This window comes from Erwinia typographi, assembly GCF_000773975.1.
Taxonomy (GTDB): Bacteria; Pseudomonadota; Gammaproteobacteria; order Enterobacterales; family Enterobacteriaceae; genus Erwinia; species Erwinia typographi.
The window spans coordinates 1-56,267 of sequence record NZ_JRUQ01000056.1; the positions used below are offsets into that span (position 1 = coordinate 1).

The following is a 56,267-nucleotide window of genomic DNA, read 5'->3' on the forward strand; positions in this document are numbered from 1 at the left end:
CCAGAAGCGTTCTGGTGAGCGTCTGAGAGACGCAGACGATATTTTCAGCTTGTTAGCGGATTGATTTGCACGGCCGGAGATGGCGGTGTGAAAGACAGAATTTGCCTGGCGGCTTTAGCGCGGTGGTCCCACCTGACCCCATGCCGAACTCAGAAGTGAAACGCCGTAGCGCCGATGGTAGTGTGGGGTCTCCCCATGCGAGAGTAGGGAACTGCCAGGCATCAAACAAGTAAGAAGGCCACCCGGAAGGGTGGCCTTTTTGCGTTTAAGGCATCCCGGATCTGATGCATTCGGTGATTACAGGCCGTCACAAAAAAGGCTCCGCGCTGACGCGCGGGGCCCTTTTGTCTTTTGTCCTCTGGTTACTCTATAATCCAATCTGCTTCACAGTTCTATAACGTCAATGCATAAAAAAATTCATTAACATCTTATCACCAGTGTTTACTGCCGACGGTTGTTTCACTTATATCGCTAATTATTAGCAAGGAATAAAAGAGGTTAATTATATGGCAGATGCCACGTCAGAACGGCGGCCTGAAGGGACGGCCGAGACTATTACTCCGCGTCAACGAATCTGGGCAATTGTAGGCGCTTCCTCCGGTAACCTGGTGGAGTGGTTTGACTTTTATGTTTATTCCTTCTGCTCGCTCTATTTTGCCCACGTTTTCTTCCCCAGTGGAAACCCCACCACACAGCTTCTGCAAACGGCCGGTGTTTTCGCCGCGGGCTTTCTGATGCGTCCCATTGGAGGATGGCTGTTTGGCTATATCGGCGACAAGCATGGCCGTAAAAAATCGATGCTCATTTCAGTCTGGATGATGTGCTTTGGCTCGCTGGTTATCGCCTGTTTGCCAGGTTATGACGCTATCGGCATCTGGGCACCCGCTCTGCTGCTGCTGGCTCGCCTGTTCCAGGGGCTTTCAGTAGGCGGTGAATATGGCACCAGCGCAACCTATATGAGTGAGGTGGCGGTGGAGGGGAAAAAGGGATTCTATGCCTCCTTCCAGTATGTCACTTTGATCGGTGGACAGCTGATGGCCTTACTGACGGTGGTGATCCTACAGCAGATCCTGAATGACGAAGAGTTGCGCGCATGGGGCTGGCGTATTCCTTTCGCCCTCGGTGCCGTGTTGGCCATCGTTGCGCTTTATCTGCGGCGCTCGCTGAATGAAACCTCAGACCGTAAAACCCGTGAGCATAAAGATGCGGGATCGTTACGAGGACTGTGGAAGCACCGTCGCGCCTTTCTCATGGTGCTTGGCTTCACGGCGGGTGGTTCGCTGAGCTTCTACACTTTCACGACGTATATGCAGAAGTATCTGGTGAACACCTCAGGAATGGATGCGAGAACGGCAAGTGCTTTAATGACGGCGGCACTGTTTATTTTTATGCTGGTGCAACCGTTGATTGGCTCGCTTTCAGATAAAATTGGCCGGAGAAGCTCAATGCTGATCTTCGGTGGCCTGGCTGCGATCTGTACGGTTCCCGTTCTGACGCTGCTGCAAAACGTGACCAGCCCGTGGGTCGCCTTTGTACTGGTGATGATCTCGCTGCTGATTACCAGCTTCTATACCTCGATCAGCGGGATTCTGAAGGCGGAGATGTTTCCACCAGAAGTTCGTGCACTAGGGGTCGGGCTATCTTATGCCGTCGCCAATGCATTGTTCGGGGGGTCCGCTGAATACGTGGCGCTGTCGCTGAAAGCGGCCGGCAGTGAAACCAGCTTTTTCTGGTACGTTTCGGCGATGGGGGCCGTCGCGTTCCTGGTGTCGCTGATGCTGCACCGTAGAGGAAACGGCATTAAGCTTTGAGTAGTGGCTAAGATTTCAGAGCCGCGCTTTTTGTAAAAGGCCCCGTTGTCGACGGGGCCAGAAAGGGGCGGGAATCAGAGAATTCGGCTAATCAGCCTGTCGATGCGGATACGACGTAGTCGGCGGATTAGCTTACGAACTTTTAGCGGATAATCGGCAATACTTTCCAGATCGCGGAAATGCTGCACCACGGTTGTGTTCTCGCGGATTAAGCTGAGTTCCCGGCTGGTTTGCCCGGTGAGTTGCTGAAGCGGATCGTGGATCAGCACCGCATTCTCCAGGTCCAGGCGCCAGGCGCGAGGGTTAAGGTTATTCCCGGTGATCAGCAGCCACTCATCATCGACCCACATGCCTTTGAGGTGGTAGCTGTTCTCACCATCTTTCCAGAGCCTCACCGTCAGCTGTCCATTCGTAACATAGTACTGCAGACGACTAAGGAAGCGGCGGAGGTTGATCTCGTACAGATAAGGCAGCGCCCCGATGATTTTGAACGGCTGATCCTCTGGAATATAGAAGTCGTTAGCCGTTTTATCACCGACGATGATCTCAACCTCTCTTCCCTGACGCAGCAGCCAGATAATGTTACGCACCAGAATCGCCGGCATATTGAAGTAGGGCGTGCAGAGCGTGAGCTTCTGCTCGGCGCAGGGCATCAGATGATAGATGGTTTTGTTCAGCAGGCTGCGTCTGCCCAGGCCGACCAGCGGCGTGACAGCCAGCTGCTCATTGTTGGCATCGCCCTTAAAATCATAATCAAATCCGCGCAGATCCTGGCGAAACTGGCGGGTTTCGTTTTTTATTTCCGGGCTTTTCGGGCGCTCATGCCGATCCAACCGGTGGACGGCTTCAGCCTGAATGAGGTTTTTCTCTATCCAGTCGAACATGGTGTCGGCGAGCGTAGTATTGGCAATCAGCTGGTAGCGGTCATAGCGATATTTGTCATGCTGATGGAGGTAGACATCGTTCAGACTTGCGCCGGTATAAAATAGCGTGTCATCAATGATCGAGCCTTTAAGATGCAGCACGCCCAGCGCTTCGCGGGTGTTGACCGGCACGCCGTAAACGGCAATATGGATCTCAGGATGCGCGTCGGCCAGCTCACAATACCAGTCGGCATTGGTGGCGCCGCGCTTCGCGCCAATACGCCCTCGCTGAGCGCGATGCCAGTCAACCAGGACCCGGACATCCAGCGTCGGGCGGCGGCGTTTGGCTTCATACAGCGCGTTAAGGATGCTGCGGCCACCGTCATCATTTTCCAGATAGAGCGCCACAATGCAGATGCGTTGAGTGGCACCGGCAATTTTCTCGAGCAGGGTCTGACGGAAATCTGTTGCTGAATACAGCGTGGTGAAATCATCAGCCGACTGAGACAGTTTGGGCAGTTGCGCAAGGTGCTGTTGGTGTTTGTTACGTTTGAATTTAGACAACATCACAGTGCGTTTCTTCTCTGTTCATGGAATGGCCTTTTGCCATAAAATCATCACTCTAACCGCGAATAATACCATTAGTTAGCCGCGATAGTTTTAGTTTTACGTTTCCAGACATTATCAGGGGGCGGAAAGCGGCAGCGACAGGCCAACAATGCCATCCTCAATCTGCACGTCAACCGCAAATCCCAACTTGCGCGCCAGGGTTATCATGCCCTGATTCCCCGGCATCGTGATGCCGTTCAGCTGCTGTAGCCCGTGCTGACGGGTATAGATAATCATCTTCTCCAGCAGGCGGCGGCCCAGCCCCAGCCCCTTGAGGTCAGAACGCACCAGCACCGAGAACTCCGCATCCACGTTGTCGGCATCGGAAATGGCACGGGTCACGCCAATAATCTCTTCGCTGCCATTATGCTGGCGTACCGCTACAATCGCCATCTCTCGATCGTAGTCGATCTGCGTCATGTTAGCCAAATCGTCATGAGTGAACTCATTGATCTCACTGAAATAGCGATAGTAAAGATCCTCTTTAGTCACCCGATCGATAAACTGCCTCAGCAGAGGTTCGTCCTCAGGCAGGATCGGTCTGAACAGACAGCTTTCACCATTTTTAAGCTCTACCCGCTCCTCAAGGGCGTGAGGATAGGGACGAATTGCCAGGCGGGCTTCAGGATCGCCTGCGAAGTCAGCCAGCTGCATAGTCACATCCAGTAGTGAAAATTCGCTGCCTGCCGCCAGCAGAGGATGAATATCCAGCCGGACAATCTCCGGGCAGTCGACGATCAGGTTAGAGACCTGAACCAGGACCTGACTGATTCCGGCGATATCAAGCGGCTGAAGCGCGCTTCTGCTACGGATTTTGCCACCCTTGATCGCCCGGATCACCAGATAGCGAGCCAATGTCATGTTGAGCGGCGGCAGGGCAACCACCGCCTGCTTGTCTGCCTGCCACTCAATGCCTCCCTCTCCCAGCATAATCATCGGGCCGAATACCGGGTCCTGCTCGACAACGACCCGTAACTCCTGCGCACCGGCGCGATTAGCCATGCTCTGCACCAGCAGACCATGAATGCTGGCCTGCGGCCAGGCCAGCTTTACCCTGTCGATTATCGCTTCGGCCGCCTGCTGAACTTCACTGGCGGTGCGCAGATAGAGCATGACGCCCTGGACTTCAGATTTATGCGGGATATCGGGCGAGCGCAGCTTCAGCGCCACGGGATAGCCAATCTGTCCGGCGATATGCACCGCTTCGGCGCTGTCGCTGGCAATCCAGGTCGGCAGAGTATTTAAGCCATAGGCTTGCAGGATCGCCCGCACTTCGTGGGTATCCAGCGTGGTTGCCCCCTCATCCAGCGCCCTGCGGATCAGCTGGTGCGCCTCGGCGGTATTGGCCGTCAGGTTGGCTGGCAACGCAGGCGTCTCACGCAGCTGCTTCTGATTGCGGCGATATTCCACCATATGCATAAAGGCGGTTACCGTACCCTCAGGGGTGCGGTAGGTTGGGATCCCCGCCTCGCTGAATAGCCTGCGTGCGTCCAGCGAAGAAAACTCACCGCACCAGTTGGTTAGCAGGGAAACCTGTCTGGCTCGCGGATGCTTTAAAATAGTTTCGATCAGCCGCTGCGCCGTCAGCGTGGCCGGGGCGACAGCGCTGGGCGCATGGATAATCATCAGGGCGTCAATATCGGAGCAGTCCAGCAGCCGTGAGACAACCTGCAGATAGCGCTCCGGCGTGGCATCGTCTTTGAGATCTAACGGATTGCCCGCGCTTATCTCTTCAGGCAAAAGGCGTTGCAGGTCAGTAAGTAATTCCTCACTTAACGTTGCCAGCCGCCCGTTTCTCGCCTCCAGCGCATCCAGCGCCAGCGCCGCGGGCGCCGCGCCGTTGCTGATAATCATCAGTCGCTCGCCGCGCAGGGGGCGCATATGGCTGAGCGTTTCCACCGCAGAAAACAGTTCGTGGGTATCCTGTACGCGCAGCAGCCCCGCGCGCTGGATTGCCGCATCCCAGGCCGCATCAAGGCCCGCATGGGTTTTCAACAGCCGCTGCGCCTGCTGGCTGCGGCCGCTTTTGATGACGAGGATCGGCTTGTTTCTGGCTGCGCTGCGGGCCGCTGAAACAAAACGTCGGGCGTCGCTGAGGTGTTCGAGGTAGAGCAGGATTGCGCTGGTTTTGCCATCCCTTGCCAGGAAGTCCAGCAGATCATCGGCATCAATATCCAGGCTGTCTCCCAGCGCGATAAACCAGGAGAACCCCAGCTGTCTCTGTTGCGCCCAGTCAAGGATAGTGTTGGAGACGGCAGCGGACTGAGAGATGAAGGCCAGCTTTCCCTGCTGAATGGGAACCGGTGAAAAGCTGGCGTTAAGGCCCTGCCACGGCGCCAGCAACCCGAGGCTGTTCGGGCCGAGCAAACGGATTTGCCACTCGCTGGCGCATCGCTTCAGCTCGTCAAGCTGGCTGGCCGGCGCAGAGAGAATAATGCAGGCCTTACAGCCTCGCTCCCCCAGCGCTTTCAACAGTTCCATGTTCCGGCTGGCGTGCGTGCAGAGGACAGCGAGGTCAGGAGAGAGAGGCAGACTGGCGATATCCGGCCAGGTAAGCACGCCGCATACGGCTTTGTACTTAGGATTGACCGGTAGGATCGGGCCGTTAAAACCGCCCGCAAGCAGGTTGCGCATCATCAGATAGCCCGCGCGCTCCGGCCGCGATGAGGCACCGATCACCGCAATAGATTTGGGTCTTAACAGGGCTTCTAATCCGCGCTGGCTCATTTCTGGCTCCTGACGCCTGATACATACTTTGATTTTAAATGTTTTTTACCTTTATTGCTGGGGCTGTGTCGCGCTTATTACTTCGGGCGAGCGTAAACTTAAAATTTCTGCCAAATCCCAGCGCTTAAGGTGGCCAACGTAGCTGAGTTTCATGGGCGTTCTGTAAGCTGATACATCTCCATCGCGCAGATGTAATAAATCCCCTGGGCTCATCCATTGTGCCTCACCGCTGAAGAGCGGCGCGCCAGCAGCGGTAAAAGCAGACAGAACAAACTCTGAGCAGAAAAAGGTCGGTTGGTCGGATGCCACAGTGACATCGGAGGAAAGCTGAACGGTCGCGAGCATTGTCAGGCAGCGATCTCTGAATGTTGCATTGGTCAGGGGAAGCTCGCAGATACGCCTGGTAATCATAAAAGGAGCAAACATCACGATACCTTTATAATTATACTTTTGCCCCTGCTGAGCGAGAGCGTAATCACGGACGATCTGGGTTTGCTCTTCGCTCAGGTTATTCCTGCGGAGCGCAAGAAAGTTATTACTTTCAGCGATAGCTTCTGCAAGAGAAATAATCTTTACACCGCCCCCCACGGCTTCTGCTACCTGATGATTGCCAATGTACAAAGAGGCATGACTGACGCCGCTGAAGCTAAAAAGACGTATTCCCCATGAGGTGAGCGTGGTGGAAGAGGAGAGAAGGATATCTCCGGCTCTAAGTGATGAAATGTCTATCATCTTTACTGACTTAGCGCTTGAGGTTCGCGGGGACTGTACGACAATTTGGGGTTTGCTGTGGGTGGATATGTCGGTGCTGCACCCGGCGGCGATCAATGCCAACAGCATTACAATAACTTGCTTCATGACTGTCTTCCCTGTCATTTAGTGGCTCACTGCCATTGAAGGGAGAATGGTATAGCAATTCTCCCTGACGGTTAAAATGATTAAATTTTTTCGTGAATCATGTCACATCCGCACGTTGAGCTGTGGACCGCTGCGGTTTACCGGCAAGGTAGCGCTGGCGGAACAGGTCGAAATGCCGGAACAGCGCTTCGCCTGCCACCACGTCACCTGCCTGTAAAAGTAGCTCGGCGGCCACCTCGGCGGTGCAGTGCTGGCCTTTTGCATGGACTTTACGCAGCTGATAGTTTGAGGGTTTGGTCAGCGTCAGCGACATCACCGGCAGGGCATCCAGCCAGGGACTTTTACGAAACATCTTGCGCGCTTCGGTCCAGGTGCCATCAAGCATAATAAAAAGAGGCGGCTTACCGGCTAGCGGCGGCTGATTGAGCACCGGGCGGCCTGCCTCCGCATAAGATGCGGGGAAAACCACCACGGGCTGTATGGTTGGGTCCTGCACGGCGCTCAGCAGCGCCGGGTCTGGCTCGGTACGCGACCAGCCAAATGCCTGAGTCTCGGGGAGAATATCGGCAATCAGCCGACCGGTATTGCTGGGCTTCAACGGCTCAGTGTCGAACATAACCAGACAAAAACGGCTGCGAGCTTGCTGTGGGCGCAGCGTTTCGCACAGACAGTTCTTTTCAGGCAGCAGACAGCGCTGGCAGCGAAGCGTGCGGTTCCCTCGGGCAAGAAAAGGGCGGGTGGCGCGGGCAAGTCGCTCGGCGCGCAGGCGCAGGACGGCATTTTCAGTCATGGACGCTAATCTGAGGAAAACCCCATTCTAGCGGAAACGGCGGGGGAGAAGTAGTGGCCAGGCAAGCCTGACCACCGTGGGCTGTCAGAGGTTTTCGTCCAGCCACTCATTGAACGGCGCTTTTGGCATCGCGCCATTGAGCATGTCGACCATCTGGCCTTTTTTGAATACCATAATAGTAGGAATACTGCGAATGCGGAAACGGGCGCTAAGCTCCGGCTCGGATTCGGTATTCACCTTAATAAAGCGCACTTTACTGCTGCGCTCTTCCGCGACATTTTCATAAACCGGCGCGAAATTGACGCAGGGACCACACCACGGCGCCCAGAAGTCGACCACCACCGGCAAGTCATCCTGCAAATATTTATCCAGCGTCTCGGCGGTAGCATTGATCACCTCGCCGTCAAACAGAGCGCCGCCACAGCGACCGCATTTCGCGCCTTCAGTAATACGCTCTGGCGGAACGCGATTCGTCGCCTGACAAGAAGCACAAACCGTATTCATTGATTCACCTCGGTGCTGGTTAGGGGTAAGCATTTACTTACCGCATTCCTGAGTAAAACTGCTCATAATTATGCGTGTGCTTGTCGTTTGTCACAAAGAGATTTGTTCGATGGGTATAATAGGCAGTGGCTCACAGCATTTTCAGCCCTTAAGCCCGGGGGACGACAGCCATCTGCCCGGATAACGCGCATAACGCGGTTTTAGTTGAAGTTGATAGCTAAGCGCCGCCACATCAGGTACTCTGCGCGCTTCGCGCTCAGCCAGGTGGAGGGAAAATGAACGACGAATTTAAAGGTAAAAGCGGAAAAGTCAAAGTGATGTATGTCCGCGGTGATGACGAGAGCAGTAAAAGCGGGCAAAACCCCCGCACCGGTAAGGGCGGACCTCGTCAGGATGGCAGTCGTCGTCCTTCACGTAACGCAGAGAACAGGCCGCCGCGTGGCGGGCGCGATCGCGAGGTAGCACCTGGTGAATCGCCATGGCGTACGGTTTCACGTACGCCGTCTGCTACTGATGACAGCAAGCCGGATCACGGCGGCATCAGCGGTAAAAGCTATATTGACCCGGAGCAGATCCGACGTCAGCGGATGGAAGAGACGCGTGTATATGGCGAAAATGCCTGCCAGGCGCTGTTTCAGAGCCGTCCTGACTGCATTGTCCGCGCCTGGTTTGTCCAGGAAGTGACCCCGCGTTTTCGCGAGGCGCTGAAGTGGATGGCGGCTAACCGTAAGGCTTATCATGTGGTGGATGAGGCCGAACTGGCTAAAGCGTCCGGTACTGAACACCACGGCGGAGTTTGCTTCCTGATCAAAAAACGCTCCGGGATGCCGGTCGGCGAATGGCTGGCTGGCGCGGGTGAGAAAGACTGCGTGGTGGCGCTGGAGCAGATTGGGAATCCGCACAACCTGGGCGGCATGATGCGCAGCTGTGCGCACTTCGGCGCGAAAGGGCTGTTGGTAGATGATGCCTCTTTGCTGGAGTCCGGCGCCGCCGTGCGAACCGCAGAAGGCGGAGCGGAGCACGTTCAGGCGATCAGCGGCGAAAGCTTTGCTGCCGGACTTACCGCCTTCCGTAACGCAGGCTATACCATCGTAACAACCTCAAGCCATAAAGGAACGCCGTTAGCTCAGGCTGAACTGCCGGCTAAAATGGTTCTGGTGCTGGGACAGGAGAGCGATGGTCTGTCAGACAGTACGTGGCAGCAGGGCGATCTGAGCGTTTCTATTGGCGGGACCGGTAATGTGGAAAGCCTGAACGTTTCGGTAGCCACCGGTATTCTTCTTGCCGAATGGTGGCGTCAGAACGCATAAGCGTGATGACAAAAGAAAAGCCAGTCAGTTAATCGCTGACTGGCTTTTTTTATTGCCTCCAGGAAGTCCCGGTTAAGGCTCCTTAACTGGCGCTGCGCCCGTTATCTCACAGGCGATTTTCAGCATAAAGCGGCGTCGCTGGGTTATGCGTGGATGCGGCAATTTTTTCTTTAAGGTAGCCCGCGAGATAATCTGCCGATGACATGCTCAGGTGATTGTCATCAAATAGCAGCGGCTTACCGTGCAATAGCATATTGCACTGGTCGTTTTTGCACAGCATGGCGGTTGGCATAAAACGCACGACTTTGGCATCGATATACTTTTCAATACTGTCAGGCGCGCTGCTGGTAAAGGTAAACGCCGGGTTGCCGCCGCGTGCCAGGCTGGCTGGTACATCCCGTTCCGGGGTTGGCACCGGGCCAATGATGATCACTTTTTTACCGTGAGCGATCAGCCTGCTGGCCGCACTATTAATATTATCAAAGATAGTGTCGGGGTAGACTTCATAGCGTGCGGCCATGATGACTACGCTAATGTCTTTGTTCTCTTCGAGAAACTTCAGCGCCCTGGTATTGTGTTTAATACAGGAAGGGCGGGAATCCGGCTGGAAGTTAGTATTTGGCGGGCAGCCAGAATAGGTGATTTCGTACAGGTTGACGTTATTATTGCCAAGCGCTCTGGACAGCTCCACGCCATGGCTGTCCGCCCAGACGGCAACCGTCGGCTTCCCGGCGCCAAAATGGCAATATTGTGAAACTTGCGGCACGCCGTTGTCAAAATGGCAGCTTGTTCTGCTTGGGCTGAAATCTTTATGTGCGGCGATTAAACGCAACGTTTGCTCACTAAAGCGTTCCGTCCAGCCACCCTGGCTGAAGGTGGTCGCAGTGACGATAACCAGCAGCGACAGGCCCCAGCCGCTGGCTTTATACAGTTTTCTGGCAGGCCAGGCTTTACGAATGCGGAACGGTTTTTCAATGAAGCGCCAGGAGAACCAGGCAACGATCAGCGAGACGGCAATGACCATCCACCTTCCTGCGATATCATCCAGTAAATTCCAGTTCCTGAAGAAAACAATGAGCGGCCAGTGCCAGAGATAGAGCGAATAGGAAATAAGCCCGATAAATACCACTGGCTTCAGCGACAGTATTTTACCCACTAATGACTTTTCAGCCGCATAAATAATGCACATGCTGCCAAATACCGGTAGCGCCGCCGCATAGCCAGGAAAGCGCGTTTTTGCATCGAATAAAAATATGGCCAACAAAATACTGACCAGGCCGGTAAGAGAAATCAGCTCATTGGCGGCTTTCTTTTCCGTGGCAGGGAAAAGATTAAATGCCAGCAGCGATCCAGCAAGAAGTTCCCATGCGCGGGAGGGCAGTAGATAGAAAGCAGCCGAAGGTTTGGGTTTAGTAAGAAATACGCTGATCAGGAAAGAGGCAATGAAAAGCACCAACAGAATCAGCTCAGGAGACTTTTTCAGCTTTTTCAGCAGGAAGAATAAGAGAATCGGCGCAAAGATATAGAACTGCTCTTCCACCCCAAGCGACCAGGTATGCAGCAAAGGCCGCTCTTCGGCATCGGTAGAGAAGTAGCCTGATTTTCTCCAGCTCACAATGTTTGAAACAAACAGCAGAACGCCTGCGACCTCTTTAGGAAGGAAACTGTATTCGTCAGGTAATAACGCAAAGGGAGAAACTATCAGGACAAATAAAACCACCGTAAAAAGAGCGGGAAATATCCTGCGTATCCGGCGCTCATAAAAATCTGCGATACTGTAGGTATTCTCTTTAATATCCTTTACCAGGATTGAAGTAATGAGAAAACCACTGATGACAAAGAAAATGTCTACGCCGACATATCCCCCCGATACAGAGGTGAACCCTGCATGGAACAGCAGCACCGGCAGAATAGCCAAAGCGCGTAATCCATCGATATCAGGACGATATTTGCTCAACACAAAGACTCCTTGCTGACAATAACTTACAGATTCTTAACATAGGCAAACGGTAACATATCCCTCCGATATTCGTGCGCCTTAACATTAAACAGGCTTAACTTTCGGATTTATACTTAGCAAGTTTTGCCTGCCCGGCCTTTGCTTTTTGGCCCCCGAAATAACCAACGGCAAAAAAAATGCCAGTCGGCAATAACCGGCTGGCATTAGTCTGCGCCATCGTGCTGAGTTCAGGCTGCGCTAGTGCGCACCGCCTCCTCCTCCGCCAGCACCAAACGGTGGACGAGCGAACCAGATGAGCACCAGCAGGAACAGGAACACCGCCGCCGAGCCCCAGAAGACCTCATTGGCAGAGATAATCAGTCCCTGGTTGGTGATTTGCTGGGCAATCCATGACGAGGCCTGATCGTGGGTCATCCCCAGTTGCTCCAGCTTGCTGTACATCTCCTGCGAGTTAACGTTGTAAGCATTTACTGACTCGCTAAGGTAGCTGTGGTGCATAGATTCCCGATCTGACCACATAGTTGTGGTGATCGAGGTCCCGATGGACCCCGCCAGGGTTCGCGTAAAGTTGGACAGACTGGATGCCGCCGCCATCCTCTCAGGCGGCAGGCCAGAGAGGGTGATGGTGGTCAGCGGCATGAAGAAACAGGCCACCGCAAATCCCTGAATAAACTGCGGCCAGGCTGACGCGCCGAAATCCATGCCTGGTTCAAACGTGTACGCTCGCCAGTAGAAGCAGACGGCATACATGATGAAGCTGAAGGTTACCAGCCTTCGCATATCCAGCTTGTGGGCAAACCGCCCGATAATCGGCGACAGGATCACCGGCAGTATCCCTACCGGCGCCGATGCCAGTCCGGCCCAGGTGGCAGTGTAGCCGTAGACCTCCTGGAGCAGCTGCGGCAGCAGCACTATCGAGCCGAAGTAGAGCATGTACGCCAGGCTGATGGAGAGACAGCCAATGGTGAAGTTTCGCGATTTAAACAGCGAGAGATCCACTATTGGATGGTCGTCCGTCAGCTCCCAGACCAGCAGGACCGAGAGGGCGATGACCGCCACCACCGTCAATACCACGATTTCTGGCGAGCTGAACCAGTCCAGCTCCTTACCCCGGTCGAGCATCACCTGCAGACAGCCGATACCCACCACCAGCAGCACCAGGCCGACGGTGTCTATCGGCCTGATAACCGTTTGCGTTTCCCGGTTTCGTAGCGTTTGTAGCGTCAACATCACCACCACCGCGCCAATCGGTACGTTGATGAAGAAGATCCAGCCCCAGTGATAGTTGTCGCTAATCCAGCCGCCCAGAATCGGGCCGCATATCGGCGCGACGATCACCGTCATTGCCCATAGCGACAGGGCCACGCTTCGCTTGGCCGGTGGATAGTTGTTGAGCAACAGGCTTTGCGACAGCGGGATTAACGGACCGGCAACCACCCCCTGAACCACGCGGAAGAAGATCAGCATTGACAAGCTGTCGGACATGCCGCACAGCCAGGAAGCCACGGCAAAGGCCGCCGTAGACCACAGGAACAGCTTCACTTCGCCGATGCGCTTAGCCAGCCAGCCGGTAATGGGGATCGAAATGGCGTTAGCTACCCCAAACGAGGTGATAACCCAGGTACCCTGTGAGTTGGAGGCTCCCAGGTTACCCGCGATAGTCGGGATAGCCACGTTGGCGATGGTTGAGTCCAGCACCTGCATAAACGTGGCCAGCGACAGCGCGATGGTCATCAGTACAAGTTGAGTCCCCTCAAGCGGTTTTTGTGCCATAACAGCCTCCCGCTTCCTTAACCAGCATTGGCGCGAATGATCTCGGCAATCATCTGGTTAGCCGGGGCTAAATCCAGTGCCAGCGCATTAGTTTCATAGGCTGGCGAAGAGCGCACGCTGGTGGCCAGCACGCCGCCGTCGGTATTTTGAGTATCCACGCTGACCAGCGTCGACAGCCCTATACGCAGCGGATGTTTCGCCACTTCTTTCGGGTCCAGCTCAATACGCACCGGCAAACGCTGAACAACTTTGATCCAGTTACCCGTGGCGTTCTGCGCTGGCAGTAGAGAGAAGGCGCTGCCGGTCCCCATATCCAGGCCTACTACTTTGCCGTGATAAACCACATCGTTACCATAAATATCGCTGATGACGGTTGCTGGCTGGCCGATACGTACGCCGGCGAGCTGAGTCTCTTTGAAGTTGGCATCAATCCACAGGTTGTCCGCCGGAACAATGGCTAACAGCGGCGTGGTAGAGGAGATTTGCGAGCCAACCTGCACGCTACGGCGAGAAATGTAGCCATCAATCGGGCTGACCACTTCAGTACGCTCCAGCGCCAGCCAGGCATCGCGCAGATCCGACGCGCTTTGTTTTACCGCAGGCTGATTTTCCAGCGAGGTGTTGAGGATCATCGCCTGGTTTGCATTGTACTGTTGGGTTGCCACATCCAACTGAGCTTTAGCGGTGGCGACCGCATCGCGCGCATGTTGCAAATCCTCACGACCAATCAGATTCGCCGCGCCAAGAGGTTCACGGCGTTTTAAATCGGCTTGAGCCTGTTCCAGCGCGGTCTTTTGCAGTTCGATACTGGCCTGATACTGCTTGCCGTTAATGATCAGCTGATGAGTCTGACGAACGGTGGTCGCGAGCGCGGTCTGCGCTTTTTCAAAGGCCTGCTGGGCGTCGGTCTTATCCAGCGTGACCAGCACATCGCCTTTTTGGACATAGTCGGTATTGTCGAACCATACCTTATTAACGCTGCCGGAAACCTGCGCCATCACCTGCGCCTGGTTACCTGCCACGTAAGCATCATCGGTTTCCTCGTAATGGCGCAGCACCATAAACCAGTAGACCAGGTAAGCGACCCCGATCAGAATGAACAGCACAGCCAGAAAAATTAACGCTGTTTTACGTTTTTTCTTTTTATTAGCTGGCGCACGCGGGTTTTCGATTTCCGCATTTGTACTCATGGTTTTCTCCACTTATCCTTGCCAACCGGGCGCGGCTCGGATGAGCCATACCCGGAGTCTAAAATGCCAGCGTATTAGCGCTGGCATAAGTTAATAATTTGCGGTCTAAAATAGCGGTTACTGGCAGGCAGGTTGTCGCACAATATGCTATTGCTGAAAAGCTTAGCGGGAAAGGGCGGTGATGACTTCCTCTTCGTCCATTTGATCGAGACGAGTCAATAGCTTACGGGTGATGCCTTCCAACTGAGTTTTTTCAGCGGCGCTCAGCACGGACCACAGCAGTTGTAAACATTGATGCTGCGGCGGCAGCAGCTGGCGCAGGAAATCGTTGCCTTTTGGGGTCATGTGAAGATGCAGACAACGGCGGTCGTTGTCGCTTTCACGACGCTCAATCCAGCCGCGTTTTTCCAGTTCATCAGCGATGCGCGTCGCGTTGGTACGGGATGAACCCAGCGCGGTGCTAAGTTCGGAGGGCTGGATGCTGTGATTTTCCTGAGCATCCAGCGTGATCAAAGCCATAAACAACGTCTCGTTAATCCCCTGAGCCTTGAGCATTTTATTGCGATTTTCCAGCAGTTTGCTTTGCATGTGCATACACAGCCGCGTCAGGATAATTTCCTGTAAAGGGAAATCTTTCTGACGGTTAGCGCGGAAATTCAGCATCTGTTCAATGGGAGAAAACGAACTTTCCATCTGGGGGAACCTCATAAGTTGCAACTGGTATCGTAACGATGGCGATAAGATTACCTGTCATTCCTGTCGGCGGGGTTTTGTCTCCAGCCGGTGGACACCATCAGTAATTTCCAGGTCACTCCATAACCCAGGGCGTTAAGCAGCATCGAAACAGGGACGCTGCGGGTTTATAAAAGATATTGCAGCGTTAGCCAAAGCCCGAGGGGCGGCCAGACAATAAAACTTGCTTACTGACGGATAGTGAGGTGACAACGCGCACTATCAAAGAACGGGGTAGCGGGCGCCATACAGTGCTAAGCATCTCAGCGTGCTCTGTCATGCTGCATGTCTTCCCGCGCGTGGCTTAATAGTTTCATCCGAAAAAATAACCAACCTGAATAAGTACGGATTAACCATACCAGACTGCGTAAAAGCTTAACAGGGGCGATACCCTTAAATTTGCGCTATTTACTATTTGCAGGCTAAGGAGTAGCCAGCTCATTATATAAGCTGCGTTACTACACTACCTGTTAAGTAAAATTAACAAACTCTCCGCCGTATAAACGCTTTCCCGGCCAGCACGTTGATACTCAAGCGCCGTAGCGAAAACCCGTAAGCCAATGGCACCAATGATGAAATCGCTGATTATGTTGCCTGAGGTCTGCTTGCGAGAATGTTATCACGTTCGGTATGGTAGTAAAAAAAGTGTTGTAATGGTAACTAAAATTACTTTTTCATTCGCGGATAATTAACAGAATCGGCCCATACAAAAAAGGGGCGACGCTAGCGTCACCCCTGTCATCTTGCCCTGGCTACAGGAAGGTTATTTTGCGGCGGCCATTGCGTCTTTCACCCAGCCGTCAAACTGCGCCTGGTGAGCTTTGATCCAGCCGTCAACATGCGCGTTGATATCGGCTTCTGAAGACTGACCGTCGTGCATACGTGAGTTCTGCGCATTGATATCAGCAATAGGCAGCTTCATCTCAGCAAACAGTTTTGCCGCTGCCGGGTTTTTCTCCGCCCAGGCTTTGTTGGCGACGATATGCATCACGTTGACCGGGAAGCCGTAGTTCGCGCCGTTTGGCAACTTGGTATCGATATTTTTCTGTTCGCCAGGCATTGAGGAGAATGGCACCTGTAGCCAGACCACGTCGCGACCAGGAACCAGCACATCGCTAACCCAGTATGGCGTCCAGGTATAATACAGAATCGGCTTGCCCTGTTTGAAGCGAGTAATGGTATCGGCGATCAGCGCGGCATAGTTACCCTGATTATGCTCGACTGTATTGCTCAAATCGAAGGCTTTGATTTGATGGTTAATGACGGCTTCGCAGCCCCAGCCAGGCGTACAGCCGGTCAGGTCGGCCTTGCCGTCGCCGTTGCTGTCAAACAGTTTGGCGATCTTAGGATCTTTCAGCTGGTCGATACGGGTGATGTGGTATTTATCCGCGGTTTTTTTATCGATCAAATAACCCTGCGCCGCGCCTTCAACGTAGGTTCCCTGACGATAGAATTTTGCATCGCCGCCAGCTGCTTTATACATATCATCATGCAGCGGCTGCCAGTTAGTGGCGATGAAGGTGCCGTCACCTGAGGCGATAGAGGTATAGGCGACGTTGTAGTCGACTTCGTTTGGTTGTTCAACGGTGTAGCCCAGTTTTTCGAGGCCACGGCCGACCAGCAGGGTCTGGAAGGTCTCTTCCGAAATATTGCTCTGAAGCGGTTTGATCGTGATGCCCTTGCCCGGCAGATCGGCAGCGGAAGCCTGTGAGGCAACCAGGGCAGTCAAGGCGGCGGCTAGCAATGCTGTCTTACGCATGGGGTATCCTTATTTTGAGTTATCACAGCTTTGGCGGCTGACGGCGCATTGGGCACGCTGTCAGCCGCAGAAAGGTGTTACTTGATAAACGGACGGGTAAACAGGCCCAGAGGTCCACTGGCGTACCAGCGGCGCGCCCCGCGGCTGCGGGTGTCCCGGCCGAGCGACTGCGTCAGGCGGTCAAGAATGATGGCGAGGATTACAATGCCAACGCCACCCACGGTAGCCAGACCCATATCCAGGCGTCCAATCCCGCGCAGTACCATCTGGCCAAGGCCGCCAACGGCGATCATTGAGGCGATCACCACCATCGACAGCGCCAGCATCAGCGTCTGATTGACGCCGGCCATAATGGTCGGCATCGCCAGCGGCAGCTGTACTTTGAACAGCATCTGGCGCGGGCTGGCGCCGAAGGACTCACCGGCCTCGATCAGATCGGCAGGAACCTGTTTAATGCCGAGAATAGTCAGTCGCACGATAGGCGGCAGCGCAAAGATGATGGTGACCACGACGCCGGGCACGTTGCCGATGCCAAACAGCATGACGATCGGCACCAGATAGACGAAAGCGGGCGTGGTCTGCATCGCATCCAGCAGCGGTCGGATAATTTTTGCCGCCCGTTCGGATCTCGCCAGCCAAATTCCCAGCGGGAGACCGATAAGAATACAAAACAGCAGGGCGGTAAGAACCAGCGCCAGCGTGACCATCGCCTGTGACCAGGCCCCGATCGCCCCGATTGCTATCAGCGAAACCAGCGTCGCCACGCCCATCCCCAGGCTCGACATCTGCCAGGCAATAAGCGCGAAAATCACGATCGCGACCGGGGCTGGCATTCCCAGCAGCATGTGCTGGAAGCCGCTAAGAATGTAATCCACCGGAACACGGATGCCCTGGAACACCGGGCGGAAGTGAGAGACGACCCAGTCAATGCCGGTGGTCACCCAACTGTCCAGCGGGATCAGCGTTTTATGGAACGGGTCGAGGAGACTGAAGTGCTCAACTTGCGGTGCCGGTGCGTTGTTTAACCAGTCGCTGCCGCTGGCCGCTGCCGCATCGTGGCCGCCCGACCCGCTAGCCGAACCCCAGGCATCGCCGCCGGAAGGAGCCGCGTGGGCTGGGGCGGAAGAGGCTGCGTCACCCTGAGCTGGTGCGGAAGTTGACCAGGGATCGCTACTGCTGGTCGCCGACTGCGCGCTGTCCGCTGTCGGCGTACTGGCGGGATGCGGTGCGTTAGTCGCTGGCTGGCTTGATGTCGCCCACGGATCGGTTGCGGTTGTTTGTTCACTCATTGCTGGCCCCCTCGCGGTCTAATGCCTGTAGTAACGTGCCTTTAGAGATAATCCCGATGTACTGATTGTCTTCACCGACAATAGGGACGGCACAGGGCGCCTGCGCAACATGAGACAGCAGATCGCTTAGCGATGTATCACCGTCTACCGCTGCTGGGGTAGGGAGAATGGCGCCGTCAAGACCCTCGCCAGAAACCAGCGCCGCTTTCAGGGAATCGGTTGAGACCACGCCGACAAAACGCTGTTTCTCAAGGATGTAGCCATATTCGCGGTCATCATCCTGCAGCAGTTTCAGCGCGGAGCGCGGGCCAAAGCCTGGCGCCTTACGCATCAGCGATCCAGCGCCGCGACGGGCAATGTCTTTCGCGCTGAACACATGGCTGATATCCACGCCGCGGAAGAAGGTGCGCACGTAGTCATTGGCCGGATTATTCAGGATCTCGTCCGGCGTACCGACCTGCACGACTTCACCACCCTGCATGATGGCAATACGGTCACCAATTCGCATTGCTTCATCCAGGTCATGGGAAATAAATACGATGGTGCGCTGGTGGCGCGACTGGAGCTTAACCAGCTCATCCTGCATTTCGGTGCGGATGAGAGGATCAAGTGCGGAGAAGGCTTCATCCATCAATAATATGTCCGGATTGATCGCCAGTGCGCGGGCTAATCCAACGCGCTGGCGCATCCCGCCTGATAATTCATCGGGGTAGGCATGAGCATAATTATCCAGGCCAACCTGACGCAGGGCGTCAAGCGCTTTTTCCTGACGTTCCTGTAGCGCAACGCCCGCTAATTCCATGCCGAAAGCCGCATTATTTAATACCGTCATATGCGGCATTAATGCGAACGACTGGAATACCATGCTAATTTTATTTCTACGAACCTGACGAAGTTCGCTGTCAGATATTTTGGCGATGTCGACACCATCAATTATAACCTGACCGCGAGTCGGTTCTATCAGACGATTGAGAAGGCGAACCATGGTGGATTTCCCCGAGCCGGACAACCCCATGATCACGAATATCTCGCCTTCTTCAATGGCCAGACTGGCATCTTTCACCCCGAGCGAGAGCCCTGTCTTCTCAAGCAGCGCCTCTTTGCTAATTCCTTTTTCAATATGCTTAAATGCCCTGTCGGGATTTTCCCCAAATACCTTATATAAATTTTTAACTTCTAGTTTAATTGCCATGCAATAATTTAATTCCTTGTTGGCGGTTAATTTCTTATAATTTCTTCTTTTACCTGGTTGAATATTAGCGCCCTATACCGTAGCACACTGAGATTCTGAGGCAACCCTTCGGGCTGGTTCAGCAATTATCGATGAGACAGGGATCTCCGAAAAGTCCAGTAGGGGTAAGGGATTGCGGAGAATTGAGCGGGGTGAAAAAAAATAAATATTTTGCCCGGCATTATCGTTTAAGGCGCTGAATTTCTGCCTTTGAAAGTGTGATTTAGCGTCAAATAAGGGGCATAAAAACGCCACAAATTTGTCATTTACGTTTAGTTGAACGTCTGATTAATAGAAAATAATTGGCAGGGAATAAGATTAAAGACGGCTGCGGGTTGCAGCCGTGCGCAGGGAGGTTAAAAATTCCAGTCTTCGTCTTCGGTATCGACCGCTTTGCCCATCACATAGGACGATCCTGAGCCGGAGAAGAAATCATGATTTTCATCGGCATTGGGTGACAGCGCGGACAGAATGGCTGGGTTTACATCGGTCATTTCCGCCGGAAAAAGCGCTTCATAGCCGAGATTCATCAGCGCTTTGTTGGCGTTGTAGTGAAGGAATTTTTTCACCTCTTCACTCCAACCCACGCCGTCGTAAAGCGCCTCGGTATAGGCCAGCTCGTTTTCATACAGCGCCAGCAGCAGTTCCACCGCGAACTGCTGTAGTTCGTCCCGGCGGGCAGCTCCTTCTTTCTCCAGCGCTTTCTGATACTTATAGCCAATGTAATAGCCATGCACCGCTTCATCTTTGATGATCAGGCGGATCAGGTCTGCGGTATTGGTCAGCTTGCCGCGGCTGGACCAGTACATCGGCAGATAAAAGCCTGAGTAGAAGAGGAACGATTCCAGAAAGACGCTGGCAATTTTCTTCTTCAGCGGATCGTCATGATGATAGTGTTCGAGAATGATATCGGCTTTCCGCTGTAGCGGCTGATTGTCCTCACTCCAGGCGTAGGCGGCATCCACATCTGACGTGTGGCACAGCGTCGAGAAGATAGAGCTGTACGACCGGGCGTGAACGGCTTCCATAAAGCTGATATTCGACATCACCGCCTCTTCATGAGGCGTGACCGCATCAGCCATCAGCGCCGGGGCGCCTACCGTGTTCTGGATGGTATCGAGCAGCGTCAGGCCAGTAAATACGCGGATTGTCAGGCGCTGCTCCTCGGCATTCAGGCTGTTCCAGGCCGGGATGTCATTGGACAGCGGCACCTTTTCCGGCAGCCAGAAATTGGCGGTCAGGCGGTTCCAGACTTCCAGATCCTTCTCATCCTCAATCTGGTTCCAGTTAATGGCATGTACACGTTTTAATTTCATTATCGTCTTCTTCCGGGGCGTTTTATCCGCCCCTTTGGGTGAGCTTATAGCGAGCAGGACACGCAGCCTTCCACTTCGGTCCCCAGCAGGGCCATCTGGCGCAGGCGGATGTAGTACAGCGTCTTAATGCCTTTCTTCCAGGCGTAAATCTGCGCCTTATTGATATCGCGGGTGGTGGCGGTATCACGGAAGAATAGCGTCAGCGACAGCCCCTGATCGACATGGCGCGTCGCCTCGGCGTAGGTATCAATAATCGCCTCCGGCCCGATATCGTAAGCGTCACGGTAAAACGCCTGATTATCGTTGTTCATAAACGGCGCTGGATAATAGACCCGGCCCGTTTTCCCCTCTTTGCGGATTTCAATGCGCGAGACGATAGGGTGAATACTTGAGGTCGCATGGTTGATATAGGAGATCGAGCCCGTGGGCGGAATCGCCTGTAAATTCTGGTTGTAGATGCCGTATTTCATCACTGCCTCACGCAGCTGAAGCCACTCCTGCTGGTCCGGCAGCTTAACGCCAGCGCGGGCAAACAGCGCAGCGGCTTCGGCAGTACGCGGCTGCCAGCTTTGCTCAACGTACTGGTTGAAGTATTCACCGCTGGCATAGCGCGAATTTTCAAAACCGGCAAAGCGCTCTCCGCGCTCCTGAGCAATCAGGTTAGAGGTGCGCAGCGCATGGTAAGTGATGGTGTAGAAATAGAGATTGGTGAAGTCCAGCGCCGCCTCAGAACCGTACTGAATGCCTTCCCGCGCCAGATAGCCGTGCAGGTTCATCTGCCCAAGGCCGATGGCGTGCGACTGCGCATTGCCGCGCTCAATTGAGGGAACTGAGTGGATATGGCTCTGATCGGAAACCGCGGTCAGGCCGCGCACCGCGATTTCCACCGTGCGGGAAAAATCGGGCGAATCCATGGTGTGGGCAATATTCAGCGAGCCAAGGTTGCAGGAGATGTCCTTACCGATGCGGCGGTAGCTGAGATCGTCATTGTATTCGGTTGGCGTATTCACCTGCAGGATCTCGGAGCAGAGATTGCTCATGTTGATCCGGCCCTGAACAGGGTTTGCGCGGTTCACCGTATCTTCAAACATGATGTAGGGATAGCCAGACTCAAACTGAATTTCGGCCAGCGTCTGGAAAAATTCACGCGGGTTGATAAACGTTTTGGTAATGCGTTCATCCGCCAGCATTTCCTCGTATTTCTCACTGATACTGATATCCGCGAACGGCAGGCCGTAAATTCGCTCTACGTCATACGGAGAAAATAGCGCCATCTGCTGATTGTTTTTTGCCAGCTGGAAGGTGATGTCCGGGATGACCACGCCCAGCGAAAGCGTTTTAATGCGGATCTTCTCGTCGGCGTTTTCTCGCTTGGTATCCAGAAAACGAAGAATGTCGGGATGGTGGGCGTGCAGATAAACGGCGCCTGCGCCCTGACGAGCGCCAAGCTGATTGGCGTAGGAGAAGGCATCCTCCAGCATTTTCATTACCGGGATCACGCCTGAGGACTGATTCTCAATCCGCTTGATAGGCGCGCCGGATTCACGCAGGTTAGAGAGCAGGAAGGCCACGCCGCCGCCGCGCTTGGAAAGCTGTAGCGCCGAGTTCACCGAGCGGCCGATCGACTCCATATTGTCTTCAATACGCAGCAGGAAGCAGGAAACCAGCTCCCCTCGCTGCTGTTTACCGCAGTTCAGGAAAGTGGGCGTAGCGGGCTGGAAGCGGCCGGAAAGCATCTCTTCCATCAGCGCCAGCGCCAGAGAGGAGTCGCCTTTAGCCAGCGTCAGCGCCACCATGCAGACACGCTCGGTGAAGCCCTCGAGGTAGCGCTTGCCATCGAAGGTTTTTAGCGTGTAGCTGGTGTAGAACTTCCAGGCGCCGAGAAACGTCTGGAAGCGAAACCGGCGCTGACTTGCCTGCTCAAACAGCGAGGTGACAAAGGTAAACGGATAGGCGTTAAGCACTTCGGCTTCGTAATAGCCTTCGGATACCAGATACTGTAAGCGCTCACCAACGGAATCAAATTTCACGGTGTTCGGCAGAACGTGCTGAAGGAAATAGTGACGGGTAGCTTCTTTATCTTTCTCAAACTGAATGTTGCCTTCGCTGTCATAAAGATTCAGCATCGCATTCAGCGAGTGATAGTCCAGCGTGGCTGGATTCGGGGTTATGAGGGTATGGTCTGTCGCTGCCAAAATTCGGTTACTCCCTGATAAACGTTGGCGATGTCGTCGGCGGTGCCCAGCAGTTCAAAGCGGTACAGGCAGGGCACGCGACATTTCTGCGCGATGATGCTGCCTGCCAGGCAGTAGGCCTCACCAAAATTGCGGTTGCCTGCGGCAATCACTCCGCGAATAAGCTGGCGGTTACTGACATCGTTCAAAAACTGGATAACTTGCTTCGGCACCGCGCCCCGGCTGGTGCCGCCGCCGTAGCTGGGCACCACCAGGATGTAGGGCTTATCGACCTGCAAGCGCTGCGCGGCATCCAGCGGGATGCGGCGAGCCGGCAGGCCGGTACGGCTGACGAAGCGGTGGGTGTTTTCTGACTGGCTGGAAAAATAGACCAGCGTAGACACGATCTTAACCCTGCATCGCCGACAGTTGGCGCAGCGCGGAGATCTTGTCCGGGCGGAAGCCACTCCAGTGATCTTCTGCCGCCATCACGACGGGAACCTGGCGGTAGCCCATCGACTTCAGGGTTTCAACGGCGGCGGGTTCATGATCGAGGTTAACCAACTGGTAATTGATGCCTTGCTTATCCATCGCATTTTTTGTCGCATTGCACTGGACACAGTTGTTTTTTGTGTAAATAATAATGCGCATGATTCGTATTTACCTTGTTCGTTGATTAACGTCTCGTCTGGCACACTTTTTGCTACTTCCGGTGCCGCCATGTAACCACATGTAGTGGCTGAGTTGATAAGATAGATACTAGATATAGTGGTTTGATAATGCAACCCCACAATATCCAGGCCTTACGAATTTTTTTTGTTGCAGGGGCAGGGAACCCTTGTCTGACGCAGGGTGCGGCAGAGTCAGAGCGGCAAAAAAAAATCCCCACGGCGCCAGCCGCAGGGATTTGCAGGAAAACTAAGCGAAGTCAGTTACGTGATGAGGTGGTCGTTGCTATCAACGCCCCCACAAAAATACCTAATGCCGTGCCGATGCCAACGCCGTGCCACGGTTTGTCGCGCACATAAGCATCTACCTGGCCGCCAGCCTCTTTCGCTGCCTGAGTAAACCGATTATTGCCGTGCAATTTAGCGCGTGTCTCTTTCAGCAGCGCTTCCGCGCGGGAACGTGCGCCATCTACTTCATCTTTGGTTTTACTACCGTAAGATTTCAGCAGGTCGTCCAGGGTATCGGCCAACTGAGTGACGTCCTGATTGATATCAATGTCCTGATTTTTGGTGTTTCGGTTAAACATTTATCTCTCCCCTGAAAATAAAACGTACTATTTACTATAGACCTTTATGCCAGTTTTTAGTGGCCCGGACCGAAAAGCAGGGCGTTTATGGATTATTCCGAAAGCACCCGGCGTTAACACTGTTGTAAGGTTGCAGGGTTGGCACGTTTTAGAGGAATGAGTATGTATTTACGCCCTGATGAGGTTGCTCGCGTACTGGAAAGTGCGGGATTTGAAATGGATGCGGTCACCGCAAAAGCTTATGGTTACCGCCGCGGGGAGAATTACGTCTACGTTAACCGCGAAGCGCGCATGGGCCGTACTGCTCTGGTTATACACCCTACGTTGAAAGAGAAAAGCCATAGCTTTGCTCACCCGGCCTCTGACATGAAATCCTGCGATCACTACGTGGAGTTCCCGATGTACCTCGCCGGGGAAACTCAGGATCACTACGGCATTCCTCATGGATTCAGCTCTCGCGCTGCTCTTGAACGCTACCTTATGAACATGTTCGGCTGATCCTTCAGCCTGGTGAATTTTCAGCGCAGGCCGCGCTGAAAAAATACGTCCTCCCTGCCGCTACTTCCACACTCTCCCCGCCGCTAACGCTGACCGCGCGGACGTCAGATGGTGAATTCTGCTGCCAGCATCCACTGCTGCCCTTCACGATAACCCGCTGAAAATTTGGCTTATTACGCCCGCAATTATCGGGCGTTGCTAATGAAAATCCCCCCGACTCCGCTTAGACTATTCTGACCATTTACTCAGGCAGGAAAGCTTATGAAAAGGCTATTATTGGCGCTGGCCGCGGCGGGGTTACTGACCGGGTGCGCAAGCATCGTGGGCGATCAGTCCCAGGACGTAGCGATTCAGACCTGGCCGCAGGGCGTGAGGTTTGTGGTACAGGACGAAACGGGGCGGGCGGTTGCAGAGGGCATTACCCCTAAAACGGTCTCGCTGCTGAAGTCTGACGGCTCTTATTTTGGCAAGAAGAAGTATACGCTACAGCTGGAACGCGATGGCTACGTGCCGCAGACCATTCCGCTGGAGGAGAGAGCGAACCTTTGGTACCTCCTCGGCAACATCCCGCTGGGCGGCATTCCAGGCTGGCTGATTGTCGATCCGTTTAACGGCGGAATGTACAACATCCAGCCTGAGAGGGTGCATACCATCATGAATCCGGTAGGCGCACGCGGGTAACCCAGACGGGGACGCCAGTTTCCCCGTATAAACCGATCGCCATTCGGCGATCTTCTGGTTACTACTGTGCTGTGGTGTTAACCATTGTGTGCGCTGGCGCGTTCTTCGCCAGGTATTGATGCTGGAAGATGCACATGCGAATGGTGTTGCGGTATTCGCCATTGATAAAGAACTCGTGGATCAGCTCCCCTTCGATTTCAAAGCCCAGCTTGGAATAGATGTGGATCGCTTTCGCGTTCTCTTTATCGACGATCAGATAGAGCTTATAAAGGTTGAGCACCGAGAAACCGTACTCCATCGCCAGCTTGACGGCCTTGCTTGCCAGCCCTTTGCCCTGATGGGGTGGGGCGATAATGATCTGAAACTCCGCACGTCGATGAATATGGTTAATTTCAACCAGTTCGACCAGCCCCGCCTTATCCCCCTCATGCTCAACGACAAACCGCCGCTCGCTCTGATCGTGAATGTGTTTATCATACAGGTCCGAAAGCTCCACGAAGGCTTCATACGGCTCTTCGAACCAGTAGCGCATCACGCTGGCGTTGTTATCAAGCTGGTGGACAAAGCGTAAGTCTTCGCGCTCAAGCGGGCGAAGTTTCAGGCCGTCTCCGGCTGGCATGGCAGACATAAAAATTCCTTTAGCAGAGGCAACATTGCCACGGAAATTATACGTCTGAAGCGCGGGAAAGGCACGGCACAACGGCAGAAACGGTAACGCCAGCGCGGTTTAAGACGCTGGCGTTTAAGAATCGTTAAGGCATCAGAAGTTGTAACCGACGACCAGGTAGTAACCCCAGCCGGTGGATTTCACTTCAAACTGGCCGTTGCCGAAGTTCAGCTCCTGGCCATCTGCCCACTGCCCGCCGTTGTGGAAATAACGCGCCACAAGCGAGTAGTGCCAGTGATCGTAGCCCAGCGAAAGAATATGGCTGGAGGCGATGGAGTTGCTGGTACGGGACGGACCAGTCTCATCGCGCAGGTCGGAGCCCCAGTCAAAGTTGGTGAAGCCCACATAGCCCAGGTTACCGCCCCACAGGGTCGTAATCGGCACGAAATATTTCACCTTGAAGCGGTAGCCATCCCAGCTGTTTTCGTTCGCCGCACCATAGTTTTCCCACTGATATTTGGCGTAGACGTTCAGCGACAGACCGATGTCGGAATGGGTGTCGATATCGGTACCCAGCCCCATATACCAGGTGTTCTGGCGATTAGCGCTGTTGTGGCCCATATCGTAGATATAGTTGTTAGCGAAGTACCACTCTTTAAACGGACCGAAGCTCAGATCGGTGTTGGTCAGCTTGTCGATGGAGAAACGCGGTTCGATCTCCATAAACAGCGGAGAGCCGTGATCGAAGATACCGTTGGCGTTGGAGTTGCCCACGCCGAAAAAGTTGGTGGCATCAATGTAGCCGTAGAAATCGAACCAGTCCTTTTTGGCAAAGGCTTCGTATTCCAGATAAACGTCATTGTTAAATTGTGGCCCGAAACGAGTGTGGTAGCTTCCCACCACGTTGACGCTCTGATGCCACCAGTCCGAAACGTAGGTCGGTGATTCGGTAGCAGCAGTCGAAGAGGCACTATAAGAGAGCGCGGCAAGCGCGCCAGCTATCAGAATTTTATATTTCATTATATTACCACAGGCTTAATGACCATTTTCTACAGCCACTGCGATGGTCTTGTTAAGTCGTCAACAGAAGAGAGAAGGGTGGCTGTTTTCACAGCAAAAAACACCCGCGTCGAATGCTGCGGCAGTGTGCCGCTATCCGCGCTTAAGGAAATAGAGATTGCTCACACTTGTCAAACCTTGTTTCATTTCACTTTAATTAAAGTGTGATGCAAGTCACAAATATATCTGACCCGTTGGTCAGGGACACCATCAGGCAGCGCGTAGCAATTTTCTGACAAAGGGAATCGTTTGCTTGCGCAGAAACGAGAGATTAGCCGCAGCGCAGGCAAGAATTTACTGGAAAAACGGTTTCAACGGCGAGGAAGTGTAATAAGCAAGGCTTATGGATAGGAGGGGTTTTTACCCTGCACCTGAAAAGCTAAGTCATGCAGCAATGTTCCATCGTACGGCAGATTGCTGTTGGCTTTGAGCGGGGCGGTCATAAACAAGAAAGGCCGCTTTTGCGGCCTTTCTTGTTTACCAGTAAGCTGAACTTATTCGGTTACTTTCTTTTTAAGCTCGCTGGCGCCTTCTTTGGTCTTGTTCCATCCTTTCTGAGTGCCTTCTTTAGTCGCATCCCACCCTTTCTCGGTCCCTTCTTTGGCTTTATGCCAGGTCTTTTGCGTGCCTTCGCTTGCTTTACTGGTCAGATTATCGCTTTTACCTTCGGCAGCATGTTTGGATTTGAGCTTCAGCTCTTCACCCTTGTCTTGCGCCTGATGGAGCTTTTCTTTCGCAGTGTTTGCCCCTTGATTGGCCGTCGCGACGGTTTCATCAGTTGCGTGAGTGGCGGCAAAAACAGGAGAAGCGAGCAGGAGAGCGGATAATGCCAGAATCGTAGATTTCATAATTTCCTCAACAAATGTTATCAATTTTATCTATGTAATGAAAAGGATACGCTCAGTAACCTATGGTTTTTAAATAAACCACAAAGATATCATGATGAATTTTAGACAAAGTGGCAGATTTTGTTTTGCCAAAAGCTTCAAAAACTCTAAATAACTTTGTTACTAAAATTTTTCAGAGGCTGTTTTTTGTGGGAAATGTGATGATTATCATTGCGTTAGTTGCTTTTTGTGGTGAGATTTACTCAATGTTGCCGGTAATCCGAAAGTGCACACCGGTCATCTGGTGGCATAAAAAATGGCCAGAATCGATTGCGGGTGAATGATTTCTTATGCAGTGCAGCGTGGCAAATCTGGCTCTTCGCCGCTTTGCGCCGCTGAAGGCCGGTTTGTCAGAGAATAACGTTTTGACCGTAATTGAGGTTTACATGTAAAATAAGTCATTGAGTCGGATCTCAGGTAAACCCTGTCATGCATCGTATTGGATTCTTTGTTTGTAGCGGCCATGAGGCGCTTGATCTTGCCGGCCCACTCGCTGCCTTTGTTCATGTCGCTACCGTTGCCGGACAGAGTCCGTACGAGCTGAGCGTCATCTCGCGGTTCGGTGGCTCGATCCCCGGCAATGCGGGGTTGGCGATCGAGACAAAGCCGTTTGACGCAGAGAGCTTTGACACCGTCATATTTATCGGCGGGGATATCAACACCATGCAATCTCCTGAGAACATTGAGGCAGCCAGGCACCTGGCCGCCAGCGCCTCGCGGATAGCCAGCGTATGTACCGGGGCGTTTTTGCTGGCCGAAACCGGCTTGCTGGACGGGCGTCGGGCCACCACTCACTGGCATTATGCTGCCCGGCTACAGTCCTGCTTTCCGCACATCAGGGTCGAAGCTGACAGTATTTTTATCGCCGACGGGCCCATCTGGACATCGGCGGGCATTGCCGCCGGAATAGATTTATCGCTCGCTATGCTTGAAAAAGATTTGAGCGCTGAAATTACCCACGCTATAGCCAGACACCTGGTTGTTCCCTGGCGTCGGCCAGGCGGGCAGTCTCAGTTTTCCGCTATGTCACAAATGGAGCCGGAGTCGGACCGTATTCGTATGGCGCTGAATTTCGCCAGAGAACATCTGGATGAAACGCTGCCGGTAGAACGGCTTGCTGAGGCCGCAAGGTTAAGCCCGAGGCAGTTCGGCCGGGTGTTTCGCCGTGAAACGGGCGAAACACCGGCTAAAGCTGTCGAACGCCTGCGCGTTGAGGCGGCACGATTACGATTGCAGGAGGGGAGCGAACCCATCGAACAAATCGCCCTGGCCGTGGGCTTTACCGATCCTGAGCGTATGCGTCGTGCTTTTATCAAGCTTCTTGGGCACCCGCCTCAATCAGTAAGAAGAGCAGACCGAAGGGACAGCGAGCGCTGATCTCTGGTAACTATCAGGGACCATTAGCGCTCCACATGTCGCGATGCAGTTTCCATCTGCCATTCTGCTTAAGGAAAACGAGCGTCTGCTTGCCGCGTGCGACAAGCTTGCCCTGATAGTCACGAATTTCATCGTTCGAAATTTCCGTCATCATCAGCTCATTACCATAGAATTCGAAATGACTAAAACTTACTGAGCCTGGCGCCGCTTTTCCCCTGATATTTTTAAAATAGGCGGAGATGGCTTTTCGCCCCACAACACGTTCTTCACCAGGCGGCAGTAACATGCCGTCATCGGTGTAGAAGCTACTGATAGCTTCATCATCGCCCCGGGCATAAGCCTCCGCCCAGCGAGCGTTTTCCGCTTTTATTGCCGTTTCGGCTCTGGTTTGCGCTCCGCCAGCGATGGCAAGCGCAGGAACAGTAAGGAGCGTGGCGCAGGAGGCGAGAAGTGCGCAACGTAACGTTAAACGTGACATCTGATGATCCTGTTTAGTTAACATCCACCCGGCTTCGATTGGTTGATGCAATGACGGATTGAGTTATGGCCAGGCCCGACGGTAGCCCCGGACCTGCCAGTCGTTGATGGCTATTTTATGCCGGGAATGTGTGCAAGCCCTTTGGTTGCGCCGGGCAATACTTTCTCAACCATTGCGAGCACTTCTGGCGGTGCGCTTCGTGGATGACCCGAATGGAAAGGGGGAGCGGGATCATATTCGATGACAAGCTGGGTGAATTCGGCACTCTGCTTGCCTTTCAACTTCCCGGCAACACGCAGCGCGAAATCAATCCCTGAGGTTACGCCTCCGCCGCTCATAAACCTGCCGTTGTCATCCTCAACAAAACGATCCGTCACCGGAATAGCGCCGTACTTAGCCAGATTATTGACGAAGGCCCAGTGACAGGCACTCCTCTTGCCCTTGAGCACGCCTGCGGCTGCCAGCGAGAGCGATCCCGTACAGACCGAGGTAATATATTTGGCGCTTTCAGCCAGTCGGCGTATCTGTGCCAGGAACTCTGGGTGCATGGCTTCAGTCATGTCCGAGCCACCAGGTACCATGATTAAGTCAGTCTCGCGGATATCCGCCAGCCGCTCGGTATGGCCGTACTTGACACCAAACTCCAGAGTGACGGTTCCCCCATTGAGACTGGCATAGCGAACGTTTGTATTCGGCAGGCGGTGAAAAACCTCACTGGGACCGGCGAAGTCCAATAGCGTCCCCCCGTTGTAAACAGCAAAAACAATGTTGAGCGGTTCGCTGGCGAGTTGTTTCGTCGTACCGTCGACCTTCTGCGCGAAGGCCGGGGTAGCGCCGCCCAGCATAATCCCACTGCCCAGTATCGCGCCAAGCGTGGCAAAGCTTCCTAACCGGAGAACATCGCGGCGTGAATGGCCCCGGTTACTTAGCTGCTCGCCAGAACCGTTATTTTCAATCTCATTTGTCATCGTCTTTTTTCCCAGTGCTGAGGCTCAAAGTTGTGAAGCGCCGCCATCGACGACAAGTTCAGTGCCGACAACGTAGGAGGATTCATCGCTGGCAAGATAGAGTGCCGCGTAGGCTATGTCCTCGGCTTTGCCCATGTATCCCACCGGGACGAATTTGGCGAACTCATTCTTGAAGTGGCGAGCCTCCTCACTGGATTGGTGCAGCTTGTTGTGCAGGGGCGTGTCTATTCCTCCGGGAGCGATAGCGTTAAAGCGAATCTGGCGATCCAGGAATTCGTAAGACCAACTGCGGGCCAGAGAGCGCAGCGCCGCTTTAGCCGCTGCGGTTAACGAGATATTATGCTGGCCGGTCTGCGCGACAAATGAAGTGTTCATAATGAATGACGCGCCCTTGCGTAACTGCGGCAACATTGACTGGAGCGTGAATACCGTTCCCTTAACGTTGATATCCATAATGTCAGCAAAAAGTTTGTCATTGATGTCGCTGATTGGGGATCGTGCCGCCAGCCCGGCGTTGGCAAAGACAATATCCAGTCCACCGAACTTCTCTTTTATTACTGCCGCGATTGCATTCATCTCTTCAAGTGAGCGAACGTCGCCCTTCAGAATGAGCGCATCCTCGCCCAGCTCAGCTCTGACTCGCTCAAATACGGCATCATCGCGGCCAGTAACCGCGACCTTTGCTCCTTCGGCAATAAACAGCTTTGCCGTTGCCAGGCCGATACCGCTGGTACCGCCGGTGATGAGTGCCGTTTTATTCTTCAGTCTCATTTTCTGTTCCTCTGGCCGATTGGGTGTGATTTGGCTGTAGCGACGGTGCGCAATCGCCAGCGGCGACGCTGCCTTAGCTCAACCTTTCGGCCCATTCTGAAACTGACGGCTCATGGCGTAAAGGTCGTATATCCCTTAAAAAGAGACGTTGAGGGCCGGGAGGGGATCACCTGTCCTGAAGATGAGGGGCACGTATTGGTTTAGAAGGGGGGGGGGGCAATACAGAGATGTATTTTTCAATTTGGGTTGCAGGAGATATGGATTATTTAACATTTTCCTTACGGAGAAAATTTTTCGCCTGGTCGGACACTATTTGAAGGAAACCTACAGAGGTTAATCCCCATCGGGCTGGTTTGAAATCGTAGCGGTAAAGGTCATTGAACATGTTTTGAAAAAAAATGGGTCTGGCTGGAGTGTAATACCATAATGATTAAAGGGCCGCTATCAGCCCTTTAATTATGCCGCGGCGTTAAGTCTCATCACGGACATCAACCGTGCTGCCATTCTGCTGCACCGATCTTATCCCTGTTTGCGCTCCCTGCTTGGTTAAGTACATTTCACTGGTAGCAATGGTTTCGCCATTGCTTGCTTTCAGGACGAAATAAAATTTCTGATCCTGCACCGATTTTATGCTTTTTTTCAGAAGGTAATAACCCATGAGATATCTCCTTATCGAATCCCGGTGCCTCATGCTCCGGTCGCTTAAATATCCATCAATGATGTTTATTAATCAATAAAATTGCCTAATCATTTTGCAGGAATAGGTTATCGCTCATTTTTTTCGCAAGGCTGGAAGATCCCTAAAACCCCGCATGGGTTATGCAGGGGAGCGACCCTTAACCAATGCGGGCGCGAATAGATTGTAGCGTGGTCTCCAGATGCTGACGGACAGCGGCTTCTGCACGTTCTGCATCACGCTTCATCACTGCATCGGCTATTTCAATATGTTGTTGCTGCAGCAACTCTGATTCATCGTGATGGCCGGAAGGAACCAGTTCACTGAACGAATAGGCATAGAACTCTTCTATCAGGCTGGCCAGTCGCTGGCTATGCGACGCGTGTGCCAGCTGCATATGAAACTGCTTATCGAGCTGCGCACGTTCTTTAACTGATGTCCCCTTGTCGATAGCCTCTCTTCCCTGATGAGACAACGAAACCAGATGCGCGATGTCGTCATCGCTGGCGTTAACACAGGCCAGACGGGCTGCTGCGCCTTCCAGTGACTGACGAATGATCACCACTTCGGAGATTTTGGAACGGGTATCCTGTACCAGCAGCCCTTTGCCGTGCATACGTTTTACCAGTCCTTCACTTTCCAGCCGCAAGACGGCCTCGCGGACCGGTGTACGACTGACATTCAGGAGTTCGGCCAGTTTGGTTTCGATCAGGCGTGACGCCGGAGGAAAGCGTCCCTGTAAAATAGCCTGACGTAACTCGCGGTAGACATGATTCACCACTGGCTCTCGTTCGGCTATTTGTAACATTTCCATCTGGTCACCCATTGTCAGTTGAAACATAAAAAAATATTACACTACTGTTGGACCGAGCGCTATGCACCGGCCAACGCATAGCAGGCGACATCAGTCGCTGCGCAGTGCGTGATAGCCGCCACGAAAGAAAATCAGCGGAGATGTCGTTGGCTGCGGCAAATGATACGCCATGACCTGCCCCAAAAAGATGATGTGGTCCCCGCCTTCATAATGGTTCCAGGAAGCACATTCAAAGCTGGCTAACGCTCCCTCCAGCAACGGCAGGTCATATTCTCCCGGTCGCCAGGCGATGCCAGACCAGCTTTTATCGCCAGGCCGGGCGAAATGACCGGAAAGCTCACTTTGTTCCTGACTCAGCACATTGATCGCGTAATGATCCAACTCGCGTAACGTCGTTCCACTGGTTGAGTGCTGCGCCAGGCTGAACAGAACCAGCGGTGGATTCAGCGACAGGCTATTAAATGAACTGACCGTCATCCCCAACAGAGAACCGTCAGGCTGTCTGGCCGTGACGACGGTCACGCCGGTGGCGAATTGCCCCAGAGCATGGCGGAATTCGCGTATTGCCGTCGCCGGTAAAGGCGTTGTAAGTGCAGAGGTTGTCATCAGGCTGATTCTCCGCTGGCAATAAACAAGTGGCGCTCAAGCTGGGTCAGCCGCTCGGCGCCGCGATCGGTGATCAGGACGGTTTCACTGAATGCCATGCCCTGCGCCCAGACATACATGTGGAATACCATCCCCGCCTTCAGATACCAATCGCTGTCCGGCAGGAACACACGAGTGAAGTCGCTGGTGCGCGGGATACAGACCAGCCCCAGCGTGTAACCACTGATGTTGGTATAGGTTTCGCGCAGCCCCAGTTTCAGCACCGCATCCCGCAACAGGCGATCGACTTCTCCCGCGTGCGCGCCGGGGCGCATGGCGGCAAACTGCGCATCCTGGCAAGCCACCAGTTGCTGCGCTACGGTCAGCGTGGCGGCGTCCGGCTCACCGATAATTACCGGGCGCATGGATCGCGCGGTATATCCCCGATAGTGGGGAACCATTTCAATATGAACGATATCGCCCCGTTGCAGGATACGTTGCCCCAGGCCGCCGTGTAACGTACTGGATCGCGGACCGGATTGCATCAGTAATAGCCGGGTATTATCCGCGCCTTCCTCAAGCGCGCAGCGCGTGATTTCAGCGGCGACGTGCCGTTCGTTGACGCTAATGCCGACAGCACGAACGCCCGCCAGCGTGGCGCTGTCGCAAATGTGGCTACAGTGACGCAGGTAGTCGATTTCACGCGGCGATTTGTACAATCGTTGTTCCCACATATGGCCGGAAAAGTCGAGGAATCGAGCCTCTGGCAAGGCGCTTTTTAGCTGGTGCAGGCGACGTGCGAGCAGAAAATGGGAGTCGGTTTCTACGCCGATCGCGCTACGATGCCAGCCGCGTTGGCCAATAATCTGCGCGACCAGCGCCAGCGGATCGTCGCTGTCGGAAAAAAGTACGCTTGATCGTACCCAACTCATTTCTTCCAGCATCGGACCGTCCAGGTTGCGCACCACCATTAGCGGCTCGCCTTGCAGCGGCAGCAGACAACACTGATACATTGCGGCGGTCGGTATATGGCCGGTGAAATACGCCAGATGTTCAAACTGATCGATAATCAGCAGTTCAACACCCTGTAGCTGCATGGTGGTGCGTAACATCGCAACGCGTGACTGGTATTCTTCGACAGGAAATGCCCGACCAGCCGTACCCGGAGAAACCTCAGTTGGCATAGCTTACAGCCTCCGCAGCAGCGTCGATGACCACGATTAAACGAGGACTTTGCGTCAGACGCTGTGCGCCCTCGGCGGTGACAATCACAATATCTTCAATCCGTACGCCCCAGCGTTGGGGTAGATAAATGCCGGGTTCGATAGAGAACACCATATTCAGACCAAGCGGCTGAACGTTTCCCTTTACAATCCAGGGCGTTTCATGAGCTGCCACGCCGATGCCATGTCCTGTCCGATGGGTAAAATAATCACCATAGCCCGCCTGGGCGATAATTCTGCGCGCGGTAAGATCGATGCTCTCAGCGCTGACGCCGGGCCTGATTTGTTGAAAGGCCGCTTCCTGAGCGTGCAGGACAATATCGTACAGCGCCTGATAATCCGCAGGGATGTTGCCGGTGATCGCCACCCGACAGATATCGCCATAATAGCCATCAAGACAGCCGGCGAAGTCAAACACTACGGGCTCGTCTGACGCTATCACCTTCTCACTGCCATGATGCAAAGACGATGCCCCGTTCGCGCCAGCGCCCACATCAATCCAACTGATTTCGCTGAACCCTTCCTGCTGCATCAGGTGACGTATTCGGTCCCGCAGCGCAAACTCTGTTTGTCCCGCCAGCGCGCCGCAACTGTCGCAAAACCGCTGCCAGACGCGGTCAATTGCCTTCGCGGCGTGTTGCAAACCAACAATCTCCTCGGGCTGTTTTTGGCACCGCGCGGCGTCAATGACATCCTGTCCGCGGAGAAAGCGCGCGGTACTCTGCGCCTGGAGTGGAAGCAGAAAGCCGCTGTAGAACTCATCGTTGACGGCAATACGCTGTGGCTGATTGCGATTGAGAATCTCTGCCAGCCTGGCGATGGCATCCTCGCCGTCAGCCCAGGTGAAAACCTCGACACCCTCAATTTCCTGATACAACGGCGCCTGTAACAGTGGCGCGAGCAAACAGGCTTCTCCCTCTGCGCTTACCAGCAATACCAGTAATCGTTCGGTAATAATCGGCCGTCTCCCGGTGAAATAGCTGAAACCTGGCCCAGCGCCAATCAGAGCCCAGTCCATTTGCTCACGGCGTAGTGACTCGGCCAGCCGTTGACGGCACTGGAAGGACGGATCAGGAACGGTATGCAGCATATCCAGCTCTCCTCAGAAACAATGCTGTTTAACTATTAATCAACATATGAAAAAAATATGACCAACATTGTGTATACAGAATACATACTGAGTAGCAATATTTCTGCTGTCAAGAGCTTTATCACCGGGCCAAATTGCAGCGGATACCGGTTATTCACATTACCAGATCGTCATTATCAGGAGTGTTTTATGCACCAGTCACGTTCGCCGCGTCAGGTCGTGGAATATTACTATGACCAGGTATGGGCCCAGCGGAAGCCTGAGATCATTGTTGATTTATTTGCCGATGAATACGTGAACCATGCCGGAGCGCGCGGGACCTTACGCGGGCCAACTGGTATTGAGCAAAACTATTTTTCGACACTGGAGGCCTTTCCCGATGTTGAAATGCGGCTTGATACGGTATTGAGCGAAGGCGATCTGGTGGTCGCGCGTTATTCCATGCTGGGAACTCATCAGGGAATGTTTATGGGAGTGGCGCCAGCCAGCGCGGCGGTTAACGTACCGGGGATTGGCATTTATCGTGTCAGCGAAGGAAAAATTCGCGAGAGTTGGGTAGTGCGCGATTCTCTCGCCTTACTCAGGCAGATTGGAGGCGCCTGAATATGAGCTGGCCTCACTATCTGCAACAGCATCAGCCCAGGTTTATCCAGCAACTCATGGATTTCCTGCGTATCCCCAGTGTTTCTGCCGAACCGGCATTGCTGCCGGAGGTTTGGCGCTGTGCGCAGTGGTTGCAGCAACGCTTGGTCGATGCGGGGCTGGAGTCAGTCGAGATTCTCCCGGCTGGCGAGTATCCGCTGGTTTATGCCGAATGGCTGCATGCGGAAGAAGGTGCGCCGACCATTCTGATTTACGGTCACTTTGATGTACAGCCAGCGGGGGATGAGGCGTTGTGGATCCATCCGCCATTCGAACCCTGGATTGCCGACGGGCGGCTGTATGGGCGCGGCGCGACGGACGATAAGGGCAATATGTTAGTGCCTGTACTGACGATTGAAGCACTGCTGCGTACCCAGGGACGTTTGCCGGTCAACGTCAAACTGCTGTTTGAAGGACAAGAAGAGATCTTAAGCCCCGACCTGCCTGGCTTCATCTGCCAGCATAAAGCGCGTCTGAATTGCGATTTGGCGGTCAGCGCCGACGGCTGGCAATGGAGTGAAAGCGAGGCCGATTTACGTACCGGACTTCGTGGTTTATGTGCGCTGGAAATAGAGGTCAACGGTCCGCGACAGGAACTGCATTCAGGTTCGTATGGCGGGGCACTGGCTAATCCCATTCATGCGTTAGCCTCGCTGATTGCTGGTTTGCACGATGAAAACGGTCAGGTTGCGGTACCTGGTTTCTATCAGCAAGTGCAGGCGGTTAACAGCGCCGAACGTCAGGCGCTGGCAGCCATTCCCTTCAGTGAAAGCACCTTTCTGGCCCGTAGCGGTGCGCCAGCGTTGTCTGGCGAAAGCGGTTACAGCACGCTGGAACGCATTGGGCTGCGTCCCACGCTGGAGGTCAACGGCATCACTGGCGGTTACGATGGTCCGGGGGTGAAAACCATTATTCCAGCTCGCGCCAGCGCCAAAATTACCTGTCGCCTGGTGCCAAACCAACAGCCGGAACAGATCGCCCACTGCGTGGCGGAAGCCTTACGGCAGCGAGCGCCTGCGGGTATCACCTTAGCGGTAACCGTACTGCCCAATGCCGCACACCCTTACCGTATGCCGCTGGAACATCCGGGAAACCAGTCGGCCAGTCGCGTTCTGCGCCGTCTCTATGGTCGGGAGCCTTACTACACCAAGTCCGGCGGTTCCATTGCGGTTTTGTCGCTGATCGAGCAGGAGCTGGGCGTGGGGACGGTGGTTTTTGGTTTTGGCCTGCCCGACGAACAATTCCACAGCCCCAATGAGTTCTTTCGCCTTGAGCAATTCGCCCGTGGGCAGATGGCCTGGGGACAGTTGCTTGAAGAACTGGCTCTGACCAAATGGGCATAAAGTCCTTGCCAAAAATATTATGTATACAGTATACAAATAATGTGTTCATTTAATGAACAGTAATTAAACAATTTATTCACAAATGGGATGGGAGTCTGAGAATGATTGGCGCGATAAGTGAGCAGCAGCAATATTGGGTTGGCGTGGCGGAAGGATTGGCAGAGCAGATCGCCGCGCTGGCGAAAAAATACGATCAGCAGGCGCGTTTTCCTGGTGAAACTTTTGATTTGTTGCGTGAATCAGGATTGCTGGCCCTTGCGGTGCCGGAAGCTTACGGTGGTCATGGTACGCCGGAGGGAAATGTACATCTGGCGGCCTATCTGGTCACCGAAGCGGTTTCCCGCGCCTGTCCGGCGACGGGCTGGGATCTGATCATTCATTATCACCAGTGTGGCGCGGTGGCGCGTTTAGGAAATGAAGAACAGAAAGCGCGCATTCTTGGCGATGTGGCGAAACGCGGCGCTTTGATGGGCTCGTTAGGCAGTGAGGTGGATCACCGTCAACAGGTTGCGGGCAGCAACACCTCGCGCAAGTTGGTTTTCCAGGCGGACATGGTGCCGGTTGACGGCGGCTTTCGGGTTCACGCGAACAAGCACTTTTGCTCCAATGGGCCGGTTGCCGACTACCTGTTGTACTGGAGCATGGCGCCGGGCGCCAGCTCCGGCGGCGAGGGTCTGACGTTATCCATCGTCACCAAAGACAGTCCCGGCCTGACTTTCAATGAATATGGCTGGGATGAAATTATTGGACTGCGCAGTTCGGTGAGCTGGAGCGCCACTCTCAACGATGTCTTTATTCCCTGGGAAAACGTTCTGGGTGAGCCAGCCGATTTTGTCCACAAAGATCCCTACACTCTTGAACTGTCTCAGGCATTCCAGTTGCTGGGCGCGGCACAAGGTTCCATGGACTATATCGTCAACGTGCTGCGCGCGCGTCCTTTCTTACAGAATGAAGAAGGGTTGATGGTACTGGTAGGGGAGTTACAAAGTGCGATTCAGGCGGCGCGCGGGTCTTGCCTCTACGCCAATATGTTGTGGGAACAAAAAAACTGGGGTGAGGCGGCGCGCGCCTCGTTGAGCGCTCATCACACCGCACGGGAGACCGCACTGCTGGTGGTGTCGAAAGGTTTTGACATCGTGGGCACCCGTGCCTTGTTTGGTAGTGCGCCGCTGGAGCGTTTCTGGCGCGATATCCGCACCGCATCGCTGCATACCCGTGAGTCTCAACTGCTGAAGCTGGTGGCGGATGCCGTGGTTGCCGGTCATTACGCGCCGAAGCAGAAGTATGGTTCACAAAGTATCAAACCGCTGACCTGGCGCGAGCTTGGTTTGCAGGCGCCAGCACACTAAGCGTCCGTCAGTCCCGCTCATTATGACAGGCAGAATCCCTCATTCTGGTGGGCTGCTTACGCCAGGAAAGGGGAGGACGGAAGTTTAATCATGAAGGGCGGCGAATGCCGCCGATGAAGCAGAGGACATCGACCACCATGACATCAGGGGCCACGCTTCAGTTAAATGAGTTACAGCGCTACTACGATAATTTTGGCGCGGTTCGCGGCGTATCGTTGTCGCTGGAGGCTGGGCAGTTTCTGACCTTGCTTGGGCCCAGCGGATCGGGAAAAACGACCACGCTGATGATGATTGCTGGGTTTATAGAACCGACAGCGGGTGAGATTTTGCTTAACGGTCAGCCGGTTACCCACCTTGAAGCACATAAGCGTGATATTGGGATGGTCTTCCAGAACTATGCCTTATTTCCCCATATGACCGTGCTGGATAATGTGGCCTTTCCCTTAAAAATGCGCAAAGTGCCGCGCGCTGAGAGGCTTGAGCGCGCGGCGGATTTTGTGAGACGTGTAGGGTTGGAAAACTTCTCTCATCGTTACCCAGTCCAGTTAAGCGGCGGGCAACAGCAGCGCGTGGCGCTGGCGCGCGCGCTGGTGTTCAGCCCTTCTCTGGTGTTAATGGACGAGCCTCTGGGGGCGCTGGACCGTCGTCTGCGTTTGCAGATGCAGGAGGAGATCAAGAACCTGCAAACGGAACTGGGTCTGACTGTGGTCTACGTCACGCACGATCAGGAGGAAGCGCTGACCATGTCCGACCAGGTGGCGGTGATGGAGAACGGGCGTATTTCCTGCTATGGCCCGCCCAGGACGATTTACGAGAAGCCGGATAATCGCTTCGTTGCGAGTTTTATCGGCGAGTCCAATTTTGTTCCCTGTGAAATACGCCAGCAATTTCAAGGACAGGCGTTAGTCAGGGTAGGCGACACCAGCGACGTTCGCGTGGTGATGGGGGATGACCAGGATGCGGGGGAAAGCGTTATTTTTATTCGCCCGGAACGGATACATCTTTGCCTGGAAACGGATAGCTATCAGAACAAATTATCGGCCCAGGTGGTGGGCGAGATCTATCTGGGGGATGCCTCACTGTTTCGCGTGCGCCTTGCTGATGGTCAGGAAATACGCATAAAGCGGCCCAATCGAGGTATCGGGTTGCCGATTAAAACCGGCGAACACTGTTATGTTGGCTGGCATGTTGAGGATGGCATTTTACTGCGCCGCTGAGCGCAGGGGCTGGGCCGTGCTGTTTCTCCAGCCGACCTTGTACACAACAATTATTCACTTTGTTTTCATCAGGAGTCGTTATGCGCCTGCACCGTTTGGGATTTCTGAATTGTCTTTGCCGTACACTGTTCACCGCATCTCTGTTCTCGCTTTTCGGCGCATCGGCAGCCAGTGCCGCCGGGCCAGAGCCAGGTTCGGCGGGAGCGCTGGTGATCCTCTCTCTTGGTGGAAAGTATCAAGAGGCACAGAGTCAATATTGGTTTAAGCCTTTTGCTAAAGACGCTGGCGTCAACGTGAAAGAAGGGGCTGGCTATAACTACGCCAAGCTGAAGGTGATGATTCAGTCCGGTAATGTGGAAGCCGATATTATCGATGTCTCCGCAGATACGGTGACCGCACTGAGTCATGATGGGCTGCTGGAAGACATTGACTGGTCGTCGATTCCCGCCGAGTGTCAGAGCGGGATCCCTGCCGATATGAAGTGGAGTACTGCATTCCCGACGATTGAGTGGGCGATGGTGATGGCCTACAACACGACAAAATTTCCGGCGGATAAAGCGCCAAAGAGCTGGGCTGACTTCTGGAATACCCGCGATTTTCCTGGTAAACGCAGTTCTATCGGCGCAACACGTCCGCCAGTTGAGCAGGCAGCGCTGGCAATGAATGGCGATTTATCACGACTTTACCCGATTGATCTGGCAAAGGCGTTCGATAAGCTGAAAAGTCTGAGCAACGATATGATCTATGCCGACGGCTATGCTCAGGTGGCGCAAAACCTGGCGACAGGGGAAGCCGATATGGCGATTATTCCGAATGGCCGCGTCACGCCTCTGCTGGCAAGCCATATCCCGGTAGGTATTAATTGGAATCAGCATTTAACCTTCCCCAGCTTCTTTGTGATTCCCAAAGGTGCGGCGAATAAGCAAAACGCCATGAAATTCCTGTCATGGGTTTGTCAGCCGTCGCGTCTGGCGCAGCTGGCGGCACCCACCAATTACGGTCCGATTAATCGTGACGCCTATCGTTATATTTCACCGGAAGTGGCAAAACTGCTGCCGGGGAACCCGGAAACGGCGGCGCTGGGACGCATTGCGGATGCAAAATGGCTGAGTGAGGCACGACCGGATATTGCCCGTCGCTGGGCGCAGATGAGTTTGCGTTAGGCCTTGCCTGATGGAGAGTTAAAATGTCGAGAATATCTGTAACCGGCAATGTGGTGAATGCGCAGCGCGTTGATAATGTAACCGCTGTTCTACGTCATCGGCGCCGTTTTCCCTGGCTGATTACGCCGACGGTGGTCTTTTATCTGATTTTTTTCGGCTTCCCGCTGGCGCAAATGATCTGGCAAAGCGTCTGGTCAGGAAAATTTTCCCTCGACGGCTACCTGACATTTTTCAGCGAGCCGGCCTATTGGTGGATGCTGGGATACACCCTGTTATTAGGCATTGGCACCATGCTGGTGGTACTGGCGATCGCTTATCCGGTCTCTTTCTGGTTGATTACCGTGGATCGGCGTCTGGCAGTCGTGTTGATGGGGCTGGTATTAATCCCGTTCTGGAGTAGCGGGCTGGTACGCACCTATGCCTGGATTGTCATTCTTGGTCGCGAGGGCATCGTCAATACTCTGTTTCTGCAATGGGGGCTTATCAAGGCGCCGTTTCCCTTTTTGGGGACGAATTTCGCCGTGGTGACCGGGCTTGTGTACTATCTGTTGCCGTACATGATTCTGTCGCTGTACAGCGTGATGAATAATATTGACCGCAACCTGATGCTGGCCGCGCGCAGTCTTGGCGCTTCACCACTGTCGGCATTCTGCCGTATTTTTCTGCCCTTAACCCAGCCGGGAATTTTCACCGGCTGTTTCCTCGTTTTTATGTTGGCGATTGGTATGTATATCACGCCAGCCTTGCTGGGCGGACCTCATCAAACCACGTTGCCGTCGATGATTGCGCTACAGATTGATGAAGCGCTGGACTGGTCGCTGGCCGCCGCCATGTCGGTAATCTTGCTGGTATTAACGCTGGCGCTGCAATTGCTGGCAGGACGTTTTGTGAATCTCGACACGATGTGGGGAGGTGCAAAATGATCGCCACCGCTAAACGCGGCCTGGGGCACTATTGCCTGACGGGATTTTCATTACTGGTGCTGTTTTTTCTGATTGCGCCCATTCTGATTATCATCGCGGTCTCTTTCAGCCCGGGCGAAATGATCATGTTTCCGCCTAAGGGGCTGTCGCTACGCTGGTACCACAACTATTTTAACGACCCTAACTGGATGGGGGCGACTCATGTCAGCATTGTGGTGGCGTTACTTACCGCTATCTGCTCGTTAGTTCTGGGTATTTTGGTGTCGATTGGCCTGGTGCGCGGGAAATTTATCGGGAAAAATCTGCTGCGCGCACTGCTAATGGGGCCGCTGATCGTTCCAAAAATCGTCACGGCGGTCGGGTTGTATTTCCTTTATATGCATCTGCGCTTGTTGGGAAGCCTGATGGGATTGGTTATCGCGCATATGCTGATCGCCGTTCCCTATGTGGTGATGATTATGACCGCCGCGCTTTATGGCTTTGATCGTCGGCTGGAATGGGCGGCCAGAAGTCTGGGCGCGTCATCGCCAAAGGTTTTATGGTATGTCAGTTGGCCGATGCTGCGACCGGCCGTGATCAGTGCTGCGCTGTTCGCGTTTATTGAGTCATTCGACGATATCATTCTCAGCCTGTTCTTATCACAGCTGACACAGCCGACCTTGCCGCGCCAGATCTGGGTGAACGTACAGCAGTTTATCGATCCGACGATTGCGGCGGTTTCCACCATGATGACGCTGGTGTCCGTGCTGGGATTAGGGTTGGTGGTCATGGTGCAGTGGCTGACGGCGCGACGCACCAAACAGATGACCGGGTAAGTTTAGCGGATGCCTGAAGGCATCCGCTAATATGTTGCGGGCGCTGGCGGAATGTGAATGAATCAACAGTCTTTTTTATATGGTTTTAACCCATTAATATTTCCGCTGTGTATCTAAACGTTTATCAATTATTTTTTGTCATAGTTGAGCGAAACTCTAAAAAAAGAGAACCGTCTTAGTCGTCAAGTCATTGATTTAACATGTACTCCCGCATCAGGCTGATCTGATGTTGCAGCATCGCGCGGCCGTAATGGGTGGGATGGCCTTTTCGCTCTGCATCCTGAAGCAGTTTTGTTCTTTCCGGGAAGATGATGATGTCACAGACCAGCGCCGAGTTTTGCAGCTTTTCAACTGAAAAAGGCACGCTTTCATCGCTACCCATGCCTACGGAAGTTGCGTTGATAGCGATATCATGATGCACCGGTTCATTTGAACCAATCCCCACCGTGATGCCAGCATATTGGTTTTGTAAAGTTTGCCTTAGAGCTTCCGCTTTATTCCTGCTTCGGTTGTATATTGTAAGCTTTGATACGCCATGTGCAGCGAGAGCATGGGCAATTGCGCAGGCAGCACCTCCGGCCCCAGCAAGGTAAACGCTTTTATTCAGAACCGGATGCCCGTTCGAGATCAGGCTGCTAACCAGACCCTCTCCATCCAGCATGGTGCCACTCAGGCTACCATCTGCCTCTTTCCTGATAACGTTACAGGCTCCAATCGCTTTTGCCTGAACAGACAATTGATCCAGCAACGGCAGTATGGCTTTTTTGTGCGGCATGGTGACGATTGCGCCACGGAAGTTTTGCAGGGATTTAAGGCCGATAACCAGCTGCTTTAAACCTTCACTGTTTACATGGAAGGGAACCATTAACGTATCAGCAATCTGAAGACGTTTGAGCTCCGCGTTCATCATCAGAGGGGCTTTAACCTGGCTGATTGGATCGCCCAAAATTCCGAGGATAGCCAGCTTGCCATCAACCTGTTCAAGAATATCCATACATCTTTCTCTCATTGCTGAACATTTACTAACCCTACTGCATTAAGTTTGCGGGGAAAAATATTTTGTGAAAAGTGTTCACTCTGTTCATCTTTGTTAAGGTAGGATTTGTTCTTTAAATTTTATTTCCATGGAATGGATATGAGCTTCAGCTTACCGGGAACGGATTTATATTATCTTGCCGCTGATAACCTTGATCCCGAGCGTTATGAGTGGATACTTCCCCCCTTCAGAGCCTGGTCCCGCATTAGTCGTGAGTATGAATTTGACGATCGCCACAGCTACAGTAGCTACATTGTTAACATGCAAAAGCGTGACGGAAGAACATATGCCTATCAACAGCCGCCACACGGCCCGTGGCAAAAAGAAAAGCTTGAAAGAATGATTTTTTCTGGCGAGGTGGTGATGTTGGATGTTCGCCATTTACCGGGCTCGCTCTTTTACATCAATGATGATGGTTTACTGGTGTGCACGGATCATCATGCGTTTCGTTTCGGCGGCGCTGAAAGAATTCTCCGCGAATACAGTACCTCGGTAAGCCGCAGAGACTATCGCAGCAGGGGAGGGAAACCACGGCCAACGTCACGGAGTGTCGGAGGATATAGCGCATCGCCCGAACAGCACGCGCATGCGACAAAGAATCCGCAAACCTTTGGCACCATCAACAGCAAAGCGGCTGGCCGCCTTTTGGCCGTACAACCAGAATCCGGAGATGTTTGCGGATACAGCCCGTAAGCTGGGCGGTGAGGCGGCGGAGGGGTTTGACCAGGTACTGAATGAGCAGACTGCTGGCTCTCTGGTGGCTCTGAGTTCAATAGTCGCCATTGGTCGTGGAAGTATGCATCCAACATCAATTTCAGAAATCCAAAAGCTGAATGATTTTCTTGGTAAATACAGAAAGTCTCCCGTTTTTCTTAGAAATATTGAAATTGTAAAAATGCAGTATATTAAGCGTTCCCCTGATGAAAGCCGAATTCTCAGGAGCGCATTTGATAATGGGGTCAGGAAAAAATTTGTTAAATCCATCGCTGATAATTCAAATGTGGTTCAGCGTTTAAGTGAAACTCAGCGGGGAGTATTATCAAAAGGTGGGGTTCCTGATGGGTATCAGGTACATCATAAATTGCCGTTGGACGACAGCGGGACCAATAGTTTTGATAACTTGGTTCTGATCAAAAATGAAGGTATACATCCTGTTTTCACAAACGCACAAGCGAACATATCAAGATCGCTAACTTCAGGTGGCGAAGCACCCACAGTGTTATGGCCTAAACCCAAAGGTGTTATTTACCCATAGGTGATGAAATGAGCGAAATTAAAAAGGCAGTTAGTAAGTTCGAGACCGTGAGGCGTTACTATAATCTACCGTCAATTCCAGCTTTTACAGGCGAAGCGATTAGGCATGACTTTGGCCGAAATGTGGGTATTGTCGGGGGTGAATTTTGGTCTGAGTATTATGAGTTATTAAAAAACAGCGATGGTCTTGCCGCTGATGGAGTTTATTTCTTTGGTATTAACTGCGAAAAGGATTTAAGGGCCTACCGTCTTATTGAAAATAATAGGGCATTGTCAGAACCGGGTCTGGAAGCTCCAGGTTTTGAGAGGCTGATTTACATCGGTACCAGTAATACCGACAGTTTCGTTTACAATACGAGCAACCAGAAATGGGAGTCGCGCGACCGAATAGGAACAGATACAGTTTATGAGTCCCACGACTCTCTGGCAGAATTGCTAAATTTTGAAGCAGACAAACTTGTGGCGTCTCTTGAAGACTGAGAACGACCGGCCGGTACTACCAACCGGTCACACTTTTTTTTTGCTTTTATACCATCTACATATCCACCTCATCGAACACCTCTTTCAGGATTAAAGGAGAATAATTATGAAAAAAATCGTCGTTCCTGTCAGTGCAGAGGCTATGTCTCGCCTTGATTTTGAGGAAAATATTGAAGGCGACTTAATCGAATTTTCCCTGGACAAAGGTACATTTGATAAATTATGGGGCTATGGCATATTTGAACGGCTCAATAACTCGCTGGATATTTGTATTGATGATTGTGAAGATGAAAGCATCACTGAATCAGATGATCTGAAGGTGGCCAGAGAAATTATTGCCCGGACAGCTGAGGACACGGCTGATGATGGAAATATAGCCCAGATTTTGGTCATGGCAGATAAGGCTATAGCTTGTAAGACAGGCTTATTTTTCTTCTTCTGAAGTATTGAACGCTTCATTGTGGCCGGCATTCCCGGCCATAAATCGTCATTCCACGTCGCCCATCCACATATCAGCCTCATTGAATACCTCTTCAATCACCGTGTTCAGTTTAACCGTTGCGTCACTGTTGATACTGCTATTGCCTATCATCGGCTTAACCCTCACATCAGCATGCGGAAAGACGCGCTTAACGCGCTTATCCAGCTCAGACAGGATCACTTCTTTGGCGTTGGAAAGCCCTTCAATATTGCGCTTCTCATGAACTGGCGGAATATGAGTAAATCTCGTAACCATCTGTTTGTACTTAATTTTTATTAATTCAACTTTGACTGGCATACCTAACCGTATACCAATGCTGGTTTATGAGGTCCCTCAAAGGTCACTATGCCTGTCGATGCTCTCAAGGAAATACGTTAAGAAAATCTTAGCGTAATCAGGTGAAATATCTTTCCATCTCATGGCAAACTCTTCTTTTATCTCTTCTTCTGAGAGCTGGAGAAAGTCAGAAATTTCTTTACGTAGATCTCTACGTTCTTCTGGCGTTGCCTCGTCGACTACAACATCAATGGCACCTTCCATGGTATCCGCGCCAGTTATGTAGTCGTAGTCCTGGTTGAGTGTTCCCACAAGACATAGATCCAAGTTTGGGGCAAGAGGTGCATTGCTCATAGTCAGCTCACAAGTCCGGGAAAGAGGTGATAATGTAATAGGGTTTATTTGAGGTTTGCTCAATGCTCTACGATAGAGAATTTAATCCACTTTCGCGTCTAATATTTCAATCAGTGTGGCTGAACTTTCTCTATGCCTTCAAGTATGCGCAAGAGCAACCCTTTACCGTCTTCGGGCGCAAAAGAGTTAATATACCTATCCCTGAATTCAGATTTTATCGTTTCATCGTCATACGTAAGAAATTCTATCACTTCTTTTTTTAAGTCTTCGCGATCTTCAGGTGTCAATTCTGCTGTATAGATATCTATGGCGCCATCAATGGTATCAGCGCCTGTAATAAAATCAAAGTCCTGATTTAATGTTCCTTCAATCAAAATATCAATATTAGTGGTTAAGATCATGATTCACACCTCCGGGAGTGAAGTTAGAATATAATAGGGTTTACCATTGTACCATTCATATTTGAGAACGACTTTTACCTTGGTTGCCTGAGTCAGTTTGTCACTTCCTCTGAAAAGAGAATAACCAATAGTCCTCCCTGTATCGTATGTAATGGTGAAGTTGTGTCTTGGGCTACTTGCTGCCCACGTTTTTATCCACTCTTTATTTACCTTTAATGCATCAGATACTGACTTTTCGGCTAAATCTATATTGGTAAAAGAGCTAATGGCATTTGGCGGCCTGGCCATATTTTCAGTGCTTTTTAGCCGGGTCGCTAATTCATCTTGCGTCTTACCAACATGCTTCAAAATTGCATGACCACCAGGTCTGTTGCCCATCACCGATTCATGTTGAATAAGTTTGATACGCCCTGTGCGGACGGCAGCAACTCTCGCCGCTCCCAGCCCCAGAGAAAGCGCAATAGGTACAGCAACATCAACAGTAAGACCTACCTTCCAGGCGGTATCGTCATCAGCTCCAAACTGTTTTGCCATCTCAACAGCGGCTTGGTATGTTGCACTTCGAACATTCGTGCCGGACAGAACCTGATTCGCTGCGGTATTAATGCTATCCATGCTATGAGCGCCAACAATGGCACAGGCTGCTTTTGTCAACCCCGTAGGCTCGGGTGCGATACAAAGCGCAGTTGCTCCGGCCAGCTCAAGTGTTCCCATAACCAGACCCAGTCCGCCCATAAGACGGTTAGTCCTTGTTTCCGATTCGGTGACTGTTGTATCAGATAAAGCCGCAGCAAGTTGAACCGGGGACATTACGATTTTTATGCCATCATCCATGATGAAACCTCATGTGATCAAAATATATGCGACCAGATTATATCCACTTTTTAGGCGCGTTGTTCCAATCGCTGCGAAAAATGCGATAGAAAAGGGTTAACCCTCACCATAGAGAATTTCGTTATTGAATATTTATACAGAGGAGGGGGCGTTTAATCCGCGCCATGAGTGATTTCCATCCATAATTGGTATACGTTTTTGGCCTACATTACGGTGTGTACCTAAACATGTACCAATTATCACTGGATTCAGGCGGATCGGGTCGAAAGGTTACAGGCACAAAAAAGCCCGCAGGGCTTACGCCTTGCGGGCTTTCAGGACTTTGTCGAGTGGGTCTGGTAACCAATCGAGCTGGCGGAATCTGAACATGTTCCACAAGCTCATGAATTTATGTGTTTTTATCTAATTCAACTTTGTTCTGTGTACCTAAACGTGTACCAATTATTGGATCTCATATCCCGGAACGGCAAGGCAATGATAACGAATGAACGGCGCTAAATCCAAAATAAAATGATTTGAGAGAAAAGTGTTCACACTGTTCACTTTTGGTTTTTATTTATTAAATTCATTGTGTTAGGTCGTGAACGGTTTGAGGTGGAATGTACACTAGTGTGCACTAAGGGTGATCACCTTAGCCGAGATAAGAAAAAGCGGCGAAGGTGGTATGCATGATATGACATTATGAGGCGATGCATGCTGTTAATGGTTAGCTCTGTGCCAGAGGCGGGCTTAAAATTCTTTATTATGAAGCTGATGATAAAGATCTGTAGTTTGTATTGCTATACACATCTCGTGTGAGCGCTTTAACCACAGAGAAATTGAAGTGTGATATTCTTACCTAAGCCATCTAAAATAAAAAAGGATGTCGTTATGGCCTTACCGAGTGAATACAGAAATGCAAGAACGGAATATTTAGAGCTAGAAGCAAATAAATATCAAGCGAATGAGTTGTGGAATCTCACAAGCGAGGATTTCATGCTCTTGGGGAAATATATACAGATGTATTGCTTTATCGAGCTAAATATACACAGATTGTTCAATAATCTTAAGTCGACGGGGCTTTTTAAAACAAAATCAAAGGACAGGGTGAACGTCCCATACATTTTAGACAAGTTAATCGAATTAGTGAGTGATAATCTTGTTGAATCATCAAAAGTTGATGAGACCATAGATAAACTAAAAGAAATCAAATTCCGTAGAGATTATAGAAATATCTTTGCACATTGGGCTGCAAAAAGAATCCCTAATGAAGATGGAATGATTTTTTTGCAAGTGACGCCCAAGATTATAAAAAAACATTTGAGAGAAAAATTAATTCTGGTACCGCTGCCTATGCTATTTTCGATGTGGCAGACATTCGAGGGTTAATTACACATCTTAGTAGTTATGAAGAATGGATAGCTCATTTTTATGCTGAGGTTTGCGAACAACATAGAAAACATCGATAGCTACAGTTCACTGCTCGCTAATAGCTTACCTTAGTTGAAATTAGTAATTGCGTGAATCATATAAACCGACCTAAGCCGGTTTATATGGAATGATGTTATCAGGCGCTACATGCGGGCAGCCAATCTGCCTCGCTGTCTTCATGCAGCGTGAGATTGGTCTGTATGCCGTTATTAGTTCGGCGTTTGAGCAGCACGCGCTCGTACTCTTTCAGCGTCTGCGGCACCGCTTGGCCGAAAGCCGTCAGGCTGAGCGGGTGCTGATGCCCGCGCGATTCCATAAATGACAGATAGGCATGATAGAGATAGCGCTTCGGGTTGATCGGGCGAATGTTGGCGTTGCCAATAAACAGTCCATTCGGCGTGCTCAGCGGCATCAGGTAGCCACAGAAATCGACCAATGGATCGGACTGTCTCTTTATCTCCAGCGCTTCACCGGATGATTGCTGCGCCTGCAACAGCTCGCGCGCTTCATCAGGTGACGCGAAGCGCTGCATCAGATGACGGACAATCACGGCCAGCTCAACGCCGATCTTATCCAGTAACTGCGGGTCGCGCTCTTTTGCCGGGATTACTTCCGGGAACGTCAGGATTACCCGGCGACGTGACACGCCGCCGCTGCGATCGCTAAAACGCATAGGATTGTTGTTCACCGCCAGAATAACCGCCGGAATATGGGTTGAATAGGCGTCGCGATACTTGGGATCGATGGCAACTGCATCGCCACCGGTAATCGCCTTAATGCCTGCGCCGTCGCCGCTCCATTTTTCCTGATCGGGCAGAATAATCAGCGAAAATCCCACTACGCTGGCACGCTCGCGCGATGATTCCAGCGTGTCGATGGTGGCGGACGTGGTGTTATCGCGGCCAGCGAGCAGCGTGGCGATCGAGGCTAATACGCTTTTCCCGCTTCCACCTGGACCAGTCACCTCAAGGAACATCTGCCAGTCATAGCGGTTTGCCAGCACCATAAATAGCGCCGCGAGGATGCGTTCCTGCTTGTCGTGATTATGTCCGGCCGCCCGCGTTAACCAGCGGTAAAAGTTAGGTGCGTGGTCTGCAAGATTTTCACCGGGGCGCGGCGCGGAGTAGTCAACGCTGTTTACCGTGCGCAGCCAGTTTTCGCGGCGATGCGGGCTGAATGTGCCGTTCGTCGTATCAAAAATGCCGTTACGGAAACCAATCAGGCGGCGCGCCGGTTCGCCCATTTGCGGCACCATCAGTTTGAGCGTATCGAGTACGCTGCCAATTCCGGCCGCTGAAAACGGTGCGCGCACCTTCTGAAACAGCGCGGCGATCTCACGGCGTAGCGTCTGTACCGGCATCACCTGCCACGCGCCGTTCTCATAACGGCAGATTTCCTCCCCGACGGGCGGCACGGCCAGCGCCTGCCCGTAGTGATCGACCAGCAGCTCCGCCTTTTCGCTGGCGCTCATGGCTTTAAGGTCGGCTTCGCTCAAGTACTCGAACGGGCTTGGCTTTTGAGGCTGAGTAAAGGCAGTAAGTAGCACCTGCGTCGCGATGTCGCCCTGTGCCTGCCAGACGTCGTTCCAGTCGCCGGTTTCCGGCGGTAAAGCGGCCTTGCCCTTGCAGGCTTTCGCGGCTTCCTCTGCCTTTAGCTGGCCTGTGCCGTTGTCGTCGCGATCGGCGGCAATCAGCATCAGTGCATCAGGATTGGTTTTACGAAGCTGCGCGGCAAGTGCCGGGAGATTATTCGCGCTGAGCGCTACATAAACCGGCTGCCCGGTCAGGCGCTGAACCGTCAGGCCGGTTGCATAACCTTCGGTGAGCCACAGCGTTTTACTATCAGGCTCGCCTGCAAGATGATAAGCACCTTTCACCTGTCCACCGGGCAGGGTGCGCTTGTCGCCAGAGGCGCTGATTAGCTGGATGTTCACGGCGTTGCCGCTTTCGTCCGTCAGCGGTACAAGCAGGTCGCCAACTGCAAAACTGATTCCGCCATAGCGCAGACCAGCAGCCAGCGTCAACGCTTTAGTGCTGTGCAGTCCTTTCGATAAAAGGTAGGCGTTATCCGTGCGGCTGACGGCGGCGGCGATCAGCTTCTGCGCCCGCGCGGCGGCCTCAGATTGTGCGACTGCTTTATCAACTGTGTTCACCGGTGCTTTTGATACCGGTGGCAGCGCGCCGAGCATATCAGCGATTTTGATTGCTGCTTCCTTGGCGCTGACGTCGAGCGCCTTTTCAACCAGATTCAGGCCGTCACCGGCTCCGCACTGATTGCAGTGCCACGTCCCGCGACCGTCCTGATTATCAAAGCGGAAACGATCTTTACCGCCGCAAACCGGGCATGCACCGTGTCTGCCGCTGGCGTGAATGCTGATGCCGAGCGCGGGCAGCAGTTGCGGCCAGAATCCGGCGGCCGCTTTTACCGTGTCAGAGACAATGTGTTTCATCTGCTCGATCTCCCTCAGTGCAACGTGGCGCGGCGGGTTGCGGCAAGCTGGCTACAGAACAGCTCATCCATCATGGTTGCGCCAAGACGCGTCAGGCGCGGCGGCGCGGTCAGCAGGTCAGGCTCAACCATATCGCCCAGCATGGTGCAGGCCATTTCCATTCCGGCTTCTGCGCCGTGGCGACGCACGTAAAATCCTTCCAGCTCAAGCGCGATGGTCATCTGCAGCTCGTCGAGTGTTGCCGAAACGGTGATCCCCAGTGTTTTGCAGGCGTTGAGATACCCCTGCGCCAGCGCACGACGGTAAACTGCAGTACGGACTTCAACAGGTAAGCAGGAATTATTAGCGGTCATCATGGCGGGCCTCCGTGGCAAGAATCAGGGAATCACAGGTTTCAACGACTTTACCGAGCTGATCGGTGAGAAGGGCAACGACAGAAGCCAGCGCGGCGCTGTCAGGCACGCAGCTTTGAGCGCTGAGGCAATGAACGGAATCGAACATATCAAGCACTGTTACGCCGACGGAATGAGCATGCAGCAGGCGCAGATAATCGGCGTGTGGAATTGAATAGGTGCTGTTGCTGTTGGTGCGAGCGGCAAGAGTATTCATGCAGCCACCGCCTGTACCGGCACGCGGCCAGCAAAGCACAGAACATAATCACGAACGAAATTGGCACGAGCTGTGCGCTCGTCTTCTGCCGCATAACGCAGCATGCAGGGACGGGCAGCGTGATCGGTGCGGCGCACGGCAGCGAAAATATAAGTGAATTTGGGGCGAGTAATAGTTAGAACCGTTGCCATGATGACAATCTCCAATGAGTAGCGGTTAACGCCACCACCGGAGCTGCAAATCTCATGGGTGGTGACCCGAACGGGGTTTGCAGTACCGGCCTCAATGGATACCGGCCAGCCCGAAGGCCGCCCCGCCCGAGCCACCATTATTTGACAGAGGCTGCGGATAAAGAACCACAGCCCGAAAAATAGGTATGCCTGAGCAATGACACAAAAAAACACGCGTGGCGCGTGTTGTGTCGCCATTGAGTTACACGGGCTGCAAATCCCGGCTACCGATTTTGCGGCAGCACAAAAACTGTATAACGACCGCTCGCCAGAGAAAAGGCTTTTTTCGTTCATTTGGGCGTTTTCCTCAGCAATCGGTCAGGACTTGATCGGACTGCTGCGGATTTGATCGGCGTTTGCTGTCAGCTTTGCCCGTTATGTGTTTTCTCGAGTGAGCTTTTTTGCCCATAACCGAAATATGGCCGTGCATTCCGCTGTTAAAAGAAGGTGAGATTGGTGGCTTATCACTGAGTGCGTTTGTGAGGCTTTCAACAATGAAGGCTGTTTCATCTTTGGTTAGTGGAAATGAGCTGGTGTTGAAATTCAGCGTGATCATGCTCCACCTCCGACGCGCTGTGCGATGCGTGACTGCATCCAGCCATCAATTTCAGAGGCCAGCCAGGCAACGTTTTTACCACCAAGGGAAATCTGCGACGGAAACTGCTCACGGCTGATTAAGTCATAAATAGTTGAGCGGGACAGGCCGCTGGTGTTGATCACTTCTGGTAGGCGCATAAAGCGATCGCGGGGATAGGAAACATCACCTGTGATAGGCGTTGTTGGGGATGAAGCGGATGAAACTGCGTGCATGGTGTTACCTCATAATGAGTCCGGCCGGTGCTGCCCGGTTCCGGGTGTGTCTTTAGGTAACTCCCTATTTTGAGAATATTTTATCTAATGTAAACAACCCCCTGTTTGCTGATAAATGAGCTAAATTCAGCTCTGTTCTATCCTGTTACACCCTGTTTGCCAATGTCTACCAATGTTTGCCTTTTAATAGCTAATGCAAATTAAAGTGAGTTAATTAATAGGAATAAATTCTATAAATAGCTAGCCAGAAAAAGGCTGCTATTTGAAAGTCAGTGAAGACTAGTGAACACTGAGTGAAGACTTAATATGTAACTATTCACTACTTTAATTACTGTATTTATTATCTTTTTTACCTTGGTGAACAGTAGTGAATAGTTTTATAAGAACTAAAAGTATTTAAGGTGTGTTCCAGCCGCAATTTTGGGTTTGTTTGCTGAGCGACAGGCAGAAAGCATTGAAATGATTTGTCCGTTGGTGCACGACAGAATGTCCTCATCCTTTACAGATGATGCGAGACAAAGATGAACACAACAGAAAACAAATCAGCCTCACTAATTCGATTCGAAAAAGCGCGAGCGGAACATACTGAACAGATGACGGCATTTAATGGTGTTGTCGCTAACATCACCCGTTGAGAAAAAGAGCGTCAGGCCGCTATCGAGGCGGGTAAGGAAGCTGAGAGTAACTGGCGCACTAATTTTCGAAAATTGCGGGGTAATCTCACGGAGGAACTTCGCGCCGAACACACTCAGCGTATAGCCAATCGAGAACTGGCCGATGAGTTTGCGGGATTGTTGAAAGAACTGGAGCTAGATAAGCAGTACGCCGTGCTGTGCTGTTGTACCAGCGGTAAAATATACGTTGAAGCACATCAAACTGCTTTTACTGAGTTTGCTGACTCGCATTGGGAATCGGCGCTGCGAAACGTTAGCCCTTCGTTGCTATGGGCGATCAAGTTGCGCATTCAGCGCGAAAAAATTGCCTCAACCTTTGTCGGAGACGATCGTGACCCGATCCGCGATATCGCTGGGCTTGTAGGGGAAGCATTGACGCGAGCTGCGGCCGCGCTTCCTGAACGTGTTCTAAATGAAGTTCCATTACTGGAATCTATCGGTGTGCGTCGTCCGGCTCTGACGGGTGTTGATATGGATCTTTATTCGCGTCCTTTACGCCGTCAGAAGCTGGCGGAATCAATCAGGGAGCAGCGTTTAAAACTTCAGGAGGGAGACCAGCAATGATGCACTGCCCTTACTGCAAAAGCCCGGCGCACGCAAAATCCAGCCGCTACATGTCCGAGCAGGTAAAAGAGCGCTATCACCAGTGTACGAATCTGGATTGCTCCTGCACGTTTAAGACGAATGAAAGCATCACGAAAGTCATAACCTCGCCGCCACCACCGGAAACAATTGAGGAAGTTGCGCCGATGCCGGTTAAAGAGCGGCAGACGTTAGGCCGATACGGCTCAGCATTTCGAATCACTCATTAATCTTCGCAGCCGCTGATCACACAGCGGCTTTTTTGTGTCTGCTATTCGCCGTTTGAAGCCTTTTTTCTGGCAAGCCGGTTTGTAAAGAGCCGTGCATGCATGGAGTGCATGGATTCGCATGCAAAAACTTGCGTTAGCAACATGCGTTGAGGCTATACAGGGCGCGGCTTGAGTGGCTTTATGCACCTGCATGAAAAGATGTGCATAAAGCGGGCAGGCGAGGGGGGGATAGCATTGCGCGCAAAACTCTTAAACTCCAAAAAGCATCTGGTGATATTTTGAAAGCTCAAAGTTAAATCGTAAAGAAAGGTCCACATTTAAATCGTCTTTTTGTTTTGCTAACCTTGCTTGCAAAGGTAATTGTAGAGAGGATGCACATCTGTAATAGAAGCTAATTTGCTGTGATTTTGATTCATGCCAAACATTATCAATGGATGATAATGTTTCCCATATCTTATCAATATATTGTTCCCTCTCTGTCTCAGTAATATTGTTCAGAAAATACTGAATTACAGGATAGTCTAACTCTGATGATGAAACGGAAAACAATAAATCTTTTTTATCATGGCCAAAATTCCATTCTCTCCATATCATGAACGCCTTCTCCCAACAAATAAATTGTAAATTCGAGGTGGAATGTTTCTTGAATGTTATTAAGCAATGTGAAACTGGTTCTCTAGAATTAATGTATGACTGGTCTAAGTGATTGTTATGGAGCATAATTGAGTTAAAATAGGAGTCTAGCGCCTCTGGCGAATTAATGAGTGCTAGAGACTCCCCTAAATATGATTGTATATGTGGGAACCTACAAGGATATTTATTAATGTATTTCATCCAGTA

At 52.5% G+C, this 56,267-nt stretch carries 59 protein-coding genes and 1 rRNA gene (1 of these 60 running past the window's edge); 20 read left to right on the forward strand and 40 right to left on the reverse strand.

Annotated elements, in window-relative coordinates; all coding sequences use genetic code 11:
• Positions 1–104 precede the first annotated feature (104 nt).
• Together rrf and NG99_RS19720 are read left to right on the forward strand one after the other, a co-directional pair.
• Positions 105–220 (forward strand): 5S ribosomal RNA (gene rrf / locus NG99_RS19715).
• 286 nt (positions 221–506) lie between these two features.
• A complete protein-coding gene (locus NG99_RS19720) occupies positions 507–1,811 on the forward strand; it encodes an MFS transporter (RefSeq protein WP_034896744.1) in 1,305 nt (434 codons plus the stop codon).
• A gap of 74 nt (positions 1,812–1,885) precedes the next feature.
• Here NG99_RS19720 and pssA read toward each other — a convergent pair whose 3' ends face one another.
• The 5 genes from pssA to trxC all read right to left on the reverse strand — a co-directional run bounded on the left by pssA (position 1,886) and on the right by trxC (position 8,162).
• Positions 1,886–3,241, reverse strand: a complete 1,356-nt coding sequence (gene pssA / locus NG99_RS19725; RefSeq protein WP_034896746.1) for a CDP-diacylglycerol--serine O-phosphatidyltransferase — start codon at positions 3,239–3,241, stop codon at positions 1,886–1,888.
• 117 nt (positions 3,242–3,358) lie between these two features.
• Positions 3,359–6,010: a bifunctional acetate--CoA ligase family protein/GNAT family N-acetyltransferase gene (locus NG99_RS19730; protein ID WP_034896748.1), complete on the reverse strand. Its 2,652-nt coding sequence runs from the start codon at positions 6,008–6,010 to the stop codon at positions 3,359–3,361.
• Positions 6,011–6,061: 51 nt separating this feature from the next.
• The gene (locus tag NG99_RS19735; RefSeq protein WP_034896750.1) at positions 6,062–6,868 is read right to left on the reverse strand and encodes a YaeF family permuted papain-like enzyme; all 807 of its coding nucleotides are present in this window, start codon (positions 6,866–6,868) and stop codon (positions 6,062–6,064) included.
• Positions 6,869–6,965: 97 nt separating this feature from the next.
• Complete coding sequence (locus NG99_RS19740; protein WP_052130794.1) at positions 6,966–7,658, reverse strand: tRNA-uridine aminocarboxypropyltransferase; 693 nt, start codon at positions 7,656–7,658, stop codon at positions 6,966–6,968.
• An 84-nt stretch (positions 7,659–7,742) separates the two neighbouring features.
• Positions 7,743–8,162, reverse strand: a complete 420-nt coding sequence (gene trxC / locus NG99_RS19745) for a thioredoxin TrxC (protein WP_034896752.1) — start codon at positions 8,160–8,162, stop codon at positions 7,743–7,745.
• Between the two features lie 275 nt (positions 8,163–8,437).
• Here trxC and NG99_RS19750 point away from each other — a divergent pair, with 275 nt between their 5' ends.
• Positions 8,438–9,472 (forward strand): tRNA/rRNA methyltransferase, encoded by a 1,035-nt coding sequence (locus NG99_RS19750; RefSeq protein ID WP_034896754.1) that lies wholly within the window; start codon positions 8,438–8,440, stop codon positions 9,470–9,472.
• A gap of 106 nt (positions 9,473–9,578) precedes the next feature.
• On the opposite strand, the gene NG99_RS19755 is transcribed toward NG99_RS19750, so the two are convergent.
• From NG99_RS19755 to NG99_RS19810, 12 genes are all read right to left on the reverse strand, one after another.
• On the reverse strand, positions 9,579–11,432 hold the full coding sequence (locus NG99_RS19755) for an acyltransferase family protein (protein ID WP_084110596.1): 1,854 nt from the start codon (positions 11,430–11,432) through the stop codon (positions 9,579–9,581).
• A gap of 237 nt (positions 11,433–11,669) precedes the next feature.
• Entirely contained in the window at positions 11,670–13,205 is a 1,536-nt protein-coding gene (gene emrB, locus NG99_RS19760) for a multidrug efflux MFS transporter permease subunit EmrB (RefSeq protein ID WP_034896756.1), read from the reverse strand.
• A gap of 17 nt (positions 13,206–13,222) precedes the next feature.
• Positions 13,223–14,395, reverse strand: a complete 1,173-nt coding sequence (emrA, locus tag NG99_RS19765; protein WP_034896758.1) for a multidrug efflux MFS transporter periplasmic adaptor subunit EmrA — start codon at positions 14,393–14,395, stop codon at positions 13,223–13,225.
• A gap of 162 nt (positions 14,396–14,557) precedes the next feature.
• Entirely contained in the window at positions 14,558–15,088 is a 531-nt protein-coding gene (gene mprA, locus NG99_RS19770) for a transcriptional repressor MprA (RefSeq protein ID WP_034896760.1), read from the reverse strand.
• Positions 15,089–15,890: 802 nt separating this feature from the next.
• Positions 15,891–16,886, reverse strand: a complete 996-nt coding sequence (gene proX / locus NG99_RS19775; RefSeq protein ID WP_034896762.1) for a glycine betaine/L-proline ABC transporter substrate-binding protein ProX — start codon at positions 16,884–16,886, stop codon at positions 15,891–15,893.
• 77 nt (positions 16,887–16,963) lie between these two features.
• Positions 16,964–18,175 (reverse strand): glycine betaine/L-proline ABC transporter permease ProW, encoded by a 1,212-nt coding sequence (gene proW / locus NG99_RS19780; protein ID WP_034896765.1) that lies wholly within the window; start codon positions 18,173–18,175, stop codon positions 16,964–16,966.
• Positions 18,168–19,367, reverse strand: coding sequence for a glycine betaine/L-proline ABC transporter ATP-binding protein ProV (proV, locus tag NG99_RS19785; RefSeq protein ID WP_034896766.1), 1,200 nt, complete (start codon positions 19,365–19,367; stop codon positions 18,168–18,170). Before proV ends, proW begins: the two co-directional genes overlap by 8 nt.
• 395 nt (positions 19,368–19,762) lie before the next feature.
• Entirely contained in the window at positions 19,763–20,722 is a 960-nt protein-coding gene (gene nrdF / locus NG99_RS19790) for a class 1b ribonucleoside-diphosphate reductase subunit beta (protein ID WP_034896768.1), read from the reverse strand.
• Between the two features lie 44 nt (positions 20,723–20,766).
• Positions 20,767–22,872, reverse strand: a complete 2,106-nt coding sequence (nrdE, locus tag NG99_RS19795; RefSeq protein ID WP_198138814.1) for a class 1b ribonucleoside-diphosphate reductase subunit alpha — start codon at positions 22,870–22,872, stop codon at positions 20,767–20,769.
• A gap of 17 nt (positions 22,873–22,889) precedes the next feature.
• Positions 22,890–23,300 carry a class Ib ribonucleoside-diphosphate reductase assembly flavoprotein NrdI gene (gene nrdI, locus NG99_RS19800; RefSeq protein ID WP_034896774.1) on the reverse strand — a complete coding sequence of 137 codons (411 nt, stop codon included), beginning with the start codon at positions 23,298–23,300 and terminating at the stop codon, positions 22,890–22,892.
• 4 nt (positions 23,301–23,304) lie between these two features.
• Positions 23,305–23,547, reverse strand: a complete 243-nt coding sequence (gene nrdH / locus NG99_RS19805) for a glutaredoxin-like protein NrdH (RefSeq protein ID WP_034896777.1) — start codon at positions 23,545–23,547, stop codon at positions 23,305–23,307.
• A 277-nt stretch (positions 23,548–23,824) separates the two neighbouring features.
• Positions 23,825–24,151 carry a DUF883 family protein gene (locus NG99_RS19810; protein ID WP_034896780.1) on the reverse strand — a complete coding sequence of 109 codons (327 nt, stop codon included), beginning with the start codon at positions 24,149–24,151 and terminating at the stop codon, positions 23,825–23,827.
• 162 nt (positions 24,152–24,313) lie between these two features.
• On the opposite strand from NG99_RS19810, the gene NG99_RS19815 reads away from it, so the two are divergent.
• Both NG99_RS19815 and NG99_RS19820 read left to right on the forward strand, forming a co-directional pair.
• Positions 24,314–24,649: a DUF2002 family protein gene (locus NG99_RS19815; RefSeq protein ID WP_034896781.1), complete on the forward strand. Its 336-nt coding sequence runs from the start codon at positions 24,314–24,316 to the stop codon at positions 24,647–24,649.
• Positions 24,650–24,910: 261 nt separating this feature from the next.
• Entirely contained in the window at positions 24,911–25,330 is a 420-nt protein-coding gene (locus NG99_RS19820; protein WP_034896783.1) for a hypothetical protein, read from the forward strand.
• A 61-nt stretch (positions 25,331–25,391) separates the two neighbouring features.
• On the opposite strand, the gene speG is transcribed toward NG99_RS19820, so the two are convergent.
• From speG to NG99_RS19835, 3 genes are all read right to left on the reverse strand, one after another.
• Positions 25,392–25,949 (reverse strand): spermidine N1-acetyltransferase, encoded by a 558-nt coding sequence (gene speG, locus NG99_RS19825; protein WP_034896839.1) that lies wholly within the window; start codon positions 25,947–25,949, stop codon positions 25,392–25,394.
• Positions 25,950–26,090: 141 nt separating this feature from the next.
• Entirely contained in the window at positions 26,091–26,957 is an 867-nt protein-coding gene (locus tag NG99_RS19830; RefSeq protein ID WP_034896784.1) for a nucleoside-specific channel-forming protein Tsx, read from the reverse strand.
• A gap of 533 nt (positions 26,958–27,490) precedes the next feature.
• Positions 27,491–27,844 (reverse strand): hypothetical protein, encoded by a 354-nt coding sequence (locus NG99_RS19835; RefSeq protein ID WP_034896785.1) that lies wholly within the window; start codon positions 27,842–27,844, stop codon positions 27,491–27,493.
• 468 nt (positions 27,845–28,312) lie between these two features.
• On the opposite strand from NG99_RS19835, the gene NG99_RS19840 reads away from it, so the two are divergent.
• On the forward strand, positions 28,313–29,260 hold the full coding sequence (locus NG99_RS19840) for a GlxA family transcriptional regulator (RefSeq protein WP_034896786.1): 948 nt from the start codon (positions 28,313–28,315) through the stop codon (positions 29,258–29,260).
• A 13-nt stretch (positions 29,261–29,273) separates the two neighbouring features.
• Here the strand turns inward: NG99_RS19840 and NG99_RS19845 are convergent, their stop codons facing one another.
• The 8 genes from NG99_RS19845 to NG99_RS19880 form a co-directional block, all read right to left on the reverse strand.
• Complete coding sequence (locus NG99_RS19845; RefSeq protein ID WP_034896787.1) at positions 29,274–29,738, reverse strand: YybH family protein; 465 nt, start codon at positions 29,736–29,738, stop codon at positions 29,274–29,276.
• Positions 29,739–29,848: 110 nt separating this feature from the next.
• Positions 29,849–30,706, reverse strand: coding sequence for a DJ-1/PfpI family protein (locus tag NG99_RS19850; RefSeq protein WP_034896788.1), 858 nt, complete (start codon positions 30,704–30,706; stop codon positions 29,849–29,851).
• Positions 30,707–30,730: 24 nt separating this feature from the next.
• Positions 30,731–31,477 (reverse strand): SDR family oxidoreductase, encoded by a 747-nt coding sequence (locus NG99_RS19855; protein ID WP_034896789.1) that lies wholly within the window; start codon positions 31,475–31,477, stop codon positions 30,731–30,733.
• Positions 31,478–31,946: 469 nt separating this feature from the next.
• Positions 31,947–32,135 (reverse strand): YegP family protein, encoded by a 189-nt coding sequence (locus NG99_RS19860; RefSeq protein ID WP_034896790.1) that lies wholly within the window; start codon positions 32,133–32,135, stop codon positions 31,947–31,949.
• 178 nt (positions 32,136–32,313) lie between these two features.
• Positions 32,314–32,967, reverse strand: coding sequence for a GntR family transcriptional regulator (locus NG99_RS19865; protein ID WP_034896791.1), 654 nt, complete (start codon positions 32,965–32,967; stop codon positions 32,314–32,316).
• Positions 32,968–33,057: 90 nt separating this feature from the next.
• Entirely contained in the window at positions 33,058–33,573 is a 516-nt protein-coding gene (locus NG99_RS19870) for a flavin reductase family protein (protein WP_034896792.1), read from the reverse strand.
• Positions 33,573–34,736 (reverse strand): M24 family metallopeptidase, encoded by a 1,164-nt coding sequence (locus tag NG99_RS19875; RefSeq protein ID WP_052130796.1) that lies wholly within the window; start codon positions 34,734–34,736, stop codon positions 33,573–33,575. The genes NG99_RS19870 and NG99_RS19875 overlap by 1 nt, the downstream gene beginning before the upstream one ends.
• Entirely contained in the window at positions 34,726–35,865 is a 1,140-nt protein-coding gene (locus NG99_RS19880) for a M24 family metallopeptidase (protein WP_052130797.1), read from the reverse strand. Before NG99_RS19880 ends, NG99_RS19875 begins: the two co-directional genes overlap by 11 nt.
• Positions 35,866–36,054: 189 nt before the next feature.
• Here NG99_RS19880 and NG99_RS19885 point away from each other — a divergent pair, with 189 nt between their 5' ends.
• From NG99_RS19885 to NG99_RS19915, 7 genes are all read left to right on the forward strand, one after another.
• The gene (locus NG99_RS19885; RefSeq protein WP_034896794.1) at positions 36,055–36,468 is read left to right on the forward strand and encodes an ester cyclase; all 414 of its coding nucleotides are present in this window, start codon (positions 36,055–36,057) and stop codon (positions 36,466–36,468) included.
• A gap of 2 nt (positions 36,469–36,470) precedes the next feature.
• Positions 36,471–37,850, forward strand: coding sequence for a dipeptidase (locus NG99_RS19890; protein WP_034896795.1), 1,380 nt, complete (start codon positions 36,471–36,473; stop codon positions 37,848–37,850).
• Positions 37,851–37,951: 101 nt separating this feature from the next.
• Entirely contained in the window at positions 37,952–39,199 is a 1,248-nt protein-coding gene (locus NG99_RS19895) for an acyl-CoA dehydrogenase family protein (protein ID WP_034896799.1), read from the forward strand.
• 113 nt (positions 39,200–39,312) lie between these two features.
• Positions 39,313–40,416: an ABC transporter ATP-binding protein gene (locus NG99_RS19900; RefSeq protein ID WP_072017629.1), complete on the forward strand. Its 1,104-nt coding sequence runs from the start codon at positions 39,313–39,315 to the stop codon at positions 40,414–40,416.
• 80 nt (positions 40,417–40,496) lie between these two features.
• Positions 40,497–41,579, forward strand: coding sequence for an ABC transporter substrate-binding protein (locus NG99_RS19905; protein WP_034896803.1), 1,083 nt, complete (start codon positions 40,497–40,499; stop codon positions 41,577–41,579).
• Positions 41,580–41,602: 23 nt separating this feature from the next.
• Entirely contained in the window at positions 41,603–42,502 is a 900-nt protein-coding gene (locus NG99_RS19910; protein ID WP_052130798.1) for an ABC transporter permease, read from the forward strand.
• Complete coding sequence (locus NG99_RS19915) at positions 42,499–43,317, forward strand: ABC transporter permease (protein ID WP_052130799.1); 819 nt, start codon at positions 42,499–42,501, stop codon at positions 43,315–43,317. Before NG99_RS19910 ends, NG99_RS19915 begins: the two co-directional genes overlap by 4 nt.
• 187 nt (positions 43,318–43,504) lie before the next feature.
• Here the strand turns inward: NG99_RS19915 and NG99_RS19920 are convergent, their stop codons facing one another.
• Positions 43,505–44,311 carry a shikimate dehydrogenase family protein gene (locus NG99_RS19920; protein ID WP_034896805.1) on the reverse strand — a complete coding sequence of 269 codons (807 nt, stop codon included), beginning with the start codon at positions 44,309–44,311 and terminating at the stop codon, positions 43,505–43,507.
• Positions 44,312–44,452: 141 nt separating this feature from the next.
• Between NG99_RS19920 and NG99_RS30035 the strand changes: the two genes are divergently transcribed.
• The 4 genes from NG99_RS30035 to NG99_RS19935 all read left to right on the forward strand — a co-directional run bounded on the left by NG99_RS30035 (position 44,453) and on the right by NG99_RS19935 (position 46,529).
• Entirely contained in the window at positions 44,453–45,046 is a 594-nt protein-coding gene (locus tag NG99_RS30035) for a hypothetical protein (RefSeq protein WP_232298345.1), read from the forward strand.
• Positions 45,024–45,608 (forward strand): HNH endonuclease signature motif containing protein, encoded by a 585-nt coding sequence (locus tag NG99_RS30040; protein WP_232298346.1) that lies wholly within the window; start codon positions 45,024–45,026, stop codon positions 45,606–45,608. Before NG99_RS30035 ends, NG99_RS30040 begins: the two co-directional genes overlap by 23 nt.
• An 8-nt stretch (positions 45,609–45,616) precedes the next feature.
• Positions 45,617–46,087 carry a YrhA family protein gene (locus NG99_RS19930; RefSeq protein ID WP_034896807.1) on the forward strand — a complete coding sequence of 157 codons (471 nt, stop codon included), beginning with the start codon at positions 45,617–45,619 and terminating at the stop codon, positions 46,085–46,087.
• 106 nt (positions 46,088–46,193) lie between these two features.
• Entirely contained in the window at positions 46,194–46,529 is a 336-nt protein-coding gene (locus NG99_RS19935) for a hypothetical protein (RefSeq protein WP_034896809.1), read from the forward strand.
• Between the two features lie 45 nt (positions 46,530–46,574).
• Here the strand turns inward: NG99_RS19935 and NG99_RS19940 are convergent, their stop codons facing one another.
• From NG99_RS19940 to NG99_RS19955, 4 genes are all read right to left on the reverse strand, one after another.
• Positions 46,575–46,823: a DinI-like family protein gene (locus NG99_RS19940; protein ID WP_034896854.1), complete on the reverse strand. Its 249-nt coding sequence runs from the start codon at positions 46,821–46,823 to the stop codon at positions 46,575–46,577.
• Between the two features lie 78 nt (positions 46,824–46,901).
• A complete protein-coding gene (locus NG99_RS19945) occupies positions 46,902–47,198 on the reverse strand; it encodes a contact-dependent growth inhibition system immunity protein (protein WP_034896811.1) in 297 nt (98 codons plus the stop codon).
• A gap of 110 nt (positions 47,199–47,308) precedes the next feature.
• Positions 47,309–47,599: a contact-dependent growth inhibition system immunity protein gene (locus NG99_RS19950; RefSeq protein WP_034896813.1), complete on the reverse strand. Its 291-nt coding sequence runs from the start codon at positions 47,597–47,599 to the stop codon at positions 47,309–47,311.
• 3 nt (positions 47,600–47,602) lie between these two features.
• The gene (locus NG99_RS19955) at positions 47,603–48,433 is read right to left on the reverse strand and encodes an RNase A-like domain-containing protein (RefSeq protein WP_034896816.1); all 831 of its coding nucleotides are present in this window, start codon (positions 48,431–48,433) and stop codon (positions 47,603–47,605) included.
• An 870-nt stretch (positions 48,434–49,303) separates the two neighbouring features.
• On the opposite strand from NG99_RS19955, the gene NG99_RS19960 reads away from it, so the two are divergent.
• The gene (locus tag NG99_RS19960) at positions 49,304–49,801 is read left to right on the forward strand and encodes a hypothetical protein (RefSeq protein WP_232298347.1); all 498 of its coding nucleotides are present in this window, start codon (positions 49,304–49,306) and stop codon (positions 49,799–49,801) included.
• Between the two features lie 178 nt (positions 49,802–49,979).
• Here the strand turns inward: NG99_RS19960 and NG99_RS19965 are convergent, their stop codons facing one another.
• The 6 genes from NG99_RS19965 to NG99_RS19990 are packed head-to-tail and all read right to left on the reverse strand — an operon-like array spanning position 49,980 to position 53,941.
• Positions 49,980–52,292 (reverse strand): primase-like DNA-binding domain-containing protein, encoded by a 2,313-nt coding sequence (locus NG99_RS19965; protein WP_034896819.1) that lies wholly within the window; start codon positions 52,290–52,292, stop codon positions 49,980–49,982.
• A 14-nt stretch (positions 52,293–52,306) separates the two neighbouring features.
• Positions 52,307–52,648 (reverse strand): DUF5375 family protein, encoded by a 342-nt coding sequence (locus NG99_RS19970; protein WP_034896820.1) that lies wholly within the window; start codon positions 52,646–52,648, stop codon positions 52,307–52,309.
• Positions 52,635–52,901, reverse strand: a complete 267-nt coding sequence (locus NG99_RS19975) for a hypothetical protein (protein WP_034896822.1) — start codon at positions 52,899–52,901, stop codon at positions 52,635–52,637. The genes NG99_RS19970 and NG99_RS19975 overlap by 14 nt, the downstream gene beginning before the upstream one ends.
• Complete coding sequence (locus NG99_RS19980; RefSeq protein ID WP_034896824.1) at positions 52,898–53,425, reverse strand: host cell division inhibitor Icd-like protein; 528 nt, start codon at positions 53,423–53,425, stop codon at positions 52,898–52,900. The genes NG99_RS19975 and NG99_RS19980 overlap by 4 nt, the downstream gene beginning before the upstream one ends.
• Positions 53,426–53,438: 13 nt before the next feature.
• The gene (locus NG99_RS19985) at positions 53,439–53,687 is read right to left on the reverse strand and encodes a hypothetical protein (RefSeq protein WP_034896827.1); all 249 of its coding nucleotides are present in this window, start codon (positions 53,685–53,687) and stop codon (positions 53,439–53,441) included.
• Positions 53,684–53,941, reverse strand: coding sequence for a helix-turn-helix transcriptional regulator (locus NG99_RS19990; protein ID WP_034896829.1), 258 nt, complete (start codon positions 53,939–53,941; stop codon positions 53,684–53,686). Before NG99_RS19990 ends, NG99_RS19985 begins: the two co-directional genes overlap by 4 nt.
• A gap of 791 nt (positions 53,942–54,732) precedes the next feature.
• Here NG99_RS19990 and NG99_RS30045 point away from each other — a divergent pair.
• Both NG99_RS30045 and NG99_RS20000 read left to right on the forward strand, forming a co-directional pair.
• Positions 54,733–55,179 (forward strand): hypothetical protein, encoded by a 447-nt coding sequence (locus NG99_RS30045; RefSeq protein WP_232298348.1) that lies wholly within the window; start codon positions 54,733–54,735, stop codon positions 55,177–55,179.
• Positions 55,176–55,427 carry an ogr/Delta-like zinc finger family protein gene (locus NG99_RS20000; protein ID WP_034896831.1) on the forward strand — a complete coding sequence of 84 codons (252 nt, stop codon included), beginning with the start codon at positions 55,176–55,178 and terminating at the stop codon, positions 55,425–55,427. Before NG99_RS30045 ends, NG99_RS20000 begins: the two co-directional genes overlap by 4 nt.
• Before the next feature lie 249 nt (positions 55,428–55,676).
• Here the strand turns inward: NG99_RS20000 and NG99_RS20005 are convergent, their stop codons facing one another.
• Positions 55,677–56,267, reverse strand: the final stretch of a protein-coding gene (locus NG99_RS20005; protein WP_034896832.1) for a hypothetical protein. The gene runs 771 nt beyond the window's last position; the window shows 591 of its 1,362 coding nt (coding positions 772–1,362); its start codon lies off the right edge, out of view; it ends in the stop codon at positions 55,677–55,679.

Bases quoted from the DNA above. Each gene is read 5' to 3' on its own strand.
- NG99_RS19720 (WP_034896744.1), top strand. From the start codon at position 507: ATGGCAGATGCCACGTCAGAACGGCGGCCTGAAGGGACGGCCGAGACT.
- pssA (WP_034896746.1), bottom strand. From the start codon at position 3,241: ATGTTGTCTAAATTCAAACGTAACAAACACCAACAGCACCTTGCGCAA.
- NG99_RS19730 (WP_034896748.1), bottom strand. From the start codon at position 6,010: ATGAGCCAGCGCGGATTAGAAGCCCTGTTAAGACCCAAATCTATTGCG.
- NG99_RS19735 (WP_034896750.1), bottom strand. From the start codon at position 6,868: ATGAAGCAAGTTATTGTAATGCTGTTGGCATTGATCGCCGCCGGGTGC.
- NG99_RS19740 (WP_052130794.1), bottom strand. From the start codon at position 7,658: ATGACTGAAAATGCCGTCCTGCGCCTGCGCGCCGAGCGACTTGCCCGC.
- trxC (WP_034896752.1), bottom strand. From the start codon at position 8,162: ATGAATACGGTTTGTGCTTCTTGTCAGGCGACGAATCGCGTTCCGCCA.
- NG99_RS19750 (WP_034896754.1), top strand. From the start codon at position 8,438: ATGAACGACGAATTTAAAGGTAAAAGCGGAAAAGTCAAAGTGATGTAT.
- emrB (WP_034896756.1), bottom strand. From the start codon at position 13,205: ATGGCACAAAAACCGCTTGAGGGGACTCAACTTGTACTGATGACCATC.
- emrA (WP_034896758.1), bottom strand. From the start codon at position 14,395: ATGAGTACAAATGCGGAAATCGAAAACCCGCGTGCGCCAGCTAATAAA.
- mprA (WP_034896760.1), bottom strand. From the start codon at position 15,088: ATGGAAAGTTCGTTTTCTCCCATTGAACAGATGCTGAATTTCCGCGCT.
- proX (WP_034896762.1), bottom strand. From the start codon at position 16,886: ATGCGTAAGACAGCATTGCTAGCCGCCGCCTTGACTGCCCTGGTTGCC.
- proW (WP_034896765.1), bottom strand. From the start codon at position 18,175: ATGAGTGAACAAACAACCGCAACCGATCCGTGGGCGACATCAAGCCAG.
- proV (WP_034896766.1), bottom strand. From the start codon at position 19,367: ATGGCAATTAAACTAGAAGTTAAAAATTTATATAAGGTATTTGGGGAA.
- nrdF (WP_034896768.1), bottom strand. From the start codon at position 20,722: ATGAAATTAAAACGTGTACATGCCATTAACTGGAACCAGATTGAGGAT.
- nrdH (WP_034896777.1), bottom strand. From the start codon at position 23,547: ATGCGCATTATTATTTACACAAAAAACAACTGTGTCCAGTGCAATGCG.
- NG99_RS19810 (WP_034896780.1), bottom strand. From the start codon at position 24,151: ATGTTTAACCGAAACACCAAAAATCAGGACATTGATATCAATCAGGAC.
- NG99_RS19815 (WP_034896781.1), top strand. From the start codon at position 24,314: ATGTATTTACGCCCTGATGAGGTTGCTCGCGTACTGGAAAGTGCGGGA.
- NG99_RS19820 (WP_034896783.1), top strand. From the start codon at position 24,911: ATGAAAAGGCTATTATTGGCGCTGGCCGCGGCGGGGTTACTGACCGGG.
- speG (WP_034896839.1), bottom strand. From the start codon at position 25,949: ATGCCAGCCGGAGACGGCCTGAAACTTCGCCCGCTTGAGCGCGAAGAC.
- NG99_RS19830 (WP_034896784.1), bottom strand. From the start codon at position 26,957: ATGAAATATAAAATTCTGATAGCTGGCGCGCTTGCCGCGCTCTCTTAT.
- NG99_RS19835 (WP_034896785.1), bottom strand. From the start codon at position 27,844: ATGAAATCTACGATTCTGGCATTATCCGCTCTCCTGCTCGCTTCTCCT.
- NG99_RS19840 (WP_034896786.1), top strand. From the start codon at position 28,313: ATGCATCGTATTGGATTCTTTGTTTGTAGCGGCCATGAGGCGCTTGAT.
- NG99_RS19845 (WP_034896787.1), bottom strand. From the start codon at position 29,738: ATGTCACGTTTAACGTTACGTTGCGCACTTCTCGCCTCCTGCGCCACG.
- NG99_RS19850 (WP_034896788.1), bottom strand. From the start codon at position 30,706: ATGACAAATGAGATTGAAAATAACGGTTCTGGCGAGCAGCTAAGTAAC.
- NG99_RS19855 (WP_034896789.1), bottom strand. From the start codon at position 31,477: ATGAGACTGAAGAATAAAACGGCACTCATCACCGGCGGTACCAGCGGT.
- NG99_RS19860 (WP_034896790.1), bottom strand. From the start codon at position 32,135: ATGGGTTATTACCTTCTGAAAAAAAGCATAAAATCGGTGCAGGATCAG.
- NG99_RS19865 (WP_034896791.1), bottom strand. From the start codon at position 32,967: ATGGAAATGTTACAAATAGCCGAACGAGAGCCAGTGGTGAATCATGTC.
- NG99_RS19870 (WP_034896792.1), bottom strand. From the start codon at position 33,573: ATGACAACCTCTGCACTTACAACGCCTTTACCGGCGACGGCAATACGC.
- NG99_RS19875 (WP_052130796.1), bottom strand. From the start codon at position 34,736: ATGCCAACTGAGGTTTCTCCGGGTACGGCTGGTCGGGCATTTCCTGTC.
- NG99_RS19880 (WP_052130797.1), bottom strand. From the start codon at position 35,865: ATGCTGCATACCGTTCCTGATCCGTCCTTCCAGTGCCGTCAACGGCTG.
- NG99_RS19885 (WP_034896794.1), top strand. From the start codon at position 36,055: ATGCACCAGTCACGTTCGCCGCGTCAGGTCGTGGAATATTACTATGAC.
- NG99_RS19890 (WP_034896795.1), top strand. From the start codon at position 36,471: ATGAGCTGGCCTCACTATCTGCAACAGCATCAGCCCAGGTTTATCCAG.
- NG99_RS19895 (WP_034896799.1), top strand. From the start codon at position 37,952: ATGATTGGCGCGATAAGTGAGCAGCAGCAATATTGGGTTGGCGTGGCG.
- NG99_RS19900 (WP_072017629.1), top strand. From the start codon at position 39,313: ATGAAGCAGAGGACATCGACCACCATGACATCAGGGGCCACGCTTCAG.
- NG99_RS19905 (WP_034896803.1), top strand. From the start codon at position 40,497: ATGCGCCTGCACCGTTTGGGATTTCTGAATTGTCTTTGCCGTACACTG.
- NG99_RS19910 (WP_052130798.1), top strand. From the start codon at position 41,603: ATGTCGAGAATATCTGTAACCGGCAATGTGGTGAATGCGCAGCGCGTT.
- NG99_RS19915 (WP_052130799.1), top strand. From the start codon at position 42,499: ATGATCGCCACCGCTAAACGCGGCCTGGGGCACTATTGCCTGACGGGA.
- NG99_RS19920 (WP_034896805.1), bottom strand. From the start codon at position 44,311: ATGGATATTCTTGAACAGGTTGATGGCAAGCTGGCTATCCTCGGAATT.
- NG99_RS30035 (WP_232298345.1), top strand. From the start codon at position 44,453: ATGAGCTTCAGCTTACCGGGAACGGATTTATATTATCTTGCCGCTGAT.
- NG99_RS30040 (WP_232298346.1), top strand. From the start codon at position 45,024: ATGTTTGCGGATACAGCCCGTAAGCTGGGCGGTGAGGCGGCGGAGGGG.
- NG99_RS19930 (WP_034896807.1), top strand. From the start codon at position 45,617: ATGAGCGAAATTAAAAAGGCAGTTAGTAAGTTCGAGACCGTGAGGCGT.
- NG99_RS19935 (WP_034896809.1), top strand. From the start codon at position 46,194: ATGAAAAAAATCGTCGTTCCTGTCAGTGCAGAGGCTATGTCTCGCCTT.
- NG99_RS19940 (WP_034896854.1), bottom strand. From the start codon at position 46,823: ATGGTTACGAGATTTACTCATATTCCGCCAGTTCATGAGAAGCGCAAT.
- NG99_RS19945 (WP_034896811.1), bottom strand. From the start codon at position 47,198: ATGAGCAATGCACCTCTTGCCCCAAACTTGGATCTATGTCTTGTGGGA.
- NG99_RS19950 (WP_034896813.1), bottom strand. From the start codon at position 47,599: ATGATCTTAACCACTAATATTGATATTTTGATTGAAGGAACATTAAAT.
- NG99_RS19955 (WP_034896816.1), bottom strand. From the start codon at position 48,433: ATGGATGATGGCATAAAAATCGTAATGTCCCCGGTTCAACTTGCTGCG.
- NG99_RS19960 (WP_232298347.1), top strand. From the start codon at position 49,304: ATGGCCTTACCGAGTGAATACAGAAATGCAAGAACGGAATATTTAGAG.
- NG99_RS19965 (WP_034896819.1), bottom strand. From the start codon at position 52,292: ATGAAACACATTGTCTCTGACACGGTAAAAGCGGCCGCCGGATTCTGG.
- NG99_RS19970 (WP_034896820.1), bottom strand. From the start codon at position 52,648: ATGATGACCGCTAATAATTCCTGCTTACCTGTTGAAGTCCGTACTGCA.
- NG99_RS19975 (WP_034896822.1), bottom strand. From the start codon at position 52,901: ATGAATACTCTTGCCGCTCGCACCAACAGCAACAGCACCTATTCAATT.
- NG99_RS19980 (WP_034896824.1), bottom strand. From the start codon at position 53,425: ATGAACGAAAAAAGCCTTTTCTCTGGCGAGCGGTCGTTATACAGTTTT.
- NG99_RS19985 (WP_034896827.1), bottom strand. From the start codon at position 53,687: ATGATCACGCTGAATTTCAACACCAGCTCATTTCCACTAACCAAAGAT.
- NG99_RS19990 (WP_034896829.1), bottom strand. From the start codon at position 53,941: ATGCACGCAGTTTCATCCGCTTCATCCCCAACAACGCCTATCACAGGT.
- NG99_RS20000 (WP_034896831.1), top strand. From the start codon at position 55,176: ATGATGCACTGCCCTTACTGCAAAAGCCCGGCGCACGCAAAATCCAGC.